Annotated in this window: 44 protein-coding genes, 1 tRNA gene, 1 pseudogene and 1 riboswitch (1 of these 47 running past the window's edge); of the genes and pseudogenes, 27 read left to right on the top strand and 19 right to left on the bottom strand. The window is 57.3% G+C overall.

Annotation, left to right across the window (positions count from 1 at the left end; genetic code table 11):
- The 3 genes in view from cobM to cbiE are tightly spaced (each overlapping or abutting the next) and all read right to left on the bottom strand, a layout consistent with a single transcriptional unit that may run on beyond the window.
- On the bottom strand, nt 1-364 hold the 5' end (the start) of the coding sequence (cobM, locus tag ACR0A1_RS07745; RefSeq protein ID WP_170512168.1) for a precorrin-4 C(11)-methyltransferase. It extends 431 nt beyond the left edge of the window; 364 of the gene's 795 nt are visible here — the first part of the coding sequence; it begins with the start codon at nt 362-364; the stop codon falls past the left edge of the window.
- Nucleotides 361-729: a cobalamin biosynthesis protein gene (locus tag ACR0A1_RS07740; RefSeq protein WP_480866929.1), complete on the bottom strand. Its 369-nt coding sequence runs from the start codon at nt 727-729 to the stop codon at nt 361-363. Before ACR0A1_RS07740 ends, cobM begins: the two co-directional genes overlap by 4 nt.
- Nucleotides 726-1925, bottom strand: a complete 1200-nt coding sequence (cbiE, locus tag ACR0A1_RS07735; protein WP_480866927.1) for a precorrin-6y C5,15-methyltransferase (decarboxylating) subunit CbiE — start codon at nt 1923-1925, stop codon at nt 726-728. Before cbiE ends, ACR0A1_RS07740 begins: the two co-directional genes overlap by 4 nt.
- On the opposite strand from cbiE, the gene ACR0A1_RS07730 reads away from it, so the two are divergent.
- The gene (locus tag ACR0A1_RS07730; RefSeq protein ID WP_170391851.1) at nt 1924-2655 is read left to right on the top strand and encodes a cobalt-precorrin-6A reductase; all 732 of its coding nucleotides are present in this window, start codon (nt 1924-1926) and stop codon (nt 2653-2655) included. The two genes, cbiE and ACR0A1_RS07730, sit on opposite strands and share 2 nt — an antisense overlap.
- Here ACR0A1_RS07730 and cobJ read toward each other — a convergent pair.
- From cobJ to ACR0A1_RS07695, 7 genes are read right to left on the bottom strand one after another with little or no spacing between them, the layout of a single operon-like run.
- Entirely contained in the window at nt 2652-3410 is a 759-nt protein-coding gene (gene cobJ, locus ACR0A1_RS07725; protein ID WP_480866924.1) for a precorrin-3B C(17)-methyltransferase, read from the bottom strand. The two genes, ACR0A1_RS07730 and cobJ, sit on opposite strands and share 4 nt — an antisense overlap.
- On the bottom strand, nt 3407-4135 hold the full coding sequence (locus tag ACR0A1_RS07720; protein ID WP_480866923.1) for a precorrin-2 C(20)-methyltransferase: 729 nt from the start codon (nt 4133-4135) through the stop codon (nt 3407-3409). Before ACR0A1_RS07720 ends, cobJ begins: the two co-directional genes overlap by 4 nt.
- A complete protein-coding gene (locus ACR0A1_RS07715; protein ID WP_170391845.1) occupies nt 4132-4761 on the bottom strand; it encodes a precorrin-8X methylmutase in 630 nt (209 codons plus the stop codon). Before ACR0A1_RS07715 ends, ACR0A1_RS07720 begins: the two co-directional genes overlap by 4 nt.
- Nucleotides 4761-5888 (bottom strand): precorrin-3B synthase, encoded by a 1128-nt coding sequence (gene cobG / locus ACR0A1_RS07710; protein ID WP_480866920.1) that lies wholly within the window; start codon nt 5886-5888, stop codon nt 4761-4763. Before cobG ends, ACR0A1_RS07715 begins: the two co-directional genes overlap by 1 nt.
- Nucleotides 5885-9178 carry a cobaltochelatase subunit CobN gene (cobN, locus tag ACR0A1_RS07705; RefSeq protein ID WP_480866918.1) on the bottom strand — a complete coding sequence of 1098 codons (3294 nt, stop codon included), beginning with the start codon at nt 9176-9178 and terminating at the stop codon, nt 5885-5887. Before cobN ends, cobG begins: the two co-directional genes overlap by 4 nt.
- Nucleotides 9179-9183: 5 nt before the next feature.
- Nucleotides 9184-10239 (bottom strand): cobalamin biosynthesis protein CobW, encoded by a 1056-nt coding sequence (gene cobW / locus ACR0A1_RS07700; RefSeq protein WP_170662098.1) that lies wholly within the window; start codon nt 10237-10239, stop codon nt 9184-9186.
- On the bottom strand, nt 10236-10616 hold the full coding sequence (locus ACR0A1_RS07695; RefSeq protein WP_480866916.1) for a DUF1636 family protein: 381 nt from the start codon (nt 10614-10616) through the stop codon (nt 10236-10238). The genes cobW and ACR0A1_RS07695 overlap by 4 nt, the downstream gene beginning before the upstream one ends.
- 85 nt (nt 10617-10701) lie before the next feature.
- A riboswitch (cobalamin riboswitch) is annotated at nt 10702-10908 on the bottom strand.
- 105 nt (nt 10909-11013) lie between these two features.
- On the opposite strand from ACR0A1_RS07695, the gene ACR0A1_RS07690 reads away from it, so the two are divergent.
- From ACR0A1_RS07690 to ACR0A1_RS07680, 3 genes are all read left to right on the top strand, one after another.
- Nucleotides 11014-12000: an NAD(P)-dependent oxidoreductase gene (locus tag ACR0A1_RS07690; RefSeq protein WP_480439222.1), complete on the top strand. Its 987-nt coding sequence runs from the start codon at nt 11014-11016 to the stop codon at nt 11998-12000.
- A 114-nt stretch (nt 12001-12114) separates the two neighbouring features.
- Nucleotides 12115-13122, top strand: coding sequence for a glycosyltransferase family 2 protein (locus tag ACR0A1_RS07685; protein WP_255611700.1), 1008 nt, complete (start codon nt 12115-12117; stop codon nt 13120-13122).
- Nucleotides 13115-13726 carry a class I SAM-dependent methyltransferase gene (locus ACR0A1_RS07680; RefSeq protein ID WP_170662099.1) on the top strand — a complete coding sequence of 204 codons (612 nt, stop codon included), beginning with the start codon at nt 13115-13117 and terminating at the stop codon, nt 13724-13726. Before ACR0A1_RS07685 ends, ACR0A1_RS07680 begins: the two co-directional genes overlap by 8 nt.
- Before the next feature lie 124 nt (nt 13727-13850).
- On the opposite strand, the gene ACR0A1_RS07675 is transcribed toward ACR0A1_RS07680, so the two are convergent.
- From ACR0A1_RS07675 to ACR0A1_RS07665, 3 genes are read right to left on the bottom strand one after another with little or no spacing between them, the layout of a single operon-like run.
- Nucleotides 13851-14849 (bottom strand): ABC transporter substrate-binding protein, encoded by a 999-nt coding sequence (locus tag ACR0A1_RS07675; protein WP_480866914.1) that lies wholly within the window; start codon nt 14847-14849, stop codon nt 13851-13853.
- Entirely contained in the window at nt 14828-16195 is a 1368-nt protein-coding gene (locus ACR0A1_RS07670) for a sensor histidine kinase (protein ID WP_170563588.1), read from the bottom strand. The genes ACR0A1_RS07675 and ACR0A1_RS07670 overlap by 22 nt, the downstream gene beginning before the upstream one ends.
- The gene (locus tag ACR0A1_RS07665) at nt 16185-16853 is read right to left on the bottom strand and encodes a response regulator transcription factor (protein ID WP_170420955.1); all 669 of its coding nucleotides are present in this window, start codon (nt 16851-16853) and stop codon (nt 16185-16187) included. Before ACR0A1_RS07665 ends, ACR0A1_RS07670 begins: the two co-directional genes overlap by 11 nt.
- Nucleotides 16854-16961: 108 nt before the next feature.
- Here ACR0A1_RS07665 and ACR0A1_RS07660 point away from each other — a divergent pair, with 108 nt between their 5' ends.
- From ACR0A1_RS07660 to ACR0A1_RS07600, 13 genes and pseudogenes are all read left to right on the top strand, one after another.
- Nucleotides 16962-17939 (top strand): tripartite tricarboxylate transporter substrate-binding protein, encoded by a 978-nt coding sequence (locus tag ACR0A1_RS07660; RefSeq protein WP_170391824.1) that lies wholly within the window; start codon nt 16962-16964, stop codon nt 17937-17939.
- A 66-nt stretch (nt 17940-18005) separates the two neighbouring features.
- A complete protein-coding gene (locus ACR0A1_RS07655) occupies nt 18006-18488 on the top strand; it encodes a tripartite tricarboxylate transporter TctB family protein (RefSeq protein ID WP_170401217.1) in 483 nt (160 codons plus the stop codon).
- A gap of 1 nt (nt 18489) precedes the next feature.
- Entirely contained in the window at nt 18490-20001 is a 1512-nt protein-coding gene (locus tag ACR0A1_RS07650) for a tripartite tricarboxylate transporter permease (RefSeq protein WP_170391820.1), read from the top strand.
- Complete coding sequence (locus tag ACR0A1_RS07645; RefSeq protein WP_170609334.1) at nt 19991-21178, top strand: CoA transferase; 1188 nt, start codon at nt 19991-19993, stop codon at nt 21176-21178. Before ACR0A1_RS07650 ends, ACR0A1_RS07645 begins: the two co-directional genes overlap by 11 nt.
- Nucleotides 21175-21948: a citryl-CoA lyase gene (locus ACR0A1_RS07640; RefSeq protein ID WP_480866911.1), complete on the top strand. Its 774-nt coding sequence runs from the start codon at nt 21175-21177 to the stop codon at nt 21946-21948. The genes ACR0A1_RS07645 and ACR0A1_RS07640 overlap by 4 nt, the downstream gene beginning before the upstream one ends.
- Before the next feature lie 444 nt (nt 21949-22392).
- Nucleotides 22393-22677: pseudogene (locus ACR0A1_RS07635) on the top strand (IS5/IS1182 family transposase); the annotation flags it as partial.
- Nucleotides 22678-24092: 1415 nt separating this feature from the next.
- Entirely contained in the window at nt 24093-32984 is an 8892-nt protein-coding gene (locus ACR0A1_RS07630; protein ID WP_480866909.1) for a hypothetical protein, read from the top strand.
- Nucleotides 32984-38680, top strand: coding sequence for a hypothetical protein (locus tag ACR0A1_RS07625; RefSeq protein ID WP_480866907.1), 5697 nt, complete (start codon nt 32984-32986; stop codon nt 38678-38680). Before ACR0A1_RS07630 ends, ACR0A1_RS07625 begins: the two co-directional genes overlap by 1 nt.
- Nucleotides 38680-39141, top strand: coding sequence for a hypothetical protein (locus tag ACR0A1_RS07620; protein WP_480866906.1), 462 nt, complete (start codon nt 38680-38682; stop codon nt 39139-39141). The genes ACR0A1_RS07625 and ACR0A1_RS07620 overlap by 1 nt, the downstream gene beginning before the upstream one ends.
- 57 nt (nt 39142-39198) lie before the next feature.
- On the top strand, nt 39199-39666 hold the full coding sequence (locus ACR0A1_RS07615; protein WP_480866904.1) for a hypothetical protein: 468 nt from the start codon (nt 39199-39201) through the stop codon (nt 39664-39666).
- 16 nt (nt 39667-39682) lie between these two features.
- Nucleotides 39683-40315, top strand: coding sequence for a hypothetical protein (locus ACR0A1_RS07610; RefSeq protein ID WP_480752532.1), 633 nt, complete (start codon nt 39683-39685; stop codon nt 40313-40315).
- A gap of 326 nt (nt 40316-40641) precedes the next feature.
- A complete protein-coding gene (locus tag ACR0A1_RS07605; protein WP_480752534.1) occupies nt 40642-41238 on the top strand; it encodes a M35 family metallo-endopeptidase in 597 nt (198 codons plus the stop codon).
- Between the two features lie 1287 nt (nt 41239-42525).
- Entirely contained in the window at nt 42526-42696 is a 171-nt protein-coding gene (locus ACR0A1_RS07600) for a hypothetical protein (RefSeq protein ID WP_480752540.1), read from the top strand.
- Nucleotides 42697-42758: 62 nt separating this feature from the next.
- Here the strand turns inward: ACR0A1_RS07600 and ACR0A1_RS07595 are convergent.
- Nucleotides 42759-42832, bottom strand: a tRNA-Cys gene (locus tag ACR0A1_RS07595).
- A 225-nt stretch (nt 42833-43057) separates the two neighbouring features.
- On the opposite strand from ACR0A1_RS07595, the gene ACR0A1_RS07590 reads away from it, so the two are divergent.
- The 3 genes from ACR0A1_RS07590 to ACR0A1_RS07580 all read left to right on the top strand — a co-directional run bounded on the left by ACR0A1_RS07590 (nt 43058) and on the right by ACR0A1_RS07580 (nt 46036).
- The gene (locus tag ACR0A1_RS07590) at nt 43058-43711 is read left to right on the top strand and encodes a protein-L-isoaspartate O-methyltransferase family protein (RefSeq protein ID WP_170401191.1); all 654 of its coding nucleotides are present in this window, start codon (nt 43058-43060) and stop codon (nt 43709-43711) included.
- 95 nt (nt 43712-43806) lie between these two features.
- Entirely contained in the window at nt 43807-45225 is a 1419-nt protein-coding gene (locus ACR0A1_RS07585; protein WP_170391809.1) for a TolC family outer membrane protein, read from the top strand.
- A 73-nt stretch (nt 45226-45298) separates the two neighbouring features.
- Nucleotides 45299-46036, top strand: a complete 738-nt coding sequence (locus ACR0A1_RS07580; RefSeq protein ID WP_480866901.1) for a hypothetical protein — start codon at nt 45299-45301, stop codon at nt 46034-46036.
- A 3-nt stretch (nt 46037-46039) separates the two neighbouring features.
- Here the strand turns inward: ACR0A1_RS07580 and ACR0A1_RS07575 are convergent, their stop codons facing one another.
- Complete coding sequence (locus tag ACR0A1_RS07575) at nt 46040-47497, bottom strand: cobyric acid synthase (RefSeq protein ID WP_480866899.1); 1458 nt, start codon at nt 47495-47497, stop codon at nt 46040-46042.
- Nucleotides 47498-47557: 60 nt separating this feature from the next.
- Between ACR0A1_RS07575 and ACR0A1_RS07570 the strand changes: the two genes are divergently transcribed.
- Nucleotides 47558-48127: a cobalamin biosynthesis protein CobQ gene (locus ACR0A1_RS07570; RefSeq protein WP_480866897.1), complete on the top strand. Its 570-nt coding sequence runs from the start codon at nt 47558-47560 to the stop codon at nt 48125-48127.
- Nucleotides 48128-48200: 73 nt separating this feature from the next.
- Here ACR0A1_RS07570 and ACR0A1_RS07565 read toward each other — a convergent pair whose 3' ends face one another.
- A complete protein-coding gene (locus ACR0A1_RS07565; protein WP_008757056.1) occupies nt 48201-48521 on the bottom strand; it encodes a DUF6280 family protein in 321 nt (106 codons plus the stop codon).
- Between the two features lie 219 nt (nt 48522-48740).
- Between ACR0A1_RS07565 and efp the strand changes: the two genes are divergently transcribed.
- The gene (gene efp / locus ACR0A1_RS07560) at nt 48741-49304 is read left to right on the top strand and encodes an elongation factor P (protein ID WP_170391801.1); all 564 of its coding nucleotides are present in this window, start codon (nt 48741-48743) and stop codon (nt 49302-49304) included.
- 44 nt (nt 49305-49348) lie between these two features.
- On the opposite strand, the gene ACR0A1_RS07555 is transcribed toward efp, so the two are convergent.
- Nucleotides 49349-50284, bottom strand: coding sequence for an ABC transporter transmembrane domain-containing protein (locus ACR0A1_RS07555; protein ID WP_170420966.1), 936 nt, complete (start codon nt 50282-50284; stop codon nt 49349-49351).
- Between the two features lie 106 nt (nt 50285-50390).
- Entirely contained in the window at nt 50391-51128 is a 738-nt protein-coding gene (ygfZ, locus tag ACR0A1_RS07550; RefSeq protein WP_170563570.1) for a CAF17-like 4Fe-4S cluster assembly/insertion protein YgfZ, read from the bottom strand.
- A 73-nt stretch (nt 51129-51201) separates the two neighbouring features.
- Here ygfZ and ACR0A1_RS07545 point away from each other — a divergent pair, with 73 nt between their 5' ends.
- The gene (locus ACR0A1_RS07545) at nt 51202-51876 is read left to right on the top strand and encodes a TIGR04283 family arsenosugar biosynthesis glycosyltransferase (protein WP_480734449.1); all 675 of its coding nucleotides are present in this window, start codon (nt 51202-51204) and stop codon (nt 51874-51876) included.
- Nucleotides 51877-52720: 844 nt separating this feature from the next.
- On the opposite strand, the gene ACR0A1_RS07540 is transcribed toward ACR0A1_RS07545, so the two are convergent.
- Nucleotides 52721-53584: a MurR/RpiR family transcriptional regulator gene (locus tag ACR0A1_RS07540; RefSeq protein WP_480866894.1), complete on the bottom strand. Its 864-nt coding sequence runs from the start codon at nt 53582-53584 to the stop codon at nt 52721-52723.
- 128 nt (nt 53585-53712) lie between these two features.
- On the opposite strand from ACR0A1_RS07540, the gene ACR0A1_RS07535 reads away from it, so the two are divergent.
- From ACR0A1_RS07535 to ACR0A1_RS07520, 4 genes are read left to right on the top strand one after another with little or no spacing between them, the layout of a single operon-like run.
- The gene (locus ACR0A1_RS07535; protein ID WP_170692634.1) at nt 53713-54504 is read left to right on the top strand and encodes an N-formylglutamate amidohydrolase; all 792 of its coding nucleotides are present in this window, start codon (nt 53713-53715) and stop codon (nt 54502-54504) included.
- On the top strand, nt 54501-55085 hold the full coding sequence (locus tag ACR0A1_RS07530) for a TRAP transporter small permease subunit (RefSeq protein ID WP_170625351.1): 585 nt from the start codon (nt 54501-54503) through the stop codon (nt 55083-55085). The genes ACR0A1_RS07535 and ACR0A1_RS07530 overlap by 4 nt, the downstream gene beginning before the upstream one ends.
- Entirely contained in the window at nt 55082-56401 is a 1320-nt protein-coding gene (locus tag ACR0A1_RS07525; RefSeq protein ID WP_170391787.1) for a TRAP transporter large permease, read from the top strand. Before ACR0A1_RS07530 ends, ACR0A1_RS07525 begins: the two co-directional genes overlap by 4 nt.
- Nucleotides 56402-56452: 51 nt before the next feature.
- Complete coding sequence (locus ACR0A1_RS07520; RefSeq protein ID WP_170391784.1) at nt 56453-57487, top strand: TRAP transporter substrate-binding protein; 1035 nt, start codon at nt 56453-56455, stop codon at nt 57485-57487.
- Nucleotides 57488-57671 lie beyond the last annotated feature (184 nt).

The raw sequence follows: 57671 nt of genomic DNA, 5'->3' as shown, positions 1-57671 counted from the left end.
TCCCGAGCGCTGCAGCCGCAGCCGCAAACGAGGGTACACCGGGCGTGACGCTGACCGGGACACCCATCTCTTTCAGACGTCTGATTTGCTCACCCATCGCCGACCAGACCGAGAGGTCCCCGGAATGCAGCCGCGCCACGTCCTGTCCAGCTTTATGCGCTGCTTCGATTTCGGCCATGATCTGATCCAGATCCATGGGTGCGGTGTTTATGATCTTCGCGCCTTTGGGGCAGTGGCCCAGAATCTCCTCGGGTACCAATGAACCCGCATAGAGGCACACCGGGCAGGAGGCGATGATATCGCGCCCGCGCAGGGTCAGCAGGTCGGCGGCGCCCGGTCCGGCGCCGATGAAATGAACGGTCATGTCTGTCCTCCGATGGCGACGGCGCAGGTTGCAAGCCGGTCGTCCGAGATTTGTCTGGGTGAAATCAGCCGCGCGCCATGTCCGGCGGCAGCAAGAGCGGATGCTTCGGCCACGCTGCCGGTGCCATATGTGGCGCGACTGCGGGTTGAGCAAGTAAGTGTGCGTTGTTCGGCAAGATCATTTGCCGGAATGAAATGTATCGGCAGCTCAGTTGCTTCTGCAAGCGCGGCAAGTGCGGTGTGTCCGTCCTTGTCCGCAACGGTCGCAAGGGCATCGACAGTTTTTCCTGTCGAGGCAAGCTCGAAAGCGGCACGAAGACTGGCCAGCGTAGCAGAGGATGAGAAACCTAACCCCGCGACGATCATAACGTGAGGCTCCACTGCACCACTGGGTAGGCAGATTTCCAGCCTCGCCGTGGACCAAGCGCAGCTGCCTGCGCCAGCTCGATGCGCAGCAGGTCTCCGCCCAGCTTGTCGTGCCATTCAGCTAGCAGCGCTTCGCTTTCGAGTGTCACCGCATTGGCGATCAGCCGCGTGCCGGCCTGAAGATTAGCGTGTAGCCAGTTCAGCAGATCCGCACTAAGTCCGCCACCGATGAACACCACATCGGGTCGGTCAAGATCAGCCAACGACGCTGGTGCAGAACCGTGCACAACGCACAACCGATCCTGCCCCAGTGTATTGGCGTTTCGACGAATGCGTTCGGCCCGATCAGCACGCGGCTCGATAGTCGTTGCAGTTAGCGTCGGATCGCACATCAGCCATTCGATGCTGATCGAACCGGTGCCGCCGCCAATATCCCACAGATGCTCACCCCGCTGAGGGGCAAGCGCCGATAGGGTTAGCGCGCGAATGGGGCGCTTGGTGATCTGGCCGTCGGTTTCAAAGATGTCATCGGGCTTTCCCGAGGCTTTGGGGAAGGCACGCCCAGCACCCGCGACATCAAGACCGACACAAACCGGATGTTCGAAGGTTCCAAGCAACGCCTCGGTCAGCGACACGCTGCGCGCGCGTTCACGGGGGCCACCGAGCGCTTCCATGACGTGCAGAGTGCAATCGGCAAAATCGGTTTCGCCCAGATAGGTCGCAAGCTCGGCTACGGCTTTGCCGTCGCGCAGCAAGAGAATCGCGCGCAGGCCGGGTGCCAAGTGAGGGCGAAGGCGCGTCAGAGGCGCGGCATGTAGCCCGAAGGTCAACGTGTTTTCAAGCGGCCAACCAAGCCGCGCAGCAGCAAGCGAAAAGGTCGACTGGCCGGGTAGGGCAATCCATTCGTTCGCATTGAAATTACGCGCGATAACGGACCCGGCCCCGAACCAGAACGGATCACCCGAGGCCAGCACAACGGTTTGCCGATCGCGCAATGCGGTCAGAATTGGCAGGCCATCGGCAAATGGGACCGGCCATTCAATCCGTTCCGCCGCGCTGTCTGGGATCAACGACAGGTGGCGTGTCGGACCCATGACAATCTCAGCGCGGTCCAGCACTTGACGGCTTGCAGGGGACAGGCCATCCAGTCCATCTTCGCCCAAACCCAGAACGGTCAACCACGGAGTTTCAGACATGCCCAACCTCCTGATTCTTGGTGGCACGACCGAGGCGAATGCTCTGGCAAAATCGGTTGCCGATCAAGGCATTCCCGCTACATATTCCTACGCTGGACGTGTCGATAACCCGCGCTCGCAACCCGTGCCGATGCGCGTGGGCGGGTTTGGTGGTGCAGCGGGACTGGCGCGGTACATTCACGAGCACGGCGTCAGCCATGTTGTCGATGCGACTCATCCCTTTGCGGCACAGATGAGCCGAAATGCGGTGGAAGCCTGTGCGGGGGGCGCAACGCCCTTGGCCGCTTTGACGCGACCTGCTTGGGTCGCGCAAGACGGGGACAACTGGCAGCACGTACCGGATATTGAAGGTGCGGTTGAAGCTCTGGCCGGTCCAGCCCGCCGCGTCTTCCTGGCAGTTGGCCGCATGCATCTTCATGACTTCGCAGCCCAACCTCAGCATCACTATCTTTTGCGGCTTGTAGACGATCCGGACGCATTGCCGCTTCCGAAAAGCGATGTGATCGTTTCGCGGGGCCCGTTTTCTGTTGAAGAGGACCGGGCCTTGATGGAACGTCACCATACGCAATTGATTGTATCCAAGAATGCGGGTGGCACCGGCGCGCGGGCCAAACTGGATGCCGCCAGGGCGCTGGGCTTGCCGGTTCTGATGATAGACCGTCCGACCCTGCCGAAGCGGACCGAGTTGGCAAATGTCACGCAGGTCTTGGACTGGCTGGCGCATACTTAATCCTTGGCCAGCGTGAATCTCGGGGTGTAGACGATCGGGGCGCTGTTGCGCTCGACTATGCGGGTCAGGGACGAGCCGACGATGACGACGGTCTGCATGTCCGCCATATCTGCCGTGGCTTCTTCCAGAGTTGAAATCCGCAAAGCCTCATCCTCGCGGGATACGGCGCGTGCGAACAGGATCAGTCGTTCCGGCTCACATTCCTCCCGCAGGATTTCCAGCGTTTTTTCAAACCCTTCCGGTCGAGACTTCGAGCGAGGGTTATAGAACGCCATGGCGAAATCGCCCTGCGCGGCAAGTCGGAGGCGCTTTTCGATCAGTGGCCATGGCTTCAGGTTGTCGCTCAGGTTGATGGCGCAGAAATCATGCCCTAACGGTGCCCCAGCGCGGGCCGAAGCCGCCAGCATCGCAGTGATCCCTGGCAACACTTCGATCTGTATGTCGCGCCAGTCATTCGGCCCGTTTTCAAGCGCTTCAAACACCGCTGCGGCCATCGCAAACACGCCGGGATCGCCAGATGAAACCACAACGACGCGCTTACCGTCGGCCGCCATTTGCAAAGCGTGCTGAGAGCGGTCGATCTCGACCCGGTTATCGCTGGCGTGCAGGGTCAACCCCTCACGCTCCGCCACCCGAGCAACATAAGGGATGTAGCCAACCACGTCCGTCGCTTCTGCAAGCGCGGCAGTGACTTCGGGGGTGATCAGTGCTTCGTTTCCAGGCCCAAGGCCAGCGATCTTGACCCAACCGCTCATGGTCGGCGTCCCTGTCCATGAACCAGAATGATTGAGAAATAGGGCGTGATTCCTTCGCAATTATCAGACAGTCTGCAGACCCGTTGGTTCGGCATCTGAGCGTATTCGACGATCCACGCGCGATCATAAAGCCCGGCCTGTCTCAGCGCGCGCTTTACCTTGTCGAAGTTCCGCCCGATCTTCATGACAACCAGCGCGTCGGTCTGGGTCATGCGTTCAGTCAGCGTATCCTCGGGCAAGGTTCCAACAAGAACCGTGAGGACATCGTCGCCCCAAGTTATCGGGTCACCGGTTGCGGTCCAGGCGCCGGACATGCCGGTTATGGCAGGTACGACTTCGACTTCAGATATGTCTCGTAGTCGATTGTAAAGGTGCATAAATGATCCATAGAAGAACGGATCGCCTTCGCACAGAACCACTACATCCTCACCATTTTCGGTAAGCGACTTCAGATGTGCGGCACAGTCTTCGTAAAACACCGAAAGGAGTTCATTATACCTTGGATCCGTCACCGGGATTTCGGTGGTTACCGGGTACTCCATTGGAAACTCAATGGCGTCGCCGGGGATCATTCCATTGACGATCTTGCGGGCCTGACCTGTGCGGCCAGGTTTGCGAAAAAACGCCACATGGCGGGCATTGCGCAGCAGGCGGTCCGCACGGACACTCATCAGGTCCGGATCGCCGGGGCCGAGGCCCACGCCGTATATTTTACCCCCGCTCATTCCGTGCGGCTCGCGATAGCATTGATGGCAGCAACTGTGATCGCACTGCCTCCCAAACGGCCTTTGACGATGCAGGAGGGTACGGGCTGCGCTTCCCACAAGGCATCCTTGGACTCGACCGCTCCGACGAAGCCCACCGGGCAGCCGATAATGGCAGCGGGGCGTGGGCAGTCGGGATCTTCCAACATGTTCAGCAGGTGGAAAAGCGCGGTAGGGGCGTTACCGATCGCGACCAGTGCTCCTTCCAGATGCGGACGCCACAGCTCTAGCGCGGCGGCAGAGCGCGTGTTGCTCATTTCGGCAGCCAGAGGTCGAACACGCTCGTCATGCAGGGTGCAGATCACTTCGTTGTCGGCGGGCAGGCGAAAGCGGGTGACGCCTTCGCTGACCATGCGGGCATCACACAGGATCGGCGCGCCATTTTCCAGCGCGGAACGCGCTGCCGAGACAAAACCGTCCGAGAAATGGACGAACTCTTCCAGCCCGACCATCCCTGCGGCGTGGATCATCCGAACGGCGACCTGTTCTTCATCGGCATCGAACCGGGCCAGATCAGCCTCGGATCGGATGGTGGCAAAGCTCTGCTTGTAGATCGCCGCGCCGTCGGTTTCGTATTCATAGGGCATCAGGTGAAGTCCATGGTCATGAGTGTTTCTTCGGTCAGGCCGCGTTGGCAGGGCTCATCCCCCGCACGGCCTTGTTTGACAAGGTCAAATCGTCCGGAATTGCCAACCAAAGTGACATCGGCCGGACCCATTCGGGCGCATCCCTTGGCGCAGCCCGATACATGCAGGCTGCCTGCAACGCGCGCGGCCAGGGCGCGCGCCACACCGCGGGTTTCGACCTGTGCCTGCGGGCAGTATGGCGCGCCGGGGCAGGCGTCGGTTGTTCTCAGCGGGTCGGTGCCATCTGTGACAAAGTCAAGGGCGGGTATCGCCGCCCCGCCTTCCAACAGGAACAGCCGCCATGGTGTGACCCGCAGGGCAGTGGCGTTGCTGTTTTCGATCATCAAATGGAGTTGCCGCGCCGGTAGCTGCCCAAAGGCAGCGCCATAGAGTGTCCCCTGCACGCAGGCTCCCGGTTGAAGAGGCACGCCAATGGGGCCGGGCGCGCTGCCTTGCCACTCGCTGGGCAAACCATATGTGGCAACGGTCCGTGCCATGCGGCGGGTCTCGGTTGTGTGGGTTTGCGCAAACCACTTCGCCAACGCGATCACTTGGTCGATTGCTTGGGCTTCGCTCACCGCTCGCCCGGTCTCGGCCCCGTCCGCGCGCAGGATCAGGCAGCCTGAACCGAGTTCAAGCCGGATATCCGCCGAGTCATCGGCCAATAAACGCGCGGGACCTGTGTCGATGGCAAAGCCGAACTTGGCAGGTAAATCCGGAAGCTCTGCCAGACGCTGGATCAATTCCTGTGTCAGCCGAGCGGTCAGATCACCGGCTTCATAGAGTGGCGAGACCAGAATGTTGCGGCGAATTTCGATTCCGGGCTCGGCGTCCAGCAGGTTCAGCGAGGAAAGCGCGGCCAACAAGGGTCGATGGTCGGTTTCCTTTACTCCACGCAGCTGAAGGTTGGCGCGGTTGGTAAGGTCGATCGTGCCATTGCCGAACCGTTCCGCCAATTCGCACAGCCCTATAGCCTGTTGGGCATCCAAGCGCGCCAGCCGAGGGCGCACACGCACGACCAGCCCATCACCGGACATCATCGGGCGATGGGCGCCGGGGCACCAGCCTTGCACGATGGGCGCACTCATCCCAACCCCCCCAGGTCGGCGCGGATCGAGTTCCGGCGGGTATGCCAAAGCCCGGCCTCCAGCAGCGCACGGAACCGATCCTGCATGGCCTGATGTGCTTGCGGGTTTGCCTGTTGCAGGAAGGCGTCGACCTCTTCATTGCCCAGCGTGGCGTCGTGGTACAGATCGAACAGATGCGGTGCGACTGTGCCGGACAGATGCGCGAAAGATGCCATATGATCCAGCGTCGCCGCGATTTCAGCGGCTCCCCGAAACCCGTGCCGCTGCATTCCGGCAATCCAGCCCGGGTTGGCGGCGCGGGCATGAACGACGCGGCTGATTTCCTCGGGCAGGGTGCGGGCGCGCGGGTTGTCCGGGTTGGTATTGTCCAGATGATAAAGCTGCGCAGTACCGCCGGTGATTTTCTTGGCGGCAGCAAATCCGGCCTCGTGCGTGGCATAGTCGTTGGCCAGCAGCAGATCGGTTTCGGTCAGGTCCTGTAGGTGCACAAAGCTGTCGGCATTGGCGACGCGCTGAGAGATGCCGTCCTTATCTTGCGCTATATGCTCGCCTTCCAAAGCGAAGGAACTGGCATCAAGCCAAGCCTCACCCGCTTGCACGCGTGCCTCATCCGAATAGGTTTCGGACAGATGAGTCATGTTCAGACCATAGCTGCCGGGGGCTGGCCCATAGACCCGCGCCGCAGGCTCCTGACCGGCGTAAGGATTCCAGTCGGGTGCTTCATCTCGTTTGGTCAATGCGCGGACAGCCTGACCGTACAGCGCCGAAAGCGTCGGGAACACGTCCCGGAAAAGACCCGAGACGCGTAATGTTACGTCCAGACGCGGGCGGCTGAGATCGGTGATCGGCAACACTTCGATGCCCGAGACCCGCTCAGACCCTTTATCCCAAACCGGCTTCACCCCCAGCAGGTGTAGCGCCATGGCGAATTCCTCGCCCGCTGTGCGCATAGTGGCCGAACCCCATAGATCGACGATCAAGCCCTTGGGGTAGTCGCCTTCTTCCTGCAGATGCCGCCGAACCAGCTCTTCGGCGAGCTTGACGCCTTGTGTGTAGGCCGCGCGCGTGGGAACCGAGCGTGGGTCGGTCGTATATAGATTCCGCCCGGTCGGCAAAACATCCGTACGCCCGCGATAGGGGGATCCGGACGGCCCGGCCTCGATTCGTTTGCCCGCTAAAGCGTCAATCAGGGCAGAGCGTTCAGCTTGGGCTGAGGGGGCAGCGTCGAAATTGCCCGTCTCATCGGGGACGCGCCCAAAGATATGCAGCCCATCACCGAATTGGCTTTCCTTGATGTCGCAGACAAATCGGTCAATGCGCGTGATCGCCTCGGCGGTACAGGTGGCCTGATCGAGGCCAAGATCGCTTTCCAGCCCGATCGCCTGCGCCTCGTCCCGGATATCTTCCTGCAGGCGATCGCGGCGTTTGGGGTCTAGCCCGTCCGCGTTCGAGAACTCGTCCAACAGCGCTTCCAGCCGCACCATGCGATCTGGTGTGCCGCTTTCCTTCATCGGGGGTGGGATATGGCCCAACGTAACCGCCCCGATCCGACGCTTGGCCTGCGCGGCCTCGCCGGGGTCGTTGACTATGAAGGGGTAGATCACCGGCAGATCGCCGATTAACGCCTCGGGCCAACATTCGTTGCACAAGGCGACTGATTTTCCCGGCAACCATTCCAGCGTGCCATGCGCGCCGATATGGATCAGCGCATCCGCGCCCAATCCTTTGCGCAGCCACAAGTAAAAGGCGACGTAGGCGTGGCGCGGTGTGCGCGACAGATCGTGATAGTCGTCATCGCGCAGTTCGGGTGTGCCGCGCTCGGGCTGCAGCGCGATCAGAGCCTTTCCGCGACGCAGCGCAGTGAAGTGGAATGCGCCGTTTGTGAAAGCAGGGTCGTCTTCGGGAGTGCCCCAAACCTTATTGAGATCGGCGCGGAGTGTTTCCGGTAGCGCCGCCAGCGCCGCCTGATAATCCTCTAGCGGCCATGAAATCCGGGCATCAAGAAGAGTTTCAGCAATTGGCTCGGCAGGCGCGGTGTCATACCCGTCGCCTTGCAGGTCGAGCAACATTGCCTCGGCCGAGGCCAGCGCATCCAGACCCACTGCATGTGCCATCTGCCAGTCTTTGCCGGGATAGGTCGATAGTACCAGCGCCGGAACCTGCTCCGCTCTGGGTTTGTCGTGAAGGTTCAGCCAGCCGGAGATGCGGTTGATGATGGCTTCGATCCGTTCGGGTTCAGCCCGATGAGCGAAGCGAGAATATTCGAGATGCGGGTCGCGTTTGCCCGGCTCTTTGAAGGATACGATGCCCGCGTTGATCCGCCCGTCCACTTCCGGAAGGACCACATGCATGGCAAGATCAGCTGGTGAAAGGCCACGTTCCGCTTCGGCCCACGCTTTGCGGCGTGAGGTGGCCAGCGCCACCTGAAAGACCGGCACCTCTGCCACATCGAGAGGTGAGGTGCCTGATGCGCCCTTGCCTGAGAATGAGGTGGCGTTGACGATCGCCGAAGGCTTCAGCGCCACAATAGTCTCGCTCAGCCAATCGGCGGCATTTGGTGCTTTGAGCGACGAGGCAAACAGGCCGACGGCCTCAAAACCTCGCGCGCGCAAGCTGCGGATCAGCGCTGCGATTGGGGCTGTGTCCGCCGAGGTCAGATAAGCACGATAGAAGGTTACGATGATACGTTTCGCATCACCGGGCAGAGCGTTTTCTGCAGGGATCACGCCGTGATCTGGGCACCAGGCACCGCATTCGGGGATGGTCTTGGCGCCCATGACCGGACCTGCATACAACCCCGCAGCCAGTGCCATCTGCGCCAGAGCGGCCTGCGCCGCGACCTCACCGCCGGTGTCGCACAGATGCGCCAGCCGCCGCAGGGTCGAGACAGGCAGGGTAGAGTAATCATCCAGCCGCGTATCCTCGCGACCGTCTGCGGGCAGTACGGCCAGTGCAATCCCTTTGGCCTGCGCCAGCGCCAGAACCTGCTGCAAGCCGTAGGCCCAATAGGGCACTCCACCGATCAGACGGATCAGGATGCCCTTTGCGCCCTCCAGTGTCTGCTCGACATAGGTGTCGACTGAGAGGGGATGCTTCAGCGCCGTCAGATTGGCCAGCCGCATCGTTGGCATGCGTCCTTCAGGCCCACCACCACGATGCCATCCCGCCGCGAAAGCGCCAAGGTCACTGTCGGAAAAGGACAGCACCACCAAATCCGCCGGGCTCTGGCCCAGATCGGTCGGGGTCTCGGTTTCTTCGAGCCCATGGCTTTCGCGGAAGACGACGTGCATAGGTCTTACTCGGCAGCCTCGGTTACACCCACGAGGATATCCCGGATCTCGGCCTCTTTGATATCGTCATGCTCGGCAATGACCACAAGGCGCGAGCGACGGTCTTCGCCGGGCTCCCACGGGCGGTCATATTGGTGACGTACGCGCGCACCGACGGCCTGAACCAGTAGGCGCATGGGCTTGCCCTGAACGGCGGCATAGCCTTTGACGCGCAGGATATTCAACTCGTTGGCCAATCGTTCAATCTTGGCGACCAGATCAATCGGATCGGTTTGCTCGGGCAGTTCAACGATGATGCTTTCGAAATCGTCATGCTCGTGATCGTGATGGCCGTCGTGATGGCTGGGACGCGCGTCCATGTCATCCTCGGCCGCGGCTTCTAGACCCAGCACGACGCGGACGTCCACGGCACCCTCAGCCACTTCGACTACGGGCAGGGGGCGGGGCGCTTCGGCGGCGATGATCTCTTTCGCTTTCGCAACGCCTTCCGGGCCAGCCAGATCGGGCTTGGTCAGCAGAATGATGTCGGCGCAGGAAATCTGATCCTCGAACACCTCGGACAAGGGAGTTTCATGATCAATCGAGTCATCTGCCATGCGTTGCGCATCCACCGCCTCGACATTCGGAGCAAACCGACCAGCGGCCACAGCCTCGGCATCGGCCAGAGCAATCACGCCATCGACGGTGATTTTCGAGCGGATATCGGGCCAGTCGAACGCCTTCAGCAGGGGTTTTGGCAGGGCAAGACCGGAGGTTTCGATCAGGATGTGATCGGGGCGCGGCTCTAGTGCCATCAGGGCTTCAATGGTCGGGATGAAATCATCGGCCACGGTGCAGCAGATGCAACCATTGGCCAGTTCCATGATGTTTTCTGCGGGGCAATCAGGAATGGCGCAGGACTTCAGGATATCGCCATCGACGCCGACATCGCCGAATTCGTTGACGACCACCGCCAGACGCTTGCCCTGCGGGTTCTGCATCAGGTGTCGCACCAAAGTGGTTTTGCCCGAGCCCAAAAAGCCGGTGATCACAGTGACGGGGAGTTTCTCAAGATTGCTCATTTCAGGGCTCCAATCGGGGGAATGCGGGCCGCACAGTTTTTGCGGAAATGTTCAGGACGTTCACGCCATTTGACCAAACCGTCCTCGGTGGCGAGGTATTTGGCTGCGCCTTCGACGATGGTTTCAACATGGTCGATCTCGTTCAGATGCTCATACACGAAAGTCCAGCGATCCGGTCCTCCGCGTAGCACGATCGAGCAGCCTTCATCGCAATTCGACAGGCATTCCACAGCTTTCAAGGTAATGCCTTCGGGCAGGCTCGCCTTTTCAAGCGCCTTGTGAAGCAACGTGCCGGGGCGCTGGGCGTCATCCTCGACAGGCAGCCCGCGACGGCAGGTAGTGCAAACCAGCAGTTCGACCGGTGCGGTCTCGGTCATGTCTCTCATCCCCCCAAATCCTCTTCGTGGGGGACGGGGTTTCATGCGGGCCGATCACAGCCCCACACCGGAACACCCCGTCCGGTTTCATCTTCGGGCGTTGGCAGGTCTCCCGGCTTGCGGATGTCAGAGGAGGCCTCTGTCGGATGTCCCGCCTTCCCGGCCATACTGCCAGTGGCTTTGGGCACCCTCTCCGGTCACGGTCGCGGGGGCGGCTGCGTTTGACGGCAAAAACCGCTGACGCATTCCCTTTTCATCTGCTCTCGCAGACACCAACGAAAGGGACATGCGGCAGGGCAGGGTTGCTTGTCAAGCGAGTCGCGCCGATCCGTGAAAAAGCGGATAAAAAGCGACCTGTCGGGGTCGCTGGGCGGCATGATACTTCTGCAACGACGTGCTGGCATGGCAGCAAGATGCGAACAGGAGGATACCGCGCATGAAAGTAGGGTTTATCGGGCTGGGGAATGTAGGGGGCAAGCTATCTGGATCGCTGCTACGAAACGGTATCGATCTGACGGTTCATGACCTGAACCCGGATCTGGTGACCGAATTCGTCGCCAAGGGTGCCAAAGCCGCCAAAAGCCCGGCGCAACTGATGCGCGATTGCGATGCTGTTATAACCTGTTTGCCTTCTCCTGCGGCCTCGGATGCGGTGATGCAGGAAATGTTGCCAGAGGTCGGCCCTGGCAAAATCTGGATGGAAATGTCGACCACCGACGAAGCCGAAGTCAAACGCCTTGGCGCAATGGTCATCGAACGAGGCGGCGCAGCGGTGGATTGCCCGGTTTCGGGCGGATGTCACCGGGCAGCGACGGGTAATATCTCGATCTTCGCAGGCTGTGATCGTGAGACTTTTGAACGTATCCTGCCATTCCTGACCACCATGGGGCGGCGCATTTTGCACACGGGCGATCTGGGCTCGGCCTCTGTTCTGAAGGTGTTGACCAATTATCTGGCTACCGCCAACCTGATCACCTGCGCCGAGGCATTGGTGACAGCCAAGGCCGCCGGCATGGACCTTGGAACCACCTATGAGGCGATCAAGATATCGTCAGGCACATCCTTCGTGCACGAGACCGAAAGTCAGGTCATCCTGAACGGCTCGCGCGATATTTCCTTCACCATGGACCTGGTGAAAAAAGATATCGGTCTGTTTCAGGAGGTCGCCGACCGTGCCGGAGTTCCCCTTGAGATAAACCCATTGATGATCAAGATTTTCGAAGATGGCATCGCGCGATATGGTGAGCGTGAACTGTCCCCGAACATCATCAGGCGGCTAGAGGACGCGACCGGACTGGAGATCCAAGCGCCAGGGTTCCCAACCGAGATGCTGGACGACGAGCCAGAAGAACCGGGTTATGAGGTGATCCCGCAGAATCGGTAGATCGATTAATCGGCAAGCATTGCGGCTGTCTGGCGACCTGGTTGGACAAAATTCTGGTGCTATTCTAAATAGGTCGACAGGAGTCCGACACCGGCACAGGCAAGAGAACAACTTATGACGAATGAGACCTTTCTCATCGTAACAACGATGAAAAACGAAGGGCCTTTCATGATCGATTGGGTGGCCTACAACCACGCAATCGGTTTTGATGACATTCTGATTTATACCAATGATTGCGCTGATGGTACCGATGCCATGGGCGAACGGTTGCAAGTGCTTGGCTGGGCTCACCACGAACGAAACAGGCTGGGTCCGCGCGCCGCGCCGCAGGTTCGTGCATTTTCGCTTGCGCGGAATCACCCAAGCTATCTGTCATCGGATTGGATACTCAGTTTGGATGTGGACGAGTATATCAATATCCGTTTGCCCAATAGTGATATAAGAAGCCTCGTTGAGGCCAGCGGCGTGGCGGACGCGATCTCGATCTGCTGGCGCATGTTCGGAAACGCAGGTCAGAACGATTTCGTTGATCGACCTGTACCTGAGACTTTCTTTCTGGCCGCCACGGAAGACGGCTATCCGCATCACCGGACCAAAGGGTTCAAAACGCTGTTCCGCAACAATGGGAAATTCAGCCGTTTTCGCGCCCATCGTCCCAGGATCAATCCAGAAGATGCACCGAACCCTGACGCGCCATACGAAGGGGTGTTGTGGCGGGATTCGGGCGGGAACCTCTACCCAGCAGACCAAGTGAAATGGAAAGCATGGCGTGGTTTCAGCCATGAATTCGCGCGCATTCATCATTATGCTGTGCGCAGCACTGATAGCTTTTTGGTCAAGCGCGACCGTGGGCGCACCAATCATGTGGGGCAGGATCAAGGGCTCAAATACTGGCTCATGATGAACCACAATGATGTTGAGGATCGCTCAATTCTGGAACACATGCCGGCTATGCACGACATCAAATCTGAGATGATGGCAGATCCGCAATTGGCAGACCTCCATCACCAAGCATGTGAGTGGCACAGGTCGAAAGCCGAAGAATTGAGAGCCAGACCGGATTGGGTTGATCTGGTTGAAGCGTTGCAAAATTCCTCAACCGGAGAAGACGTCTATGGGTGAAGCTGTATCTGCTGAGGATCGCCGCAAGAAGCAAGCTGAGCAGCGCGAACGGAAGGATTCCCTGCGGCGCGAAATGCTCAAGACCATGCCGCATGGACGGTTGAGCGTTGAAATTGGCGTTTGGAAGGGCGAATTTTCGCGGATTCTGCTGGAAGAGCTGCAACCCTCGAAATTGTGCCTCATCGATCCCTGGCAAGTACAGCAAGACCCGGATGGCGGTGCTTCGCTTGCCGGAGCGCGCACGCAAAAGGATATGGATCGGATCTACGATGCAGTAACGGGTAAATACAGCACCGAGATCGCCAAGGGGCAAGTTTCGATCATTCGCGACTATTCGCAACCGGCGCTGCGTTTGTTTGAAGATCAAAGCATCGGGTTTGCCTATTTGGACGGCGACCATTCCTACGAGGGCGTAAAAACGGATCTGGATGCTTTGCTGCCCAAGATGATCGAAGGCGGCGTAATCATGCTTGACGATTATCACAGGCGAGGGTGGTGGAAAGATGACGTGATGCGTGCGTTCCACGAATTCCTCGGGGCACATTCTGCGGGGCTGCGGCTCAAGGCCATCATGGGGGCGCAGGTGGCCGTCGAGAAACTTTGAGCCGAGATCATTTTTCTGATTATAGATTCGTGCGACGTAACCCAGGCTGGCTAGTGTCTTCCAGCGTCAACAGTGTTAAGCAACAAGTTCAGCGATGACGGATAGGGTTGTTGTCTAAGTCCGATCATTTTTGAATAGCGGCACTTTCCCAGGCAGACAGGAACTTTCTGCGCTTCAGCGTATCGAGGAACGTCAACAGCGCAGGGTCCAGCGCAATCGCTGCGCTTTCGGTCGTGGAGTCCTGCGTGTCCAGAAGTGGCAGTGCTGCCATTGATTCCGGATTCAGCGTGGTCAGGTGCCGGACAAAGGTTTCCGCTTCCTCCGGCAAGCGGCTTTTGCCTGTTACCATGGCGGTTCGCATCATCGTCGTCTGAAAATCCGAAGGCAGAATGATCTGAAGGGCATCCTTTCCTTCTGTTCGTACCGCCGCATAACTGCCAAGCACGTTGTAGGCCACCGCGATCGTACCATCCGCCAGGTCGTTAATCATGTCGCCCGAACAACAATACAGCCGCACGTCCAGGCCGCCCAAAACCTCCATCAAGCGCCAATAGGTTTCCGAGGCGCGGGCGTCCTGCGTGGCGAACAAATAGCCCAATCCCGACTGGCGCACGTCATAAGTGCCGACTTTGCCCCGAAAATCATCCGGGCGGGCGCGCAGCGCTTCAATCAGTTCCTGCCGCGTTTGCGGCATTGGTTGTCCTTCGAACGCGGTGCGGTTGACAACGATGGTTGCGGGTTCCGAAGTGAAGGCGAACAGGCTTTGATGCCATTGCGCCCAAGGGGGGTGCGGAAGATCGTTAAGCGCCAGCGCATATCCGTCATTCGCGAGCTTCAGTTGCAGGTCCATCGCGCTGGAAACGACAACGTCGAACGCTTCTGGCGTGGCTCGGACGCGTCGGTCGATATCGGCCGTGCCGGTCACCAGATATTCGACCGATATCGCTGGATTCTGGGCGACGAAATCCTCGATCAGCGGCGCAAACAGGGCGGTATCGGTGCTGGAAATGACCCGCAGTCGGGGGCCGTCGGCATTTTCGTTGAATATTTGTCGGTCTTCCCAATCCTGAGCCCCTGCGCCGCTGGCGAACAGGCACAGGATCAGAGTGACAAGATAACGCATGCGCCGCCCTCCGCTTTGTTTGACAGTACCAGCGTGCCGCCATGGGCGACCGCGACGTCCTGGGCAATGGTTAGCCCGAGGCCCGATCCGATGGTTCCCGCCGCGTTCTGACCACGTTCGAAACGTCTTGTGAGCGTTTCGATTTCATCTGGCGGAAAGCCTGGCCCCTGGTCACTGACCGTGATCCGGGCTGTGGGTGACCCTGCGACATCGATGACTACGGTACTGTCCGCTGGCGCATATTTAAGCGCATTGTCTACCATGTTCCGCACCGCATTTTGGATGAGGATGGGGTCGCCCGAATACATGACCTGCGGATCGCCGCTCAAAGCAAGCGAAAGGTCTTTCATTTCAGCGATGGGCGTCAAGCGCTGGACAAGCTCACGGATCAGAGTCACCAGATCGATATCCTCGCGCTCCAGATGGTCGGCGCGGAATGTGATCATGGCGTGATCCAGTAGTTGCCCCGCAGCCCTAGAGCTTTCGTCGATGGCGCGCATCATTGATCGTAACGCCTCGCGGTTGTCTTCTCTCTCGACCCGTTGCAGCGTCGCCTCGGCATAAGACCTGACCGTTGCCAGCGGGGTGCGGACCCTATGGGCGGCCTCGGCGATAAAGTCCTCGGATTGGCTGAGAGACTGGTCCAGGCGTCCCATCAGCGAATTCAGCGATGACACCAAAGGCGCCATTTCACGCGGTACTGGTTTTTTGAATGGGCTGAGATCTTGCGGTCCCCGACGGGTGACGGATGTCGTTAATCTGTCGAGCTGGCCGATGGTGGCCGAACTCACCCAGAAGGACAATACAGCCGCAAGCACAAAGAACCCCAATCCCAAAAGGCCGGCATTGCGTGAGATTTGATCCAGCGTCTCCGACAGCGCATCTTGGGTCTGTCCCAAGGCCACTTCGATTTCTGTCTGATTTCCCAGCCCAACCAGTGTGCGGCTGGCACTGACCTGACGAACGTTTTCACCGCGCACCTCACCGAAGCGAAAGGTCCACTTTCCATCAGCGGGTCCTTGAGTTGGGGTCAGGTCTTCGTAGCCGGACAGGAACTCGCCATCCTGAAAGATCGCATAAAACACTCGGTCGTCCGACGGCGTGCTCAGCATTGAAAAGGCGGCATAGGGGATATCGACTTCAAGCTCGCCTCCACGCAGCGCCGCGGCATCGAGGATCGAGGTGACTGAGGCACCCAGAATGTTGTCCTGACCTTGCTGGGCAACCTGAACTGCATAGTCGCGGACAGCAAAGAACAGCACGAGGGCCAGAATCGCGGCACCGCCGATTAGCGTTAGCGCAAGACGGTTTCGCAGTGATCCGGAAACATTTGGATTAATTGCCATGATCCAGCCTGTAGCCCAAACCGCGCAACGTTGTGATCCTGAGGTCCGATTTTTCCAGATGCTTACGCAGTCGTCCAACATACACCTCGATGGCATTGTCCGAAACATTGTCGTCGTAGGAGAACAACCGGTCCGCCAGCTTCTGCTTAGAAAACACCTGACCGGGGGCGTTGATCAGCAGTTCCAACAAGCGCAGTTCGCGGTTGCGAAGCGAGACGATGTCGTCGCCCACCGTCAAATGACCCGCAACCGGATCAAAGACGACGCCGCCAATTTCAATCGTCGTTTTGGTCTTGCCGGATTTGCGTCTCAGCACTGCGCGGCAGCGCGCCTCAAGTTCGGCATGGTCGAAGGGCTTGGTGACATAATCGTCCGCCCCAAGATCGAGTGAGCCGATTCGATCCGACACTTGACTGCGGGCGGTCAGAACGATGACAGGTGTGTCCAGATGGCTGGCGCGATGCCGTTTGAGGAAATCGCGCCCGTCCCCGTCGGGAAGCATGATGTCCAGCAGGATCAGGTCATACTCATCGATTTCAACAAAGGCCACAGCATCTTCTATTTTCTCTGCGTGATCAACCACATGCCCGTCAAGCCGCATGCGCGAGCTTATGGCATTGGCGAGGTCCAGATTGTCTTCGACCAAGAGGAATTTCATCGGGATCCAATAGTAATTTCACCCATGACAGGTTGATGTCAGGTTGATGTGTTTAGGTTTCGAATAATCTGAGCCGCACTGCGGCCGGTTGTCAAACGGGAGGAATTCATGACGACAATCAAACTGGGCCGTCGCGCCCTGATCGCGGCTGTGACCGCTATTGGTCTGGCTGGACCGACTTTCGCTGAAGAGGTCGTAGATAGCATCCACTTTCTGATCCCCGGTGGCGCAGGGGGCGGCTGGGACGGCACTGCCCGTGGCACAGGTGAGGCGCTGACGAATGCGGGTCTCGTGGGAACTGCATCCTACGAAAACATGTCGGGCGGCGGCGGTGGTAAAGCCATTGGATATCTGATCGAAAACGCCGACAGCAACCACGGCACGCTTATGGTCAACTCGACCCCGATCGTGATCCGCTCTCTGACCGGAGTGTTCCCGCACAATTTCCGCGACCTGACACTGGTCTCGGGCACGATCGGCGATTACGCGGCGATTGTTGTGGGCAAAGACAGCCCCATCAATTCAATGGCGGACCTGCTAGCCGCGTATGACGCCGATCCAAGTACAACGGCCATCGGCGGCGGTTCTGTGCCGGGTGGGATGGACCATCTGGTCGCGGCGATGGTTATGGAAGCGGCAGGCAAGGACGCTTTGGGCGTGAAGTACATCCCCTATGATGCAGGTGGCAAAGCGATGGCCGCGCTCCTGTCCGGTGAGATCGCCGCGCTATCGACCGGTTTCTCGGAGGCTGTCGATCTGGCGAATGCGGGTGAGGTGAAGATCATTGGCGTCACCGCGGAAGAGCGCGTGGATGCAGCCCCTGATGCGCAGACCATGAAAGAGCAGGGCATCGACACAACTTTCGTGAACTGGCGTGGGTTCTTTGCTGCTCCTGGTCTGCCCGAGGACAAGCTGGTCGCTTATCAAGAAGCCATCGCCAAGATGTATGACACACCTGAATGGGAAGAGGTCCGCGCCCGTAACGGTTGGGTGAACATCCACAACTCGGGTGCTGATTTCCAATCGTTCCTGGAACAGCAGGAAAAGCAGATCGGCGATCTGATGAAAAAGTTGGGTTTCCTGTAGGGATACCTCGGGCAGAGCGGGCAACCGCTCTGCCTCAACCAACAATAAATCAAAGGAGGGGGAAACATGGCGCTGGATCGCTGGATCGCGCTCGTTTTGCTGGGCATATGCCTGACATATGGCTACACCGCCTGGTTCACGATGGATGGCAGTCTGCCCCCCTTCATGCAGCGCAACCCCATTTGGCCGAGCACCTTTCCCAAGGTGCTGTCGATTTTGGGGATAATTGCCACAACGATTATTCTGCTGGGCTTTGAAAAGGCTGAGCCCAAAGAGGCTGATATCGATTATAGGAGGCTGGGCGAATATCACCTGGGCCAGGCTTTGCTGTTGCTGGCTTTGATGGTTGCCTATGCGCTGTGCCTACGTCCGGTTGGATTTCTGATCTCGACATCCGGGTTCCTGATCCTCGGTTCTTTCATTCTGGGCGAACGCAAATGGCACGTCATGCTGCCGGTTGCCGTAATCGCTACAGGTTCAGTCTGGTACCTCGTGCAAGAGGTTCTTGGCATCTACATGCGACCCTTGCCGGGCGTTTTCGGAGGCTGACATGCTTGAAGGATTGTTGATCGGCCTACAAACGGCATTCTCCATCCAAAACTTGTTGATGGTCATAGCGGGCTGTCTGATTGGTACATTCATCGGCATGCTGCCCGGTCTTGGGCCGATGTCGATCATCGCCATTATGATTCCGGTCGCCATTTCGATGGGCGATCCGTCCGCCGCATTGATCCTGCTTGCCGGTGTCTATTACGGCGCGATCTTTGGTGGCTCGACATCTTCCATTCTTCTGAACGCGCCGGGGGTCGCGGGAACCGTGGCCTCAAGCTTCGACGGCTATCCGATGGCTCGTCAGGGCAAAGCCGGGAAGGCGCTCACAGTTGCCGCTATCGCCAGTTTCGCCGGGGGTACGATAGGCGCGCTGCTGCTGATGGTCTTTGCGCCTGCATTATCCTCGGTCGCACTGCTGTTCCACTCGGCTGAGTACTTTGCCTTGATGGTAGTGGGTCTGTCCGCCATCGCCGCTTTTGCGGGAACCGGGCAGGTGGCCAAGGCAATTGTCATGACCATTCTCGGGCTGATCATGGCCACCGTCGGCGAGGGCGCGCTGTTCAACTTGCCGCGTTTCACGATGGGGATCATGGATCTGCAGTCCGGCTTTGGTTTCATCACGCTTGCAATGGCGATGTTTGCCCTGCCCGAAGCGCTGTTTCTGGTTCTCAAACCCAAGGACCTGCAAGGCGACGAAGGCGAAATCAAGGACCTGCGCATCACAGGATCCGAGGCAAAGGCCATCGCTCCGGTGGTTGGTCGCCAATCTGTGCAGGGTTTCTTTATCGGTGTGCTTCCGGGGGCAGGGGCAACGATTGCCAGTTTCCTTGGCTATGCGGTTGAACGCAATATTGCCCCGAAAGAAGAGCAGGAAGAGTTCGGCAAAGGCTCGATCAAAGGTCTGGCAGCACCCGAGACAGCTAACAATGCTGCCTGTACCGGTTCCTTTGTTCCGTTGCTGACGCTCGGCATTCCAGGTTCCGGAACTACGGCCATTTTGTTGGGCGCCCTGATCGCGCTGAATGTGACACCGGGTCCGCGCCTGATGATCGACGAGCCACAGGTATTCTGGGCTGTCATCATGTCGATGTTCATTGGCAATCTGGTGCTGCTGATCCTGAACCTGCCGTTGATCCCCTATATCGCCAAGGTGCTTGCAGTACCGCGCAACTATCTGATCCCGTTCATTTTGTTCTTCACCCTCATGGGGGCCTATATCGGGCAGAACAATGCCACGGAACTGCTGATATTGGTCGGCTTCGGCGTCTGCGCCACAGCACTGAAATTTGCCGATTACCCTCTGGCACCACTGCTGATCGGTTTCATCCTTGGTGGCATGATGGAGGATAACTTTGCCCGTTCCATGCAGCTGTATGACGGCATCGCCTTTATCTGGGAACGTCCGATGACGCTGGGCCTGTTGGTGATTGCCCTCCTTCTGGTGCTGTTGCCCAGTTACCGCGCACGTCGCGCCAAGGCGCGAGCGGCAGGCGTGGCCGATGGCGACTGAGCCACTTTCAGGCATCCGGGTTCTTGACCTGACTAATGTCCTGGCCGGGCCGTATTGTTGCTACCAACTGGCCCTGATGGGGGCCGAAGTGATCAAGGTCGAACGGCCCGGCAGCGGAGATCTGGCCCGTGTGCTGGGGGCGGATCCTGATCGGAACAAGGCCGGCATGGGCATCAGCTTTCTGGCGCAGAATGCAGACAAGAAATCCGTGACCCTGGATATGAAGGCTGATCGGGGAAAGGCTCTGCTCAAGCGGCTGGTCAAGACTGCCGATGTGCTGGTCGAGAACTTCCGGCCCGGCGTGATGGACCGGCTTGGGCTGGGGTATCAGGTTCTGCGCGCCGAGAACCCCAGACTGATTTATTGTGCCATCAGCGGGTTTGGTCAGGATGGACCACGCCGGGATGACCCGGCCTATGACCAGATCGTGCAGGGGATCAGCGGTGTCATGTCAATCACAGGTGCGTCGGATACCGCGCCTTACCGGGTCGGCTATCCTCTGGCAGATACCGTCGGCGGGATGACGGCGGCCTTTGCCATAAGCGCGGCCTTGAATGCCAACCCGCGCGGGGCATTCCTTGATGTCGCAATGAGCGAGGCGGTGGTTTCGACCATGGGGTGGGTGGTGTCCAACTATCTGGTCGGTGGTGTGACTCCTGCGCCGCATGGGAACGAAAACACAACCTCGGCCCCGTCCGGAACTTTTGCCACATCCGACAACCCTATTAATATCGCCGCCAATCGCGACGAACAATGGCATGCGCTCGCCCAACATCTGGGCCGCGCCGACCTTTTGACGCATCCGGACTACCTAACCCGCGAGGATCGCAAGACCAACCGGCATGAATTGCGCCAAGAACTGGAACGCACTCTTTCTACCCGTCCAGCCAGTGATTGGGTCCAAGAGTTGAATGCGTTGGGTGTACCGGCCGGGCCGGTGATGACGGTGCCGCAGGCTTTGTCCGACGACCAACTCTCAGGTCGCGGGCTGATTGGAACTCTGTCGGCGCACGGAGAGAGTTTACGCCTTGCGGGCAGCCCAGTGGTCATTGATGGCGCACGCTGCATGCCACGATCCGCACCACCGGATCTTGGGGCCGACAACCTCTCGATTTGGGCCGAGCTTGGACTGTCGGACGCAGAGATCGAAACGTTGCGACATGAGAGGGTGATATGAGCGATGTTGCCGATTGGTGGCGCACCGCCATCATCGATATGGAGCCCGGACGCATTGAACTGCGTGGCCAGCCGATTCAAGACCTGATCGGCAATCTGGGTTTCGCTGAAATAATCTGGTTGATGGTGCGGGGTGACAGACCGACACCTGCGCAGGCTCGATTGTTCGAGGCCGCTTTGGTCGCCGCCGTGGATCACGGCCCGCAAGCCCCCTCGATCGCGGCTGCACGAATGGCGGTGACCTGCGGGCTGTCTCTAAACAACGCGATGGCGAGTGCTGTTAACATGCTGGGTGACATCCATGGTGGTGCCGGCGAGCAGGCGATGGAGCTTTATCACTTTGTAGACGCCCATGCCGAAGGCCCAGAACAGGCATTAGACGACTGGATCGCCGAACGCGGGAAGATACTGCCGGGTTTCGGGCATCGGTTCCATACACCGACGGACCCGCGCGCACCCCGGCTGATGGCCCTGGTCGCTGATGCGGTCGAACAGGACGCCTGCGAGGGTCGGTTCATGAAAGTCGGGCAAGCCGTGGAAACCGACCTGATGCGCCGGAAAGGCAAGCCGGTGCCGATGAATATCGATGGTGTCACGGCAGTGATCTATGCAGAGCTAGGCTTTGCCCCTCCATTGGCACGAGGTTTGTTTTGCCTTTCGCGGTCGGTCGGTATTCTGGCCCATGCCTGGGAGCAAACCCAGCAAGGCGGACGCAACAAAGGTCCTACGCCGCCCCACTATCGCTGGACATATCTACGCAATGGAAGTTGAGTTATGCCGCCTGTCGTTCCTCATGGCTTCGGATTCCTTTTATCCAGATTCTGAAACACAGCGACATAGTTTGTCACCAGCGCCTTCGCTTTTCAGCCAACACCGTCTAGAACTGCGTAGTACAGGAGCTGGATAATTTGGGAGAAATGACGTCGCAGCTGACACAGGTAGGACCGGCATAGCGTGTTGTCGTTTTCCAGGAAAATGCGCACAAGGCGGAAAACGTAATCGCCCTAAGTCAACGATCTAGAGTGAATTGGAGGCGAGTACCGGAATCGAACCGGTGTACACGGATTTGCAAGTCGTCTCGCTATTATTGAAAAACAATAGGTTAGGTGTAAAATGATATCAGGACAATGCGGGAACATCTTGTGAACCTGATACTGCGACCAGTTTTGCGGGAGGTGCGACATGAGCGACATGAGCGACATGAGCGAGCTTCGCCCCTTCCGAGAAAATGCCCAACTTTGGAAGCCAACCAGGGCGGGCGCAATAGCGCGCAACGAAGCAGTTAGAGCCTGCAAATATCTCGGGCGAGCATTGTGGCGAAAATTGACCGGATATCACCGAAGAAGCCGCGCTGAGACAAAGATGAACTGCGTCAAACTGCTTGGCCAACACCTCATGGTCCGCGACTTCGATCGGCAAGTCGCTGAGCTCTATGTTCGGATCACAGTGCTCAACCGTTACACCGCTCTTGGCATACCTCTCACAATGCTCGAAGGATAACTCCGTCCGGGGAAAGGGGCAGTCCGTTCACACCCGGATTTGTGCAACAAAGCCCATGTGATTCGATATTCATCGTCTCTATGTGGTTAAGAAAAATTGAAAAAGAGGGGTATTTATCATATTTAATTCAGCAACTTAGGCGCCAACGCCTTGTAAAACCTCCAACAAAAATATTGACGAAAGGAGTTCTTGCTTCGTACCGTCAGATCAGTTCAAGCGATCCTTTAGTAACCGCAAAGGTGAAATCTGAGGGTTGAGAAAGGGGGCCTCCTACAGAGACTTCTCTATGGTGCGTTTTTTCGCGCACAATATAGAACCGTAGAAATGTCTATCAGAATTTTGAACGATTTTTCTAGTTTTTTGATTGTACGCGGAAATTTAGACAATGCTTTTTTGTGGAGGAATTGTTGAAGGACGAGTTGCTGAATAATGAAGAATTTATTGAAGAAGGTCAGATTGCATCTTGGACCAACTGGTGCAAAATTTCCCGCCGTACGTTTCTGGGTTCTAGCCTTGCGATAACTGCTGCTCCGGCTTTGGCTGCGAGAGGCGATGCTCTTGATGACATCGGACTATTCTTTGAGCGATCTGACGACCGGCGTTTTGTCCGGGTCTATGCCGAACTTGGCAATCTCGAAGCCAAACGACAAGCGGATGCCAAAGATGAGCTTCTAAAGACGGCAACCAAGGATAAGGCCGTCGAACTACGCCACGAAAAGCAAAGGTTCCTGAATGAGTTTACCGGGTCGAGAGAGAGAGAGTTTCTGTGGGAGCTTGACTCCCTTCGATATGGTCCGGAAGCCTTTTTCCAACTCGATGCCGTTTCTGCAGATAGCATAGATGATGGCCGGGAGCATCTTCTCAGTGTCAGGAACGTCAGGTTTGCGCGTGATTTTAATCGGTTTGTGCAGTTCAGATTCAAACGGGAACGTATCGGCGGTCGACTGTGCTGGCGCGTTCGTGCCCTGACAGACTTCTGGTCAACGGGGCGAACCGGAAGCCAGTTTGGCTTGAATGCGTTAACAACCGGCGGTTTCGTGGACCTGCGGTCTTTTGCACGCCGCAGCGTGAAGCTGATTCAAGATGTCAGTAGGACGCGCATCAACGGAACGATGCGCCGCGTATTCAACAGGCTAGTTTCGTCACGTGCGTCCTTGCATGTTGGCCTCTGGGCCGATGGCGATTGGTCCCTTGAAGAGCGGCAGCTTGGGACAGCTCCCCTTGCTGCCGGTCACTCTGATATGCGATTTTCTACGTTGCAAATGGGTTGGGCTCTGCCTTCGACAAGTGTCACGCGGCCAACAACGAATGACCCGCTCCCAACATCTGATTTGCGGCGGTTGGAGGCCAGTCTTGATGGTGTGCCTGGCGGCTCAGTGTTGGCGCTTGGCAAATTCTCAGAGCCGGAGCGAAAGGTGGGCGAGACACGTAAGCTCACGTTTGGCTCAGGTGCTTTGCCAAAGATCGGACTCACGTACCAAATCGATCCAAAGAATCAAATCGACCCGAAGTCACGCGACGCCGGCCAACCATACGACGAGATTGTTTTGCGAGCAGATGAACGCGATGGCGAAACCGTTCAATCCAGAATGCCGCGCGAAGCCACGCTTTATGTCTTGGGGGACTGGACGACTAATTTGTCGATAGGAGTGGACGCCGTGGGTCCGCTGCCTGGCCTGTCCGGCGCGTTGCGACGGATCTCTCGACTTCGGAGCAGCGACCGTCCGACCCGCGATCCCGTCCTGTTCCGCAATGATATTACGTTCGGTGCCACGCATAGTGCGCGCAGAGCCCGTAGACTTGAAACGCCGCTCGGTTCGCTGATCGTTGACACTCCACCCGCAAGTGACGCCCCCTCCGAGGGTCCCGCTTACGGATCAATTTTCCGGGATCGCGCAGGCCTGCCGGTGCGATATTCAATGCTTGCGACTGGGTCGGGCACAACTTCCAGCGTCACTCTGGAATGGGCTGAGATTGCGCTGGAACTGATAGAAGCCGGTTTTGCGCTCAAGGACGCGCAGTACAGTCGACTTACATTTGAACATGCTGCTTTCCAACTTCTGTACCACCGCAGCGGGTTTTCCGAGCCGATTGGTGGCAGCTACTACGTTCTCGACCGGGGCGCGACGGCCGACGGCGCGTGGTGCCGGATCGATTTGAGCTTGGCGAAGCTGAAGGCCGCCCGGGCCTGGGACCTCTTGAACCTGAACTTTCGGTTTGCGGGGCTTGCGCTCGAGTTCGTCGGAGACGCGCATGAGATCGTGGGGCTCACCAACGAGTGCATGGTGATTGCACGACCGGGAGAGAATGCGAGATCCCCCGACATTCTCGACAATCGTCCGACGTTGGTTGTCGAGTTTCCGCCTCAACACCTGCTGGAGCAAGCCTTCTTCCATCCAAAGGATCCAGATCCCCCGGACGTCGCTCGCGAAGACCCTGTCAGTGAAGCAGAAAAGGAGGCAGAGCTTCTCCAGCTTATCCCGGACGGGGACGCTTGGGATTGGTCCGCATACACGCCCGCTTGCTCAAGTCTTGACGGCTGCAAGGAAATCGATCCGTTCGTCACAGACGACGTTTTGCTGGCACTGTCGCGTCTTCGTATCAACAAACGCATCAGCTTCCGAAGGGAGGTGCTCAAACGCAAGATTGCGAAAGACAAGCATGGCGAAATGGAGGTTTTCGCCGAACGTTTTCGCACAACCGCCCAGGCTTTCAACGACGGGGCAACCGTCGATCTCGGGTTCAAGACTGTCCTGACAAAGCGCCAAATGCCGGAGGATCAACTGACCTACATCGGCGATCTCGCGATGGACCCGCAGGCCTCTGCCATCGCGCGCGAAGTGGCGAGGACGATCAAGAACGCTGATGTAAATGCCGCGCTCCAGAAACTGTTGCACGAAGCGCGTGTCGCGGCCAATCGCATTTTGTCATTCCAAAAGACCCGCGAAACCCAAGCGTTCAGCACCGATTTTGACGCGGCCATGGCGCTGGAACGGCAGATTGCATCTGCCGTGCCGCGTTACGCGCTGGTTCGCGAGTTGTGGCGTGAGGAGGCGATCAAGGAGCTTGAGCAAACCGCCGCACTGCCTCTGGAAACGCAAAACATTGAGTTCGCGCTCGATTTCAGTTTTGTCGACCTGAGCGTAAAGCCCACGCCAAGCGCCGTTCCAAGTCGCGCATGGGCCAAGGATATTTCCGGGCATCTTTTGAATGCCGATGCCACGCTAATAGGGCGCATTGCCGCCCGTTTGGCCGGTTCAATGTCTCCGGGCGGTCTTGCCGAAGCGCGTGTCTCCGAGCCGTCGCGACTGGCGTTCAAGATCACCTGTCGTGACAGCGTCGCCGTTGAGCGTGTGACGCATTCTCGCCTCGACCAACCCGTCGATGAGGAGAACCAACTCGGCAAGTCGCGGATGGATTTCTCCCTGTCTGCACTGACGAACTGGGCGTCCATGGAGCTTGCAGTGACCCGCCGTGCGGCAACCGTTTGGAAGCCCGGAACCGGCGGTCGCCTTGGTCCGCGAAGCGATCGAACGGAGGACTTGTCCGCTGGTGCGAAGCTGGACGCGCTTGGGTTCCGAGTAAACGTCAATTCGCTTGACCGGCTTGAAGATGTCCGCGGTGTCATGCGCGCACCTCAGGCGCTTGAGACGAGCATTGAACTTCCCACCCGATTGATCTTGTCGCCATCTGATCGGGCGGTCTTCCTGTCACGGAAGCGTGTCTTCAACTCGGTCTATTCCGAGGTTCCGGTTTCAGCGAACGACATCGCGCGCGTTGATCCGAATTGTGATTCGCGTCCGCTGTTCAGCGCGCGCCTTTTCGCGGGCGGTATTGATCCAGGCATCCGAGCTGTGGCATCGCCGGACTTTCGGTCGAGTTTCCTTTGGACCGGTGCTGCCGACGATGCCGGTAGAAACCTCAATGTTCCTTACGCGCGATTGCCGGGATATGGCCCGCCTCCAGCCGGCAATATTGCCCCCTGGATGTTGACGCGTCCGGAAACCCATGCCGAAGGTATTGGCCCGAGACGTTTGATGGAGCGTGCACGAGTTATCAATCCAGACGAGTTCAAAGAACTCGAAATCGACCCCAGAAAAACGACGAAGATAGAACCTGGTGATTACGCCAGCGACGAAACCTATTGCGCCGCTGTTCTTGCTGCCTCGGCGGAGGAAAAGCCTGCGGTGTTGCCCGACATCGTCCGACGCATGTGCGTCCGCCTCGGGCTGACGGTCGATCAGGAGAAGCAGATCCTCAAACGTGCACGCGCTTTCCGTGCGGCACTGTCCGCGAATGACCGGCACCAACTCGTCGTGCTGAGCTCGGCCTTCGGTCTCCCTGTAACCGGACGACGAAAGGCGACGGGTGAGCTTGTTGCGAATTCTGGTCAAAGCGAACCGGACCCTCGCCACGTCCTGGGCGACCTTTTGCCAGGTTCCGCGATTTACATCCCGCCTACACTCAATGTCACCGAACTGGCGCTGACAAGCCTTGGCGGGTCCTTGCGCGCCGACACCTCTTTCGTTCCGCCGGTCTCTGCGAGACGGTTGGACGGTGGCGCACTGTTCGATGCCCTCACGGTGGAAAAGTGGACACAATGGACCGCTCTAGGGAGGGATGTCTCGACTGAAGTGGTCTACAAAGGATTTCTGTTCCCGCTTGGTCACAGAGCCGCTCTCGTCAAGGTAACCGAGCGGACCTTCTATCGAGATCGGCTGCAACCGGAACAAATTCGCGCCTATCTTCGGCAGCGTATGTTCGTACGGTGCACGAAGCCGGAAAAGGTCTACCCAGCGGTGGGGCAGGCGAATGATGGAAGAGCCTTCCCTGCCGATCAAGTCACGCTTCTGACCACCGTCACCCCTGATATTGCCGACCCGTATGAAGGCGGCGGGCGTGTTGATATCGGACCTCGGCCTGGACTCGCCTTCTGGCCCAGCTTGACGGCGCTTCCGGGAACTGAGGTGCGGTTTGAAATGAATATCGGCGGGCAGTTTGCCGATCTGCCGCTGATCTTCGTCGATAATACAGCCGCAAACGACGAAGCCGCACTGGAAATTCTGGTTCGACGTTACAATGAGATTGAAACACCGGACGTGAAGTTGAAACCGACCGACGTTACCCCGGCTGATGGTGACGTTCCGACGCGCTCCGATGTCATAAATCCGATCAAACATATGCGAACTTTGCGGTTTGGCGGCGCAAAAATGCGGTACGCGCCGGAGCTTGAGAGTGGCTCCGCAAGTATCGAGACAAATGCCTGGACGCTGATGGCCGAAGGTCGTGAGCGGTCCGTGCCGCGTGAGCGTAAGGGCGACGACGCGAACGCCGATATTAGGAACGTGGACTTCCGCAACACCAGTTTCCGGTTCACGCCTGTCTTGCAGGGTGTAGACCAGCCTCCGTTCTATCCGGCGATTGATACATGTCACATCCGTCTGCGCCAGAACGAACGCCTCACAGGACGCGTCCCCGACACCTCGGTTATCGCCAGTTTCGACGGCCGCTACATCAAGAACGGCTTGCCACTCTATCGCCCCGGTGAGGAAGGTACAGAGAATAGCGAAGCGCTGGCAGCCATTGCCGAGGCGGCCAAAGAAGTCGGAAACGGAATGCAGCTTTTCTTACGCGTTCTGACACCACAAGCGCAAAGCATGGGGGACAAAGGGGATAACTCTGGCGCTGTGTTCCGCCCGGACGGGCATATCGTGGCACTCTCGAGGTCGAAAGGGGCAGTCACGAACTTCGACGGTGATGAAAATGACTGGGTGATAATCCCAACCCCGACGCCCGGCGCCGACAACGTGTCTGTCCAACGCCCAAGCCTTGCCGCGGAATACAACGTCCCACCGAAAGCCGAGATTGCGGCCAAACCGGTTGCAGCGGTACCGGCAGTTCCGGGGGCTAACCAAAACCCTGAAGACGATGTCACGGAAGCACTCCGAAAGGCGCGGGAGCTTTATGAGAACCTGTTTTCAAGCGACGCGAAAATACTGGGTCTCGTCAGTATCAAGGACCTCTTCAAATTCATCACAGAGGAGTTTCTCGAAGACCCGTCGACCGGTGCACCGGAACTTGCGGAAATGATCCAGTACGGGGCAGGGCAGGTGGCCGGCGCAGCCGCAGATGCAGAAGAAGCGGCTCAGAACGCGCAGGAGTTCGTTAAAGACAAGGTGCTTCGCCCTCTGAAAGGTGCGCTTGACACGGTTCAGGAACATTGGGCCGGACTCGATACAGGGCTTTCTCAGTTGCAATCCGCCAGCGGGACGCTCATTCCCTCAGTGACGCTTCAAGAGGTCTTTCCCGAGCTTTGGCGCGGGCTTCAATCACTCCGCGCCGCAATCGACAAGGCTATTGGGACCGAGGACCCGCTGGAGTTCACCTTTGCCTGTTCGGAGGTCTACGAGGCGGGCCAGCGTTTCCTGAATGCGATAAGGGTTACAGCTGCTAACCCGGTTCAGAAATTCGCGGATACGCTGATCAGCCGTGTCGACCTGATCAGTGGCGCGAACCTAGATATCTCCAAAGTCATCTCGGATGGCGTCGCGGAGATTCTGGGACCCTTCGATCCGTCCAACCTGCCGCAGGAACTCGCCCTGCTGATCGTCGGTCCAGGTGGCGCCAACGACCCGTTCCTCTGGTTTGCCATCCCGTTCCCGGACAGCATTACCGGCGTCGACGACGCAGTTTTGCAGCGTATTCGCCAAGCACTAATGCTGCGCAAACGGACCGTCCAAGACGCCGTCCGCGAGTTCATCGAGAATGTGCTTGCAAAGCTCTTGCCTCCCGCTGCACCACCGACACCGAAGAAGATTGAAGACGTCTTCAAGGAAGAGTTCGCCATACTCGCCAAGAAACTAGGTGAAGCGCTCAAACGGCGGATCGACACAGCCATCGTAGTCGCGAAGGCGGAATTCGCCGGCACGTTGCCGAATGACCTTGCCCGTCAGCTGGCCTCGCTGAAGGCGATGTACGGTTTGCAGGATCAAGGCCGGTCCTTCCTCGCGCGCTTGTTCATCAACGCTGACCTGCCGCCTGCCATGACCGAGATGTGGCGCACCGAGTTTGAGCGCTTGAAGAACGCATACACTGCGGCGCAGGCGCTTAAGAAGACTATAGAGGATGAACCCGAGCGGCTCGATGTTGTGGCCAACCGATTGATAGCCTTTATTGAAGTCTTTACCGGCCGTCTGGATTTCAATGTTGAGGAGTATTGTACATTCACCGGGTGGACGACGCTCCTCGACAAAATCGGCAAATCTCTCGACCTCAAGAAGCTCGCATACTGCCGGATCGAAGAGCTGACGCTTGACCCCGAAGTGGATAATCTCTGCGTCTACGAGAGCGGACAGATCTCGATCACGCCACCAGCAGGCGGTGATCCCGACCTTTGCAAGACGATCCACGAGGCCCACGGCAATATTGCCGAGACATTGGAGAAACTGGAAGACGTCGACATTGCCGACATCGCCGAGAAGGTGAACGACAAGGCCGAGAACTTCGTTCCAAGTGGCAAGCAAGAAGTTGCGGACTGTGTGAAGAGCTTCGTCGATTTTGCAAACGTCCTGAAGAGGGAACTCACAGAGACACGCGATGCGGCGGGAGAGGCGTTTTGCGATCTCTATAACGATGCGCTTGCGGTCCACGCTTTGGACGCAAGTGTGCAGCAGGCTCTTGGGCAGCTTGGCGACTTCTGTAAGATCGGCGTGCTTCTGAAAGAGAACAAGCTTGCACCGGCGACCCGGCAAATCGACAGCTTCATGAAAGGGCGGCAGGAACTCCTCAAAACGCTGGTGGTTCACTTCAAGTCGATTGTCGATGCCATCGGGAATTTCTTGAAGGAAGACCATATCGACAAGGTTCTGGCACTTGCCGGAATTGTCCAAGGTCTCAACGTCCTGATCCAGCTTGACAAGGATGATGGCGGCAATCGCGTGGAGACCATCGTCAACGAGTTCAAGGACCTGACGGAGGAGTTCGAGCAAATTGCCGAGGACGCCGCCACAAGGCTCGTCGGGCTTCTGAATCCGATTGTCGCTCAGTTGGCGAAGACTGCCGCCGAAGTCGAGACAGCCTTGAACGTGGCCATTGCTGAGATCGAGGCACTCCGTCCACCGCCAAACGATAACGGACAAGAGGCCGTCATCAAGCGGCAATTGCTGGCCGAGACAATCGACAAGATCGATTTCACCAAACTGAAAGGCGATGCCGAGGATAGCAGAAAGGCGCTGGAAGCCCTTTCGATGGAACTCGACAAATATCCCAAAGGCAAGACCGGCTTCGAGGCAGTCAAGGAGCTGCAGAAGATATTTGAAGACATTGATACTGAACTCGCCCAGTCGGCTGAGCGGACCGCATTGCCCGCCGTCGCGCGCGAGGAGGTCGTCGCCGCCGCAACACAATGGATCAACGATCAAGCCGACGCGTTCATCAAGCTCGAAGAAGAGGGAATCGAAGCCGCCGTGAAATCTCTTGCCAGTATCGGCGAAGATATCCTCGGCTATGCGGTCGGCGAAATTTACGCGCGTGCCGATGATTTTACCCGAGCTTCGATCGGTGGCATTTTGCCGAACTCTATTACGGCAAATTCGCTTGGGTTGGACCCGTCTGACCCCTTGCCGGAACGCCTCACGCCAGCCGCAGACATGCCGAACCTCGGTAGTGTTCTTGGTACGGCTCCGGGTGCCAAAGAGCAACCGCGTGGCCTTGTCCACGAAGTCTACGTTGGACTCGTAGCGCTCCGCCAAATCATTCTCGACGCGATCAAGGACGAACAAGGCCTTCTTCAGGATCTGAGCGACAAACTGCAACCGCAAGTCGTGGTCGGCGGTATTTCAACTGACAGGTTGACCTGGGCAACCAACGGACTGGCGACGGCTTTCGAACCAACTGCCAAACCCATCTCTGATCCCGCCAATCGAGAGTTCCTTCGCGCGTTCATTCAAGGCTGGGTTGATGGGGAAGCTGCGCCAGTTGCGATCTTCACAGGGCTTGCCGAAGTCCTCGGCCAGCTTCTCAAGGGCCAGCTTCTGGACGAGATTGCGCTCGACGTCGTCCGTGACCAGATCGAGGAACACATTCTGGAACTCGTGCCATCGAAAATCGAGATGAGTTACGGCTTTGGCACCGAGCTGTCCGAGAATATGAAAAAGGCCACAGCGGGCATCTTCGAACCACGAAACAAGTCCAAGTTCCGAGTCGACGCCACCATCGTCATCGACTTCTCCAACACAATCTCAGGTGTATCGGACGGCATCGGCAACGGCGGCCACCAATTCGCGCCGCCGTCTGTTTCGGCAAAGGCGGTAGGATCGCTTGGTCCATTCGACATCAATCTCGTGGGCGACTTCAAAGCCGTGAAACTGATATTCGCGGGCGCGAGGTTTATCACGGAGGATGGGCGGGACCCAGTATTCAAAGTCGACTTCGTGGATTTTGAGATCGGCAAGGAGCTTGAATTCGTTCAGCAGCTTGCCTCCTACTTCACGCTCTCAAGCGACAGCGGCTTCTTCATCGAGCCGACAATCTCACCTTTGGGTTTGAAGGCAGGATACGCTCTGCCTTCGACGACGATATCTATCGGCACGGCGTCGTTCTTTAATGTTGCGATAACCGCCAGCGCCCGGTTGCCTTTCGATGGGGCGGACGCGCGGTTTGGGGCCTCGCTCTCCCGCAGGCGCTCACCTTTCACCGTGTCGATCGCGCCGTATGGTGGCTCCGGGTTCTTCGCAATCGAGGCCAATACAAAAGGCATCGTTGGCTTCGAGGCATCGTTTGAATTCGGTGGCGCCGGGGCCTTTGCCTTCGGTCCGCTCACCGGTCAGGGACGAATCATGGCAGGCATCTATGTCCGCCAGACATCTTTGCCGGATGTTGGAAAGGTCACTGAAATATCAGGCACTTTCTTTGCGGGCGGAAGTGCAAATATTTGGATATTTAGCTTTTCATCCTCCCTATATGTCCGGCTTGGCATGGTTAACGGGGACATGTCGGGTGAGGCGGTGTTCACCTTCTCATTCTCGATGGGGATCAAGGACTTCGAGTTCTCTGTTCAGGTCTGGAAAAAGGAAGGAAAGGGATTCCAACCGACGCAGCAGGCAAGCCTGCACCCATCGCTTCGGACCCTACGGCGCGCACTCCATGATGGTGTGCAGCTTGCTTCGCTCCAAAGCGAAAATGAGTTCGTCGAAGTTGTCACAGTTCGGGACCCGGTCATCAAGGTGCAGGTCGATCCGCCCAACGGCAACTGGCGGGATCACCGCAAATATTATGACATGACGATGGAGTGTGAGGATTTGTTCTGATGGCGCGTGATTTTGCAACTAATATTGTAAAAGAAGTCGACACAACCCCAATCTACGCGCGCCCTTACGCGCGGGTTGTCCCCAACGGAATTGTTCGTTCCCGAGGCAGAAGGTTCCTTCGCGCCACGGTGCTTCTGACACCCGAACTGTCCGGAGAAAGCGGGGATATTCCCACGGGTTACACGCTCCAAAGCTGGCCAAAGAATGTATTTGAGAAACTTGCGGGAAGCGATTTCAAGATTCCACTGGCCATTTTCGGGATCGATTCCGGGAATGTGCCAATCGATATCAGTAAGTGTGGGACATCTTGTCAGGTACAAGCAGACGCCTGGCGCGCTGCCGGCACATTCAGCGCGACGGAGTTGGAAGAGCTGCGCCGGATCTGGCTTCGAAATTTGTTCGAGGGGGATGAAACCGAATGGCTCGCGCTTGCCAAACAGATCGACGCTTCCTTGGGCGGCTCTGCGGCGAATCCGACTGCTCTGGACCAAACGACAGCAGCCGCTGCGCCGTTGAACGCTGAAGAGCAGACCAAAAAGGACGAACGTCTTTACGGGAACGACGGGCAACTCAAAATCAAGATTGAGCCCAACGCAGAACGTGCCGTGCAAGCGATGGCTGCCGTGCCACATTCGGACCTTTCGGTTTCCATCGAATTCCAAAGGGTCGAAGAGCTTCTGATCTCCTATGCGGAAGCGGAGCAAGGTGGGGACGTGCGTTGCGCTGCGGAACTAGCCCGTTTGAAGCGTCTCGCCGAAACGCTCACTGAAACGCATGTGCCGCCCACGGACGAGATTGTTCCTGAAAAAATCGTCAAAACCAAGCGCCGGGACGCAGCCATCGCGAAACATAAGGCCTTGCGGGAAAAAGTCGTCGGCGCGTCCAAATCTGTGACCAAAACGCTAAAGTCTGCCGCCGACGCGGCAGAAGATCAGAAATGTGTCCGCTCTGCACGTCCATCTGGGGTCGAGTTGCCGAAAGCGTTTGTTGCCGGCGATGACGCCGAGAGCACGTTCGAGAGGGCGGAGGAAATCGCGGCATACGCCAGTTGGTCGGAATATGCTGATACGGCCCCAGGAGAAGCGCCAAAACGGGTTCATGAAGAGGCAAACCCGGTCCTTGCCGCCGCTGAGCGCGCATTCTTCACCTTGCAGTCGACACCTGCACTTGCACGGCTGTTCGGCCTCGCTATCGATGTTCGTATCGATCTTGATGAGATTGAAGGCAAAACTCCTGCGGTCAACGACGGCTTCGTCCTTGTGTCCTGTCCCGATCCTTCTTGCGGAGACGAGGAGCGCAGTTTTCGCGCGCTGCCGCTAACCCTTGCAAAGCTAGAACGCGCAAGAAGTTGGTTTTACCCAGCCTCAGAAACAGAATGGGAGTGCGAGGAGACGTCGCCAGAACGTGACGGACATTTTCGCATGGGGGTGCCGGTTGACCCTGAAGCACCGGATCGGTTGCGCTATGACCTCACCAGTCTCGACATCAGAACAGCAACTGAACTTGAGTGTCAGCGCCGCCAACTTAGGCGCGCAAACATGCTGGCAGTCTCCGCCGAGGATAGAAAGACCAAAGATGGTGACAAGGACAACGAGAAATGGGCGAAAGCCGGTCTTTGGGAAGACCTGTGCGAGGCGTCCAGTCTTCAGACATCCGGCCTCGCCCTGCTAGACCGCGGTGTTCTCCAGCAATCCACGCTCAATCTTGCAGCGAGTATTGCTAAGTCCGAGGTGAACTTTCCGGCCGGCAGTGATCTTGCCAGGCTGGCCGGTGCATCGATCAAATCAAATCTCGCCGTTTGCGGGGCACAAAAGCAATTGGTCCTAGACGCTGCTGATCTAACTGTCGGTGCACGGTTAGATGTAGGTGTGCCGGTCAAGAATAGGGATGGCAGCTCTGATATCGTGACAGAATGGCGGTCGTTAACAGGACGCGTCGTCGATTACGGGACTTCTGGCGATCCAAATACCCGGCGTTTTGTGAATCGGAAGCTGCCAAGGATCGCGGGCCGGTTCAAAAGTGAACTGCGCGTGAGCCTTGACAGTGCCATGCAGACCGTTCCGGCACGGTTGATCGCGACAGACGAGATGGACGGCGAGAACAAACAGCCCGTGGACGTGGTGATGGAAGAGGCCATCGCACAATGGAACGGCGATCCGATGGGGGCCGATAGCGCATCGCGACCGGGATACGTTTCCGAAGCCGGCTTACGATTCGGACGGACGATCAGCCTGCCGAATTCTGACGATTTTAACGATACGTTGTTGCCGCCGCCCCTCCGCTATGGCTGCGCCTATCGCTTCAAGATGCGGCAGGTGTTTTCCGGCGGTGCGGCCGTTCCTGTCAATGCGCTGGCTGACGATCAGTTGGATACGCCCTACCCGCCCAACCAGAATGACGCACGGCCATATTTTCGCTTTCTTCGTCAGTCGCGACTGGACGTACCGACTGTTTTGATGCTGCGGGGCGACGCCCAAAAGCTGAACCTGCCAATGGGACCGGAGCACTCACTCAACATGTTGGTCAGGTCGATCGATCTCACTCGGGACGAACGAAGGGTTCCAGCCTTGAAAGAATTGCTCAACCGGGAAAGACCAAGGTCGGCCCGGCGCATTCTGTTGCCGCCGCAGGTAAGTTTCGAAGAAGCCACACGGCATGGCGTGTTCGATCAGCTACAATTTTCGCGAAAACCGCAGGGTTTGATCCCGCGCGCGTCAAAGACGGATGAGGGGGGGTTCCCGACGGTTGGAAGCGCAATAATGCGTGGCTTCAACAGCGAAGCCTATCTGGTCAATCGGCGGTATCCGTATGATCCTAACGACGCCGATAGTGACGGTGCGGGCGACGCAGTTCTGGATGTCACCGTTACCGAAGCAGACGGACGCTACTACCCCGATCCCATGGCTTCGCAGCTTGTGTTTGCCCTGCGCCATCCTGCGGAGGGTACCTATGTCGGCGACCCTGTTCCGGTCGCAGTCGAACCTCAGGCTGGGTATCCACGCATGTTGCCGGTTGTCGTTGACTTGCTGCGGGCGACCACACCTGCAACCGGACAAGCCCATATTCGCCTTTTCTTGGCCGGTCGGAAAGTCCGTGTCGAGACGGGCGGTGTCGACCGCCTGCTGTCGCGCATCGTGGTGTCCTTGCCGCCCGGCGAAGACTACGAACTGGATTGCTGGGCCGTTCCGAGTGCGGAGGACCTTTGCCGGAATTTTTCATTGATCCAGTCGCTCGCGATCTACGCTGATCGTATCGTAGGCGACAAGACTGGGGATGAGTGCCTGAGGGAGGCTAGGGAAAAGCTCGGGATGGCGTGCAACGCCGCAGTTATCGCCGAAGCTTTGTCCAGTCTTGCTTGCGGCGGGTCAACCCCTGACCCAGATACCAGTTTTTTCGGACCGGGCGGAGAGATCACGCCCCCCAAGGTGGCGCTTCAGGCACTCGCCCAGGAACTTCATCAGATGATGTTAAGGCGCCCGCTGCCGGAACTTGCCTCCGTTCGCTCGATCCGGGTGACACATGCCGTAAACCGACCGATCCGAACGCCAACTATACCAAGCATTCCAGCAGGCGGGGATGAACCTAGGTTCGAAGAGAAAGTTGCAGAGATTGATACGGCGCGGATGCGTGTGCTGCGACCGGTACGTAGTCGGTTGGAAACCGACGGGAAATTGATCGGAAAGGACGCCATTGATCACCTCGCGACTGAATTCGCGCTCGATGGTCAGATCAGTTTTCGGCTCGATCAGGTCGACGGGTTTGAACTGATAGGACAGGCGATCCTGCCGGGCGCGTCAGCCTTCGATGATCCGAAACGCGGTAGGAGCGTTCCCAAGAAACGCGACGGGGACTGGCCGAATTTCGAATTGGACGACGGACGTGTCTTCTACCGAACTGGCAAGGATATTTTCGGTTTTGCAATCAATGACAAGGGTGTCACAAAGCATGACGAGGTTACCTTCCCGCTCTTGCGCGTCGAAAACCTGTCGCGTGAGATAAAGAAGACAGTGGGCGGGGATGCAACGCTCCCGCTTCGACCGTTCTTTCTCGCTGACCAACAAACGACAGACGAATGGCGTGTCGTTCGCAAGCATGTCTTCCCCGACGACAAGGCGCGGAAACTCCTGATCAAACCGCGCGTCTTCGGGCGAACAGCGGCTTTTCTCGATACGGCGAATTATGTTCGCGGCGGTGCTTTCAGAACGTCGGAGACACTGCCGCAGGCCGTGACGTACAAGGATGGGGATTGGACCGAAGTCATTCTTCCGGCCACCAAACGTCCTGCCAAATGCGACCCGCCCACGCCCGAACCGGTTTTTGCTTGGCATGGGCGTATCGAGGAGAGGGGAAAAAACAAAGGCTTGCTTCAGTCCCGTCGGATTGTCACGCGTATCAGGCTCTCGCGGGAATGGTTCTCTTCCGGCGAGGATGAACAGTTGGGCATTGTGCTTTGGCCACCCAATCTTGACGAAACTAACCCAGCACCCTTCTGCGACGATGGTGTTCCCATCCCAGACCCCATGACAGGCAAATTGGGGCCAAAGGCGGACCTACCGCATTTCATTGATGATGATCTTGGGCCAGGTGGGCGCTTTGTGTCCCGAATGGGACTCGATCCGATTGCAGGTCAGGACGACGAGCAGTTGTTGCAGGGGCTCGCCTGTGAGGTGCCGTTAGAGAAATTCGGAGTAGAGTTCCGAGCAGGGCAGGTGCGCCGAGCGAACCGCCCTGGTCTTTTCATTGGACCAGATGCATTTCATCGCGACCTTGAGCGCGAAGACGGTGATCCACGCAAAGCGACGTATTTGGCGAATGCATTGATGCCAACTGTGGAACAGGCGCGCGAGGTCGGTGCATTGGTTCCAGGCAAATCATTGGCCGTCGGTCTCATGTGTTATCGACCATTGTTCGATCCCGAGACGGAGGAATGGTATGTCGATGTCGATCTGGATATTGGCGTCCTGTCTGAGGCGATGGTCCGCTTCGGCCTCGTCCGATATCAGCCCAATACAAAAGAAGACCTGCGAGTCTCGGAACCGGTTACGCAATGGGCGCACGTCATGGCAAGCCGTCATTTGATCGTGGTTCAGAACGATTCTGGCGGGCTCACGCTGAGCTTGTTCGGGGCGGCTGCACTGAGCCGCAAGTCGGCTTTCGACCCGTCAGAGGATCAAGGCGAAGAGATCCGAGATGCGTATCGGTCTGTTTTGGATGCCAAGGAGGAAGGAGCGGCCGACGCTTTGTTCGCGCATGAAAGACTGCATGACCGTCCCCGTTTGCACTATGAGGTTTTCCGAGAACGCCAAGGGCCAGGCGGTATTCTCTTGAGGACGCCAGTTCGCTTGGATCAATCCGACACTGATCCTCTGGGTCGCCCGAATGCAGGATACCTTGTGCCAAATGACAGCCCGGCTGGCTGGATCAGCCTTTGGACACGGGAAATGAGTCTTCTTGAAACGCCGGTACCGGGTGAGACTTTCGTGCTTTACGTCGAAGAGCGGCCATGGTTTCGGCCTGCCAGTTATCCGATCGAGCCGGCTCCCACAGGCGTAGCGCTGTCACCAGATACTGACATTTTCCGGCCTGCCGGTCCCCGCTACGCAGCGCGCCTTGATTTGGGGCGCTTGCTTGGTGGCGTGAGCAAAGACGTCAATTGCGAAACTGTTGCGGATGAATATCCAAACGGGAGGAAATGATGAGATTTTTTGAAACCGCATTTTGCGTTGCCTTGATCTGTGCGGGGGCAGCTCAGGCTTCCTGCAATTCCGGTCCTGACTGGTGCACCGACGATCCGCGTATTCCTGCAACGCTAAAAGAGAAGAAAGAGCGGCTATTAAAGGAGTACCCAAACTATCTGGTGGCGCTTTTGGACCTGGGCGTTCAGTGCGTCGCACGGATCAACCAGTCGCCCGATGCTTTTACTATAATCGAGGTGTTTTCAAACGGTGATTGGCAGACCATTCCATGGGATGCGGATGCCGAACGTATCTCAAAGACGCGATTGTCCGACGGCACGATTTCGCATTTCTGGATGGTGAATGCACGGCGTGCCTTCGCTTGTGACGGACAACCCAAATACGATGAGAGGTCCGACTATATAGCGGGCGAAGATGTAAACGCCGACCTCGCGACAAGGTGCAATGACCCGAACTGCTAAGGGCGGAAAGAGTTTGGGTTCCTTGCGCACGCCATATGATCGAGAGGAGCGCTGGTTATGCGACTTCTGATTGCTGTGGTCCTGGTGTTCTCCGCCCTTGGCTTGACCCCAGTTCATTCGAACACCGTGATTCAGAAAAGGATCGCCGAAGACAATCCCTGTCGCGCATTGAAATTCGATGCAGGCCTGTTCTCAATAGGCATCGACCGACTTCAGAGCGTCAGCGTCGAGGAGGCGGCGGTCTTGCTCATAGGTGATGTCGTTGACGCAACGTTCACAGGTCGATTGGCGTGCGAAACGTCTTCTGCGGCATTCGTGCGGGCCGACGCCTCGGTTCGCATATCAGCAGCTGCGACCGTGCATCTCGATACCTGCAATGTTCCAACAGTCTCCGTGACGCTAAGCGATTTTGGTGGCTCGAAAGCCGGCGTGCTTCGGGCTTTCTCCGCAGATATCGAAGAAGCGTTGAAGGCGGAGATTGTGGAAGGCCTGCATGAAGCCTGCGTGGCCTTTAACATCGACTGATGGGCAGGAGCCTGAAGTGACGCAAGAACATCTTCGCAAGCTTTGGAGCGTTCTGGGTGCGCTTCTCGCCTTCTATGCCGCGAACGCCTGGATTGTCAGTCAGGGTGGAAGCCCGATCTTTGATGTCGATTTGATTGAGGATGGGCCGGGCGTCGGATCCCTCGTGGCCCTACCGATCTGCGCCGTGCTGACCATTTTGCTCAGCCGCATCGGGACAGCCTACGCGCGACAAAGCGGCGCTGATGCGTGGCACGCAAAGCTGCCGGTGGTATGGCTGGAAGGTCTCGACACGTCCACATCGGGCGGGCGCTGGCATCAGCGCTTTTTTCTGACGGCCTTCATCATCATGCCATCGCTATCACTTGTACATTTTGCCCGGAAGGTCCTGGATGCACCTGTTTGGCTCCGTTCGCAGACAGGGTCGCCCGGTTCCGCACTCGATACCGTTCCGTTCTCAGAAATCTTCTCGAAACCCCACAAGATCGGCGGATTCATCGACGAGAAGGGTAAGCTCCAAGGGTCGGTTGATTGGTATCCGGCTGTCGAACCGCTTATTCTGGCGGCGCTTGCCCTGACGGCCTGGATTTCCGTCCTGGTCTTCCTCTACGACCTGTTTTTCGCCCAAAGCGAGAGTCCTGGGGATGCTTAGAGCTATCCTAGATTAACCGGGGAGGAGCAGTCAAAAGCCTAGAACTTCGGTTCGTGTTAAGAGTTTGATTTAATACAGAATAAATAATGATCGCCCAATCCTTGGCTTTTGGGTTTTACCATGTCACCAGAAGCCAGCCAGACGAACATCTCGTAGGTCTTTCGCCAGTTGACTTTGAAGCGGAACAAAAGAAAATGAATAAGGCAAACGTATTAGAGACTGGGGGCACCTCAACGAGATGGCGCATTATCGCGAACGGCATCTTTGTCCTCCTGTAATTCATAACAGACGATCCTGAACTAAGCTAACCTGAGGAGTCTTGAACAATGAGGTTCACAGCCTTATTTTCCTGCATCATTTTGATCCCAACCGTTTCGCTGTCAGATATTTCTGATAGTCAAATCCCGTGCTCTGCTGCGCAACAAAACATCGTTGAACAAGCGATAAAGACAGCACAAGATGGGATTGCGAAGTCGATTGATGCAATGTCACTCTCTAATGTGGCAGACGAGCAGCGTTTTGCCAGATGGTTTGGAACGAATGCTGAAAACGCTGTGCTGGAGGTAAAGAGGACTTTTGAGTTCGCACAGACATTCTCCAGTATCTCTAATGTTTGGTGCCCGATTGCGAATTCACCTGAGCTCGAGTTCAGTTTGAATGAGCTTGCTGCATATTTTCCAGATGGGTCTGGAAATATCTACTTAGCCCCGGAGTTTTTTGAACAAAGTGCGACGGGCAAAGATTCATTCGCTGGTGTGATTTTACATGAGATTACTCATATTGAGGCGGTGGCACCTACAGTGGATCATGAATATGGGGTTGCTGACGCTCAAGCCTTAGCGACTTCTGATCCTGGAAAAGCTCGTAGAAACGCGGATAACTATCAGTACTACATGGAGGATCTATTGTTTGGGATAAACTAGAATAGCGTCTTAGAAAGGGTATAAACGTGCCTACATTAATCTACGATATCGTGGACTCTAACCAGAGACTAAAAAGGATCGAAGTTCGCGAAGGGCCAGGAAACTGGGAAACGACATATGGCTCGGGTGAGTTGTGCGTTGATGACGGAACCTTCGATGATCGGGACGGTAATCTAAAGCTCCTGGGTGTGCTGCGTGGTGCTCCGCGAACTGTCATTGTGCTCAAGAATACTGGGTTCGACGGGTCTGAGGGTGATCGCGGTACAGCGAATTGCGAGTGTTGCGGAGGTGGCTGCGACCCAATTCCAATATGGAAGCTTGTGGGAGTCGAGTAATTGGGCGATCCAAGCGTCTTCAGGTGACTCTTGCTGCCAGATGGGTACCTGGTTAGGCATCTGATGCACTATTAACATAAGTTAGAGTGCGCGTTATGTCTGTATTTCTGATATAATTAATGGTGGAATCGTCCCTCCCCCGCAAACTCAGGTTCCGTCCACTACCGAAGTTTAGCTCCGCAAGGGCACTGAGCGTTTCGAAATTTGGTGTCTACACGCTCAATGCCATTGACACCGTCGCGCAAGAATGTTGACCGAAGGCACACGGTGGATGTTTTCACCGAAGTGAGCCTCGGTCACTACAACCTATCTGACACCTAACCCGCGCATCTAAATTGGACATGTCTGAGATCGGAGAATCTCGGGCTATGTCCCAATCTTATCTCAAGTTGCCCAATCTAAGTCAGACGATTGGTTTTGCGCTGAACTACGTCGAATGCCCAAGCCGCGACACCGGAGCATAAACATGCAAGAAATGACAGTAGGCTTGCCAATTGGCCTCCGATGCCGGAGACAAATATGATCGCCCAAACCAATAGGAGCAACGTGCTATAATACCTGAATGTTTCCAACTTTTTGCGGATAGGTAGGGTCTTCTGCGCCATGATAAGTCTAGAAGCATCTTCAGGAGGGTAGAGACTGACGTCGATTTCTGCTTGCTCGATTGAAGAGTGAAAAGAGTTCTTCCGTTCTTTCCCACATTTAGGATAGCTTTGGCATCTTCTTCGTTGATGCTGCTGCTTTGGTTAAGACTTAGTTTGATCAAGAGCATCAGGTATTCAGCTTTCTGTTTAGCGTTTCGAGGTTGCGAACGTTCCAGCAATTGCTCTCCGGTGACCAATGAAGCTTGCAAAAAATCAAATGCGGCTTGGTCTAAAGTGTCTCGTTCACCTGTCAGCACCCAGCTAGAGAGAAGACTCTGTCTGACACGCGCGGGACAGCGGCGACAAGATTGCTGAATGCCGATCTGTCTTTGCGCCAAATTGCAGTTCTGATGGGGTGGTCGGTTCGCTACGCGGCGCAGGTTATCGAGCATTATGCGCAGGTTAGCCCGGACGAAAGCGATGCAGTTTTGCGCAAGCTCAATCGAGCAAAATCACTGTCTCAAGACGCAAAAATGTAAACGCCCCTGTAAACGCGGGGCCTCAAACACGGCAAGGAGTGATCTAAGTGATTGTTTTTAAATGGAGGCGAGTACCGGAATCGAACCGGTGTACACGGATTTGCAATCCGCTGCGTCACCACTCCGCCAACTCGCCTTTTTAAGCAATATCAATAACTTGCCGTGGTGTGGGGGGCGTTCTATCAGCTTTCAGGATGAACGTCCATAGCCTTGAGGGCGATTATTTCTGTCTTGTTTGGAAATTTGACAATACCCCAATGGTACGTTTTTGCCGCGCCCGGAAATGCAATCTGGCCCGTTGCTGCAGGCAGGCGGATGTGGCAAAAGCCAGATAACAGTCTGATAAGGAATGAGCGATCACATGACAGATTTCGCAGCCCGGCGCCTTACGATGGTTGATACTCAGGTCAGGCCCTCGGATGTGACCAAGTTCCCTATCATTGATGCGATGCTGAGCGTTGCGCGCGAAAATTTCGTGCCGGATGCGCAACGTGAGGCAGCCTATGTTGGTGATCTGGTCGAGTTGGGTGATGGACGTTGTCTGCTTGAGCCCAGGACGCTGGCTAAGATGTTGGACGCAGTCAACATTTCCAATGATGAAGTGGTGCTGGATATCGCTCCGGGGCTGGGTTACTCAACCGCAATTGCCGCGCGAATGGCAGAGTTGGTTGTGGCAGTAGAATCCGACCCGGCATTGGCGGCCGAAGCTCAGACGCTTCTGATGGAAGCTGACGTAGACAACGCTATTGTTCATGAAGGACCGCTTGAACAAGGCGCGGTTGAGCATGGACCCTACGATGTGATCATGATTCAGGGTGGGGTCGAGCAGCTTTCAGACACTTTGCTGGATCAACTCAAGGATGGGGGCCGGATCATTTGCCTGTTCATGGAGGGTGATCTTGGCACGGTTCGTATGGGTCTCAAGTCCTCAGGCCGTGTCTCGTGGCGATTTGCATTCAATGCTAGCGCACCGATTTTGCCCGCATTTTGCGCTGAGTGTGCATTTTCGCTATAGTTGGAATTAGAAGTATTTTGATGCCTTGATTACTTGAAAACACCGGCGCAAACTGCGCTGGTGGTTGCGTAATTTCGATTTGAGAGGACTTAGTTATGCGCGGGACGACGACAGGAAAGCTGGTCAAAGGCCTGACTTTGGCTGCTGGTGTTGCATTAAGTGTGATGCCCGGAAGGTCGGTTTGGGCAGATAATCTGACCGATGCATTCATCGGCGCGTATAACACCAGCGGCCTGCTTGAGCAAAACCGTGCCTTGTTACGCGCAGCGGATGAAGATGTCGCCATTGCGCTCTCGGCGCTGCGTCCGATCATCAACTGGACCGTGCGGGTGAGCCGGGATTACACGCGCACCAATACGAGCAGCTTGATCACGACGCGCGAGCCTTCGAGCTTTTTTTCCGGTCTCACGCTGAGCCAGTTGATCTATGACGGTGGCGCTTCCATCCTTGGCAAGCAATCGGCGCAGGAAACTGTGCTATCAACCCGTCAGTCTCTTATTGATATTGAACAACAAATCCTGATCAGAGCCGCGAACGCCTATCTAGGTGTTCTGCTGCAGGAAGAAACGGTTGCGATCCGCCAGAACAACGTGGAAGTGTCGGCGGAAGAACTGCGCGCATCACAGGATCGCTTTGAAGTAGGTGAGGTTACACGTACCGACGTTGCCCTGTCCGAGGCACAATTGGCCAGCTCTCAGGCTGATTTGGCGGTCGCACGTGGTAACCTGAGCATTGCTCAGGCTGAATACGTAAACGCCGTTGGCAAGACACCTGGGCGGACGGCTGGTCAGCCAAGGCTGCCCAACCTGCCGCGTTCAGAGGCGGATGCGGTGAATTTGGCTCAGCGGAACCACCCTGCGATTCTTTCCGCACAGCATCAGGTGCGTGCGCTGGACCTGATCGTGCAGCAGCAGCGTGCAAATCTGGGTCCGAATGTCAGCCTGAATGCGGATGCGGGCATTACCGAGAGCTACGACAATGACGATTACATCAACGATGCGACGATCTCACTGAACTTCAATCAGCCGATCTATTCCGGTGGCGGTCTGGCGGCAGCGGTGCGTCGTGCGATGGCAACTCGTGATGCGTCGCGTGCCAACCTTCTGAACGTTCAGAAAGACATCACACAAGGTGTTGCCGATCGCTATGCTGCGTTTCAGGCGGCAACTGCAAGCCTGCGGGCGTCAACGGAACGGGTTCGTGCTTCGCAGGTGGCGTTTGACGGTATTCGTGAAGAAGCAACGTTGGGTGCACGGACGACCTTGGACGTCCTGAATGCCCAGCAGGATTTGCTGGACGCGCAATTGGCCGAGGTAGCATCCCGAACCGAGCGGTCGCGGGCGGCATATGAACTGCTGCAAGCCCAGGGGCTGTTGACGGCAGAGCGTTTGGGTCTTGCAGTGCAGATCTATGATCCGACCCTGTATTACAACCTCGTGAAAAAGGCGCCGTCGCAGGTCAGTAAGCAAAGCCGCGATCTGGATCGAGTGCTCAAGGCATTGCGCCGCGACTAAAGGGCATCGCTACCTGTTGTGGCGCTGGCTCAGATTGGCTACAATCGGGCCTAGGTTAGAGCGGTAGAAAATAATGTCAGATCGTGTTGTAAGCGCCAATATTCAGGACGTTCTTTCGTCGGTTAAGCGAATGGTCGACGAGGACGCGCATGACGAATCAGAATTCATCTTTGTTCCGACGGCCCCGGCTGCCAAGCCGGGCCGGTTGGTTTTAACGGATGCGCTGCGCGTCAGCGATGAACCGCTGATCGCCAAGAAGGCCGCGCCCTTGAAACTGATGCCCCAGCATAGCGCGGGTGACAGTACCCCAAAGCAGGCCGCAAATGCGCCAAGCAACCCTGCCGAACCGATGCGGCTGCAACCCAGCGATATTGTGCGCGCTGGTGATGTCGACGCCAAGGCAGACGCACCAAAGCGCGACCTAGCGGGAAGCCTCAGCGCCAAGATTGAAGCTTTGGAAGCTGCTATCGCGCGCACCGAGGATCAGTGGGAGCCTGATGGCGAGAGCGATGACGACTACTCTGGCACCAAGACGCAGGCTGTTGAATGGCCGGCAGACAGAGCTTTTGCGCAGTCTCAGGCTGCTGAACCAAAATCCGAAGCCACATTTATTCGCGACCCGGAGGTGGTGGAAGATATGGCACAGAAGCCGACCGATGTGACAATCGGAGAAGAGGAATTGCGCGAACTCGTCGCCCAGATCGTCCGGGAAGAGCTGCAGGGCGCGCTGGGCGAACGGATCACGAAAAACCTGCGCAAGATGGTTCGGCGTGAGATCGCGCGGGCGATCGCCGCAACGGATATTGACTGAGGCTTAACTGGTGCGTGGCGTCTGCGCCATCGCGAGAAGCAGATCCAGATCCATATGCTGTTCCAGATGGTCGGCAAGGTCGTCCAGCACTTGTTCGACGCCGTCTTCGTAAGCTGTTTCCGATGTCACGCCAAGTTCTGCCAGATAGCTGGCGCGAAACGTGTCCGAGGTGAAAATCCCATGCAGATAGCTGCCGCGTATGCGCCCATTGGCGCTGGCGGCACCTTCCGGGCGACCTTCGATCTGCAGCCAGGCCCGAGCGCAATCCGGGCCATCAGTACGGCCCATGTGGATCTCATATCCGCTGACGGGTTCATGACCGGGCAGGGCGGTTGCTGAGCGCAGGATAACCTGCTTTTCTCCGGCCATTGTCGTGCTGACATCCAGCAATCCCAGCCCTTCGACCCGACCGGGGCGTCCATCGACGCCATCGGGGTCCGAGATAGTTTTGCCCAGCATCTGATAACCCCCGCACAGGCCCAGAACATGACCCCCGCGGCGGACATGGGCATAAAGGTCGATATCCCAACCCTGCGCCCGGAAATAGGCCAGATCGCCGACTGTAGACTTACTGCCCGGCAACAGCACCAGATCGGCATCTCCGGGCAGGGGGCGGCCTGCTGGGATGATCTCGACCGTAACGCCTGGTTCGGCGGAAAGCGGGTCGAGATCGTCGAAATTGGCCATCCGCTCAAGCTGAGGCACAGCGATCTTGCATGCCCCCCCGGTATGAGAGCGGATGTCCATCATGTCTTCTGCCGGCAGCTTCCATGCATCATGGAACCAGGGCACCACGCCCAGGCAGGGCCAGCCGGTCCGGGATGCGATATCGTCGCGCCCTTCATCGAACAGGGAGACATCGCCCTTGAAGCGGTTAATCGCAAAGCCCCGGATCATCGCAAGGTCCCCGGCCTCCAAGACGGCTTGCGTCCCCATGATCTGAGCGATCACGCCACCCCGATGAATGTCGCCCACCAGAACCACCGGAACCTGTGCGGCACAAGCAAATCCCATATTGGCGATGTCACCCTTGCGCAGGTTAGTTTCTGCCGGACTACCCGCGCCTTCGATCAACACCAGATCAGCGTCGCTGCAAAGCCTTTCAAAGCTTTCCAGAGCCGCACCCAGCAGCTTGGACTTGTCCTTGCGATAATCGCCCGCCTTCATTGTACCTGCGCGCTGGCCCTGAAGAATGATCTGCGCGCCGGTATCAGTTTCGGGTTTGAGCAGGATTGGGTTCATATCCGTATGCGTCGGTCGTTTGGCCGCCCGCGCCTGCAGGGCTTGCGCGCGCCCGATTTCGCCGCCGTTTTCCGTAACAGCGGCGTTGTTCGACATGTTCTGCGGCTTGAACGGAGCCACGCGCAACCCGCGTCGCGTATAGGCGCGGGCCAACCCGGCCACCAAAACCGATTTGCCGACATTGCTGCCGGTGCCTTGAATCATGATGGACCGCGCCATGGCCTGTCTCCTATGCTCGGGCGCAGATGACCTGATTTAAGGCCAAAGGAAAAGCCCCATATGAATACGCCTGCGCATCTTTTGATCGGTGCTGCTGTTTTTGCGCGCCCGGCCCGGGGCGCGACGCTATGGGCAGCTCTGTTTGGGTCCTTGTTGCCGGATTTGTCGCTATACCTGATGGCCGGCGTTTCGCTGCACATTCTGAACATCCCGGCACAGGTGGTGTTTGATCAGCTTTACTTTTCACCCGCGTGGCAAACCGTATTCGCCATCGATAACTCGTTCATTTTGTGGGGAGTGGCACTTGCACTCGGGCTGTGGCGCCGCTGGCACCTGGTGACTATTGGCGCATCCGCAGGGATACTTCATTTGGTGATGGATTTCTTATTGCACGCAGGCGATGGCCGACCACAGTTCTGGCCGATCAGTTCATGGGTCTTTCACAGTCCGATCAGCTATTGGGACAGCACACATCATGCGGCTTGGATCGCGCCGATCTCAGTGACGATTTGCATTGCCGCCTATGTGGTGCTTTGGCAGCGCGGCCTGTCGGTTTCGGCAAAACTGTTCTTTGCGCTGTTACTGGCGGCCGAGCTTTGGGTGGCGTGGCAATGGATCATGTTTTTTTGATCTGACCAATCAGCCCAAAGAAAAACGCGCCCCGATGTCAGGGCGCGTTTTTTCAATCGGATGCGAGCGTCAATCAGGCCGCTTCGGCCTGCTGAGCCGCATTCCGGCGCTCGCTTTCTTCGCGGGACAGCGCGACAGACGTCCGTACGCCGCGACCAACAAATTCCATCAGCCCGCCAACAACCCGCTCATTGGGGTCGATGCCGGCGCACGATAGTACTTCGCGCCCATCGCGCGAACGTGCCCAACGGGCAATTTGTTCCGGTCCGTTGCCATACTTCTTGTCGTCGGCGATGGCATCATCCAGAGCAGCCAGTACAACGGCTGCGAAAAGTTTGCGTGCACGATTGCCTTGTTCGTTGTTAAAGGCAGTGCCGTCAACGAAATCTCTCATCTCGTCTTTCCTGTTTTTCTTGCTCTTGCAATTTTCGGCGTGACGGTCCTTATGACCTATTACATGCGATTCGGATACACCTAAAATGCATAGTTGCGTTGCGTCATTTGCATGGCTCGCTGCAGGTGCAGCACTAGGTTTCGTTGTCTTGTCAGGTGTGGTCACGCCAGATATAGGGACGAGAACTGACGCATCAACCGTTTGTGAAGGATTTAAGTCATGCCCAAGATAAATGGGAACGAAATTCGCCCCGGCAATGTGCTTGAGCATAATGACGGACTGTGGGCGGCGGTCAAAGTGGATCACGTAAAGCCCGGCAAAGGCGGAGCTTTTGCCCAGGTCGAGCTGCGCAACCTGCGCAATGGCTCAAAGCTGAACGAACGCTTCCGTTCGGCCGACAAAGTCGAACGCGTGCGCCTTGAGCAGAAGGATCAGCAGTTCCTGTACGAATCCGATGGCATGCTGGTGTTCATGGATTCCGAGACCTACGAGCAGATCGAACTACCTTCGGAACTGCTGGGTGAGCGCCGCCCGTTTCTGCAGGACGGCATGACTATCGTTGTGGAGTTTTACGAAAGCGAGGCGCTGAACGCCACGCTGCCCCAAAAAGTGACCTGCAAGATCGTCGAGACCGAGCCGGTTGTGAAGGGTCAGACTGCGGCGAACTCGTTTAAGCCAGCGGTTCTGGACAATGGCGTCAAGGTCATGGTGCCGCCTTTTATCGGGCAGGATGAGATGATCGTAGTGAATACCGAGACCATGGAGTATTCCGAACGCGCGTAAGCGGACGATAGTTCGGTGCAAAAGGGTCGCTCTGCGGCCCTTTTTTAGGTCCGAATGCGATAGCGCTCGGGATGATCTCCAAACAGCTCCAGCATCAGTTCGTACTTGATGCGATTGGCGCTGACCTGACGGTAGAACGCGATCAAGAAAGCGGTCGGGCCTTGAATGCGTCCGAGACCGCTTATCGCGGCCACGACGGTGCCGACATCGGTTTTACCCTGCAACACCAGCCAGCCGCCCAGCATCAGAATCCCAACAGTCCCTGCGCCATTGATGACACTCAGCAGGAACTTGGCCGAGAGTTTCCAGATGAACATCTTGCGGCGGGTCTCGAATATCTCGTCGAACTGTTTCTCAATCGCTCGCGATGCCGCCTCGATATCCTCGTGCGTCAAGCGGTCGGTCGCGCTGCGCAGGATTCGAACACGCTCGGCCACGAAGATGTTCACTTTTCGCTGAGAGGCCAGAACGATAATGATCTGCGGAACGATCATGGAAAGTGCGATCAAGCCCAGCCCCGGTTGGGTTGAAGAGATGTAGCCGATCACGCTGATCAATGTGCCGATTTGCACCACAGGATCGGAAAACGCACCGCCTGCGAACTTGCCCAGCTCTTCCGCCTCAGCAGATACGGCCGTTGTCATCGTGCCCGAACGAAGGTCTTGCCCCTCTTCGCTGAGATCGATTGATCGGGCAAGCAACCGTCCCCGGATCAGTCGGATGATGTCCTCGCCCAGCGTTCCAGAGCGATACCCGAGCACCCATTTCAACGTGAGGCTCAACAGGATGACGCCCATCATCCCGGTGCCCAGCAACAGCAGGCGATCCACTTCGATGCTATCAGATGTCAGGTGATTGACGATGTCGCGCTGGAACTCAAGCGGAGCAGCCGCCAGCGCAGCCACCGCCAATGACAGCAGAATAAGGATGATTTGCCGTCCGGCGCTGACACGCCATATCGCGGTATAGAGGCGAAACATGCACGTATCCCGTTAGGCCAATTGCAGTCAGTGATACCGCGCGGCCCGGCAGCGTCAAATACGCAAACGGTTTCAAAAAAATGGGCGTGCCGGTTCAGCAACAAAATCAACCTGGCAGTTTTAGCGTCGCGCCACCCGCCTGCATGTCGTCCCCCGCGCGATCCAGCCGAAGGTATGCGATCGCCTTTCCGCCAGACTGTGTAAACAACACCCCGGCGGGTTTACCACTGGAGTGAATCTCGGTCCCGACCGGAGCGGTGCCCGCGATCTCGACAACGCGCAGACCTTTGCGCAACTCAGTCTTGTGCTTCATGCGCGCGGTGACCTCTTGTCCGACATAGCAGCCCTTCTTGAAGTCCAAGCCATTCAGCGCCTCGAACCCGGACTCAAGAATATAGCTGTCTGGCGTCAGTTCGATGCTGGTTTCGGGGATACAGTGACGGACGCGGATAGCATCCCAGTCCGTACCGTCATCACCTTCCGGAGCGGTAGAATAAGCGCGCCATCCCAGATCAGGATGCCGTGGGTCGGGTAGGGCGCCCTCGGGCGCGGGGCCGGTGCCGCGTTGTACGTTCAGGTCGGTCTGGTCGATGGTCACATCTGCACGCAGCTTGTACATCGTCAGTCGTTTGGCAAGCCCGTCGGCCAGCACATCGGCCACATCCAGCAGCACCGACTCACCGTCTCGTTTGAGAAAGAAGTCAGCCAGGTACTTGCCCTGCGGGGTCAGAAGGGCGGCGTAGACCAGCCCGTCGTCCAGCCGCTGCACGTCATTTGTGATCAGCCCCTGCAGAAAGCTATCAGTATCGTTGCCGGTCAGGCGCAGAATGCGGCGATTGGACATGGGTTGATCCTCGTCAATTCGTCTGGCTTCGTGATATAGGAAATCGCGCCGCCATGACCAGAGGGTTTCAGACGTGTCCGCCCCGATCAGCATTGTGATTCCAACCCTTAACGCGGGGCATTCCCTGCCGGGAACGCTACAGGCTTTGATGGAAGGGCTTCATTCAGGCCTGATCCGAGAGTTAATCGTGACCGATGGCGGCTCAGAGGATCCAACACTTGAGATGGCGGATGAAGCCGGAGCCATGATCGTAACAGGCCCGGCGTCAAGGGGAGGGCAGTTGCAAAGGGGGTGTGCCAAAGCATCTGGCGACTGGCTGCTGATCCTGCATGCCGACACCGAGTTGCAGTCAGGCTGGAGCGCCATCGTGGCAGAGCATCTGCGTTCGCACAGGCCAGCAGCCTTCCGATTGCGGTTTCGCGTCAGCGGGATTGGTGCCCGCTGGGTCGCTGGTTGGGCCAACCTGCGTAGCAGAGTGTTTGGTTTGCCCTACGGCGATCAGGGGCTGTTGGTACGCCGCAGGGATTATGACTCTGTCGGAGGATTCCCAGATCAGCCACTGATGGAAGATGTCGCCTTGATCCGCGTGTTGCCGCGCCCGGTGCTGTTGAAAGCGGACGCGGTTACGAGTGCGGAACGCTATATCCGTCAGGGTTGGTTTCGGCGGGGCGCGCGGAACCTTTGGACTCTGGCGCGGTACTTTCTGGGGGCTGATCCGCATCTGCTGGCGCAGTCGTATCGGCGTTGAAAGCTGTGCGTAGCTCAACGATGGATTTGCCCAGACGGAACGGTGCAGCAAAGCTTACCAGACATAGGGCAATGATCTGCAGTACCAAAATATGCGCATTCGCCTGCAGATATTCCCATTCATCCTTGAGCTTGCCGACCTGTTCGATCAGATCGTCATAGCTTTGGGCCAGGATCAGATAATCACCGGCAATCGCAGGCACCTTGCGCCGCATGTTGTCAATTGCGGTTTGTGTTTCATCGTCCAGAGATGTGAAGACGAGAAATTGATCGATGCTGAAGGCATCCGCTTTCGCGGCCATCTCGCGGGCCTCATCCATGTCATCACTCGACGTGCGGCCGAATAGAAAATGCAGGCCTTGAAGCGGGGCTACTTCGTTCGTAACCGCGATGAACAACGGTAAATCGGCATTGCTTGCGGTTGAGGCGGACAGAAACTCTACCTTTTCGCACAAAACAGCTGTATCCGGGTCGTAAGCGGGGTCACAGAACCTCAGCCGAAACCGCGCGGCATCACGGTCGAATGCAAGCGTGGCGGCATAAGCAACGTCGATCTGCCGGTCCAGCCGCGAACTGTCCGAGGTGTAAAGCCCGGCCAACACGGCGACCAGTGCACCGATCCCACCCAATACGACCCAGACCAGATCCGCCAGTTTCCATGCCCGATGCCCTGCAGGTTTGCGGAAAAGAAATCCTGTGCCAAACAGGCCGATCATAAAGGCCAGTATCAGCAGAGGTAATTGGTTTTCAGCGATGAATGTCATACGCCGGAGTGTACGGTCTGCGCAGCGTCTGACAACAGGGCTCACGCGCAGTTGTACCTTATGAAACGTCGCTACCTGACGTCAGGACCCCGAGCTTTGGCCGAACTTGCGAAACAGCTTCGTCCGGTCAAAGGCCTGCTCTAACTCGTCCGTGCGCTGCTTGACACTGTCCCAGAGACGTTCCTGCATTTCGGCAATGGCGCATTCCAATAGCACCACTAGCGAAGTCATGGAATCCCAGGCCGAAGGCACTGCGATCCTTACCGCAAAGGTGTGTTTCGCCAGCCGGTGGATGGGGGATCGCCATTGATCCGTCAGCAGGACAACCTCGGCCCCGCGCTCATGGCAAAGCTGCCCGATCAACAAAGTAGTGTTCTCATAACGCCGCACATCCAAGGCCACCAGCACATCGCCTTCGCGCACTTCGAGCAGATCGTGAGTCCACGACGCTGCATCTGACAGCAGCTTCACATCAGGACGGATCATCTGCAGGTGGAGGTAGAGATATTGCGCCAGGGTCCCGGTTATGCGTCCGCCGGTTATGAAAACACGCCGTTTGGGATCGCAAAGCATACGGCAGAAACTGTCAAACTCATCCGGGTCGACCTCATCAATCGAACGCCGCTGGTTCTCAAGCGCTTGGCGGGAGTAGCGGTTGAGAATGTGTTCTTCAGGCAAGTCATTCTGCCAGACATCCCGTTTGGCGACGGGCCCCGAGATCATCTCTTTCACTTCGCTGCGTATCGCGGACTGAAACTGCGGATAGCCATCAAAGCCGGTTTTCTGAAGCATCCGCGCAACCGTGGCGGTGGAAACCGAGGCGATACTGGCCAGCTCGGTTATGCTGCCAAGCCCTGCCATGGGGTAATCATCCAGCAGCACGTTGACCAACTGCCGCTCGGTCGGTGTCATCATTTCGCGATGCGCAAGGAGCCTTTCTGTCACTCGCACGGAATACTCCTTTCCCTTTCTACCCATGTTTATGTGGAAAATTTGACAATGCAATCTGACTTGGGGAATTTTATACAGGAAATTTATTGACAGGTTAAGAACCTCTGTGGAATTTTTTCCAAATGGAATCACGTAGCGCCACTCTCACCTCTGCTCAGCTTGATTTCGGTCCTGTCGTTCACATCGACGACGCGCCGGAAGAGCCTTCGGTTGTGGTGGTGTGCGAACACGCCTCGCATCGTATCCCGGACGGACTGGGGGATATGGGGCTAAGTGCCGAGGCACTGCGCAGCCATATCGCGTGGGACCCGGGCGCGCTGCCGGTTGCACAGGCACTGGCCCAGCAGTTGAACGGCGTGCTGGTGCATGGCGGGGTGTCGAGGCTGGTTTATGACTGCAACCGCCCTCCCGAAGCCCCCGATGCTATGCCGGAATGCAGTGAAGACACACCGATCCCGGCGAACCTTGAACTGAGCGCCAATGCGCGTCAGCAGCGGATCGAAGGCGTATATGTACCGTTTTGCCAAGGGCTAGAGGATGTTCTGATCCGTCATCACCGCACGCTAAAACTCATGGTGACGGTTCATAGTTTCACGCCGATATACCGCGGAACACCGCGCGATGTTGAGCTTGGTTTGCTGCATGGCCAGGACGCCCGCTTTGCCAAGGCGATGTTGGCCAGCGCCGCGCACGAGCTGCCCCTGGTTACTCGATTGAACGAACCCTATTCGGCGGCAGACGGGGTGGCGCACACTTTGGATCTTCACGCAGCGCCCAACGGATTGTTGAACGTCATGATCGAGATCCGGAATGATCTGATTCAGACAGCCGAGCAGCAGCGGGTCATGGCCGATTGTCTGGCCCCGTGGATCAATCGTACCATTGCTCCGTTCTGTAGCGGGGTGGGCGAATGATCAAGGCAATGTCAGCATATGTGCGTGTAGTCGATGCGGTGAACTACCGGATCGGGCGGGTCATGATGTGGGGCCTGTTCGTGATGATGGGCATCCTGCTGTGGTCCTCGATCTCGAAGACCTTCTTTCTGCCTTCGCTCTGGACGCTAGAAATGGCGCAGTTTGCGATGGTGACTTATTACATCATGGGGGGGCCATATTCGATCCAACTGGGTTCGAACGTTCGGATGGATCTGTTTTACCATAATTGGAGCCATCGCCGGAAAGCCTGGTTCGATGCCTTCACGGTGCTGCTGCTGATCCTTTATCTGGGTGTACTGTTCTACGGTGGGCTTGGATCCACGGCGTACAGCCTGGGCTATTGGGGTGATGAGCCTGTCACCTATTTCACAGGCCTTCTGACCGGCAGCGAAGAGGTCGGACGGCTAGAACGATCCTCCACCGCGTGGCGGCCATACATCTGGCCGGTCAAGGCGATCATGGTCTTCGGCTTCTTCCTGATGCTGCTGCAGGCGATATCAGAATTTTTCAAGGACATTGCGCGGATCAACGGGCAAGAGATCGGGGCAGCGCGGGCATGAGCCAGGAATTTATCGCAATCTTCATGTTCGCTTCGATGATGCTGATGCTGTTTACAGGGCAGCGCGTCTTTGGTGCCATTGGTGCCGTCGCAGCCATTGCGGCACTGGCGCTCTGGGGGACAGGCGGGCAGGACATTCCGTTTTCGGCGGCGATGAAGCTGATGAAATGGTACCCACTGCTGACCCTGCCGATGTTCATCTTCATGGGCTATGTCCTGAGCGAAAGTCGTCTGGCCGATGACCTCTATCGCATGTTCCACGTCTGGATGGGTCCGGTGAACGGTGGGCTTGCCATCGGCACCATCGGCCTGATGGTGCTGGTCTCGGCGATGAACGGGCTCAGCGTGGCAGGTATGGCCATCGGGGCGACGATTGCACTGCCTGAACTGCTGCGGCGCGGATACGACAAGACCATGGTGACGGGGGTCATTCAGGCCGGGTCGAGCTTGGGCATCCTTGTGCCGCCCTCGGTAGTTCTGGTGCTTTATGCCATGATCGCGCGGCAACCCGTCGGTCAACTTTGGCTGGCAGGCATTGTGCCGGGGCTGCTGATGGCGTCTTTGTTCATCCTCTACATCTGGATTCGTTGCCGGCTTCAACCGCATCTGGGACCAGCGATGGAAGACGCGCACGAGGTCCCGAGGTCCGAGAAACTCCGTCTGCTCTGGGCCGGGGCACTGCCATTGATGATTTTCGCTGCGATGATGCTGCCGTTCGTGAACGGTTGGACCTCATTGGTAGAAAGTTCGGCCATCGGAGCGTTGGCGGCGCTTGTGGCGTCAGTCCTCAAGCGTCGGATGACGTGGAAGATTTTCGAGGATTGTACCAAGCAAACACTGGCTATCTCGTGCATGTTCATGTGGATCATCCTTGCGGCGCTGGGCTTCGGCGCGGTGTTTGACGGGCTGGGCGCGGTCAAGGCCATCGAGAACCTGTTCACCGAGCAGTTGGGGCTGTCACCGTGGCTGATCCTGATCCTGATGCAGCTCAGCTTTATCATCATGGGCACGTTCCTGGACGACACCGCAATGCTCGTCATCGTGGCGCCGCTCTATGTGCCGCTCGTGGGGGCGCTTGGTTTCGATCTGATCTGGTACGGTGTACTTTACACCATCACCACCCAGATCGCGTATATGACGCCGCCTTTCGGCTACAACCTGTTCCTGATGCGCGCAATGGCTCCACCAGAAATCAGCCTGCGGGACATTTACCGCTCAATCGTGCCCTTTGTCGGGGTGATGATCCTGGCGCTCGCAATAATCATGATATTTCCCGAGATCGCCTTGTGGCTGCCCGGGTATGTTTACGGAAATTAACCAGAAGGCCCGACACGCGGGCACCCAAACTTAAACGGAGAGGAAATTGACATGACGACAAGACGTAAGTTTCTGAAAACTGCGGGGGTAGGGGTTGCGGCGGCACCTTTGGCAACGCCTGCACTGGCGCAAAGCACGATCACATGGCGGATGCAGACATATGCCGGTCCTGCACTGGCCGAGCATGTGATCGACCCGGCTATCAAGATGTTCAACCAGATCGCCGGTGACCGTATGCAGATCGAGCTGTTCTACGCCGATCAACTGGTCCCGACCGGAGAGCTGTTCCGCGCTATGCAGAAGGGAACCATCGACGCAGTTCAATCGGATGATGACTCGATGGCCTCGCCCACCGAAGTCACTGTTTTCGGCGGCTACTTCCCGTTCGCTTCGCGCTATTCGCTGGACGTACCGGTGCTGTTCAACCAGTGGGGCCTGAACGAGATCTGGGATGAGGAATATTCCAAGGTCGGCGTCAAACACATCAGCGCCGGCGCATGGGATCCGTGCCATTTTGCCACCAAGGACCCGATCAACTCACTGGAGGACATGAAGGGCAAGCGCATCTTTACCTTCCCGACAGCGGGCCGGTTCCTGTCGCAGTTCGGCGTGGTTCCTGTGACCCTGCCTTGGGAGGATATCGAGGTCGCTGTCCAAACCGGCGAGTTGGACGGTATTGCCTGGTCGGGCATCACCGAAGACTACACCGTGGGTTGGGCGGATGTGACTAACTACTTCCTAACCAACAATATTTCGGGGGCCTGGGCCGGCCACTTCTTTGCCAATATGGATCGCTGGAACGAGCTGCCGGAAGATCTGCAGACGCTGTTCAAAGTATGCTGCGATCAGTCGCATTATTATCGCCAATGGTGGTATTGGGGCGGCGAGGCCAACCTGCGGGTTAACGGCACCAAGATGCAATTGACGACGATCCCGGACGAAGAATGGGCAACGGTGGAAGAGGCTGCGGTGAAATTCTGGGATGAAATTGCTGCGGAATCCGAGACCAAGGCAAAGGTCGTGGATATCTTCAAGCGCTACAACGCCGAAATGCTCAAGGCCGGGCGGCCCTATCGTTACGGATAAAATACTTGACCGGCCCGTTCTTTCGCGGGCCGGTCGTTACAGGGACAAAGAATTTTCGTCGAAAATTCTCGCATATCGCAGAGGTATTGCATGCTGACATTTGAGCATTTGAAGGCTGAGGTTTCGTCTGGCGAGATTGATACGGTATTGGTTTGTCTGGTTGACATGCAGGGCCGTTTGATGG

The sequence above is a fragment of the Ruegeria sp. D6 genome (assembly GCF_056534365.1).
The sequence above is the reverse complement of the archived record's forward strand: the minus strand, read 5'-3'. Positions and strand labels throughout refer to the sequence as shown.

What these genes read in the sequence shown, in the direction of transcription:
- ACR0A1_RS07665 (WP_170420955.1), bottom strand. Translation starts at nt 16,853, where the DNA reads ATGAAATTCCTCTTGGTCGAAGACAATCTGGACCTCGCCAATGCCATA.
- efp (WP_170391801.1), top strand. Translation starts at nt 48,741, where the DNA reads ATGCCCAAGATAAATGGGAACGAAATTCGCCCCGGCAATGTGCTTGAG.
- ACR0A1_RS07650 (WP_170391820.1), top strand. Translation starts at nt 18,490, where the DNA reads ATGCTTGAAGGATTGTTGATCGGCCTACAAACGGCATTCTCCATCCAA.
- ACR0A1_RS07625 (WP_480866907.1), top strand. Translation starts at nt 32,984, where the DNA reads ATGGCGCGTGATTTTGCAACTAATATTGTAAAAGAAGTCGACACAACC.
- ACR0A1_RS07620 (WP_480866906.1), top strand. Translation starts at nt 38,680, where the DNA reads ATGAGATTTTTTGAAACCGCATTTTGCGTTGCCTTGATCTGTGCGGGG.
- ACR0A1_RS07590 (WP_170401191.1), top strand. Translation starts at nt 43,058, where the DNA reads ATGACAGATTTCGCAGCCCGGCGCCTTACGATGGTTGATACTCAGGTC.
- ACR0A1_RS07565 (WP_008757056.1), bottom strand. Translation starts at nt 48,521, where the DNA reads ATGAGAGATTTCGTTGACGGCACTGCCTTTAACAACGAACAAGGCAAT.
- ACR0A1_RS07520 (WP_170391784.1), top strand. Translation starts at nt 56,453, where the DNA reads ATGACGACAAGACGTAAGTTTCTGAAAACTGCGGGGGTAGGGGTTGCG.
- ygfZ (WP_170563570.1), bottom strand. Translation starts at nt 51,128, where the DNA reads ATGTCCAATCGCCGCATTCTGCGCCTGACCGGCAACGATACTGATAGC.
- ACR0A1_RS07575 (WP_480866899.1), bottom strand. Translation starts at nt 47,497, where the DNA reads ATGGCGCGGTCCATCATGATTCAAGGCACCGGCAGCAATGTCGGCAAA.
- ACR0A1_RS07730 (WP_170391851.1), top strand. Translation starts at nt 1,924, where the DNA reads ATGCCCAACCTCCTGATTCTTGGTGGCACGACCGAGGCGAATGCTCTG.
- cobN (WP_480866918.1), bottom strand. Translation starts at nt 9,178, where the DNA reads ATGCACGTCGTCTTCCGCGAAAGCCATGGGCTCGAAGAAACCGAGACC.
- ACR0A1_RS07640 (WP_480866911.1), top strand. Translation starts at nt 21,175, where the DNA reads ATGAGCGATGTTGCCGATTGGTGGCGCACCGCCATCATCGATATGGAG.
- ACR0A1_RS07580 (WP_480866901.1), top strand. Translation starts at nt 45,299, where the DNA reads ATGTCAGATCGTGTTGTAAGCGCCAATATTCAGGACGTTCTTTCGTCG.
- ACR0A1_RS07530 (WP_170625351.1), top strand. Translation starts at nt 54,501, where the DNA reads ATGATCAAGGCAATGTCAGCATATGTGCGTGTAGTCGATGCGGTGAAC.
- ACR0A1_RS07695 (WP_480866916.1), bottom strand. Translation starts at nt 10,616, where the DNA reads ATGACCGAGACCGCACCGGTCGAACTGCTGGTTTGCACTACCTGCCGT.
- ACR0A1_RS07740 (WP_480866929.1), bottom strand. Translation starts at nt 729, where the DNA reads ATGATCGTCGCGGGGTTAGGTTTCTCATCCTCTGCTACGCTGGCCAGT.
- ACR0A1_RS07605 (WP_480752534.1), top strand. Translation starts at nt 40,642, where the DNA reads ATGAGGTTCACAGCCTTATTTTCCTGCATCATTTTGATCCCAACCGTT.
- ACR0A1_RS07655 (WP_170401217.1), top strand. Translation starts at nt 18,006, where the DNA reads ATGGCGCTGGATCGCTGGATCGCGCTCGTTTTGCTGGGCATATGCCTG.
- ACR0A1_RS07680 (WP_170662099.1), top strand. Translation starts at nt 13,115, where the DNA reads ATGGGTGAAGCTGTATCTGCTGAGGATCGCCGCAAGAAGCAAGCTGAG.
- ACR0A1_RS07535 (WP_170692634.1), top strand. Translation starts at nt 53,713, where the DNA reads ATGGAATCACGTAGCGCCACTCTCACCTCTGCTCAGCTTGATTTCGGT.
- ACR0A1_RS07525 (WP_170391787.1), top strand. Translation starts at nt 55,082, where the DNA reads ATGAGCCAGGAATTTATCGCAATCTTCATGTTCGCTTCGATGATGCTG.
- ACR0A1_RS07615 (WP_480866904.1), top strand. Translation starts at nt 39,199, where the DNA reads ATGCGACTTCTGATTGCTGTGGTCCTGGTGTTCTCCGCCCTTGGCTTG.
- cobW (WP_170662098.1), bottom strand. Translation starts at nt 10,239, where the DNA reads ATGAGCAATCTTGAGAAACTCCCCGTCACTGTGATCACCGGCTTTTTG.
- ACR0A1_RS07585 (WP_170391809.1), top strand. Translation starts at nt 43,807, where the DNA reads ATGCGCGGGACGACGACAGGAAAGCTGGTCAAAGGCCTGACTTTGGCT.
- cobG (WP_480866920.1), bottom strand. Translation starts at nt 5,888, where the DNA reads ATGAGTGCGCCCATCGTGCAAGGCTGGTGCCCCGGCGCCCATCGCCCG.
- ACR0A1_RS07675 (WP_480866914.1), bottom strand. Translation starts at nt 14,849, where the DNA reads ATGCGTTATCTTGTCACTCTGATCCTGTGCCTGTTCGCCAGCGGCGCA.
- ACR0A1_RS07645 (WP_170609334.1), top strand. Translation starts at nt 19,991, where the DNA reads ATGGCGACTGAGCCACTTTCAGGCATCCGGGTTCTTGACCTGACTAAT.
- cobJ (WP_480866924.1), bottom strand. Translation starts at nt 3,410, where the DNA reads ATGAGCGGTTGGGTCAAGATCGCTGGCCTTGGGCCTGGAAACGAAGCA.
- ACR0A1_RS07670 (WP_170563588.1), bottom strand. Translation starts at nt 16,195, where the DNA reads ATGGCAATTAATCCAAATGTTTCCGGATCACTGCGAAACCGTCTTGCG.
- ACR0A1_RS07685 (WP_255611700.1), top strand. Translation starts at nt 12,115, where the DNA reads ATGACGAATGAGACCTTTCTCATCGTAACAACGATGAAAAACGAAGGG.
- cbiE (WP_480866927.1), bottom strand. Translation starts at nt 1,925, where the DNA reads ATGTCTGAAACTCCGTGGTTGACCGTTCTGGGTTTGGGCGAAGATGGA.
- ACR0A1_RS07720 (WP_480866923.1), bottom strand. Translation starts at nt 4,135, where the DNA reads ATGAGCGGGGGTAAAATATACGGCGTGGGCCTCGGCCCCGGCGATCCG.
- ACR0A1_RS07555 (WP_170420966.1), bottom strand. Translation starts at nt 50,284, where the DNA reads ATGTTTCGCCTCTATACCGCGATATGGCGTGTCAGCGCCGGACGGCAA.
- ACR0A1_RS07660 (WP_170391824.1), top strand. Translation starts at nt 16,962, where the DNA reads ATGACGACAATCAAACTGGGCCGTCGCGCCCTGATCGCGGCTGTGACC.
- ACR0A1_RS07715 (WP_170391845.1), bottom strand. Translation starts at nt 4,761, where the DNA reads ATGCCCTATGAATACGAAACCGACGGCGCGGCGATCTACAAGCAGAGC.
- ACR0A1_RS07570 (WP_480866897.1), top strand. Translation starts at nt 47,558, where the DNA reads ATGAATACGCCTGCGCATCTTTTGATCGGTGCTGCTGTTTTTGCGCGC.